The 41,972-nt window shown below is 72.3% G+C and carries 42 protein-coding genes and 1 other RNA gene (1 of these 43 only partly in view); 21 read left to right on the forward strand and 22 right to left on the reverse strand.

The genetic code is table 11. From position 1 onward, the window contains the following. The 5 genes from VMF70_01995 to bshB1 form a co-directional block, all read left to right on the forward strand. Positions 1-1,138, forward strand: the 3' portion of a protein-coding gene (locus VMF70_01995; protein HTT66778.1) for an efflux RND transporter periplasmic adaptor subunit. The gene continues 194 nt to the left of window position 1, outside the view; 1,138 of the gene's 1,332 nt are visible here — the last part of the coding sequence; the start codon falls outside the window, past its left edge; its stop codon occupies positions 1,136-1,138. Beyond that, on the forward strand, positions 1,135-1,830 hold the full coding sequence (locus VMF70_02000; GenBank protein ID HTT66779.1) for an ABC transporter ATP-binding protein: 696 nt from the start codon (positions 1,135-1,137) through the stop codon (positions 1,828-1,830). The genes VMF70_01995 and VMF70_02000 overlap by 4 nt, the downstream gene beginning before the upstream one ends. Before the next feature lie 6 nt (positions 1,831-1,836). After that, the gene (locus tag VMF70_02005) at positions 1,837-3,078 is read left to right on the forward strand and encodes an ABC transporter permease (protein HTT66780.1); all 1,242 of its coding nucleotides are present in this window, start codon (positions 1,837-1,839) and stop codon (positions 3,076-3,078) included. Next, positions 3,075-4,331: an ABC transporter permease gene (locus VMF70_02010; protein ID HTT66781.1), complete on the forward strand. Its 1,257-nt coding sequence runs from the start codon at positions 3,075-3,077 to the stop codon at positions 4,329-4,331. Before VMF70_02005 ends, VMF70_02010 begins: the two co-directional genes overlap by 4 nt. A gap of 186 nt (positions 4,332-4,517) precedes the next feature. Beyond that, positions 4,518-5,234 (forward strand): bacillithiol biosynthesis deacetylase BshB1, encoded by a 717-nt coding sequence (gene bshB1, locus VMF70_02015; GenBank protein HTT66782.1) that lies wholly within the window; start codon positions 4,518-4,520, stop codon positions 5,232-5,234. 74 nt (positions 5,235-5,308) lie between these two features. Here the strand turns inward: bshB1 and VMF70_02020 are convergent, their stop codons facing one another. After that, positions 5,309-5,680 (reverse strand): four helix bundle protein, encoded by a 372-nt coding sequence (locus VMF70_02020; GenBank protein HTT66783.1) that lies wholly within the window; start codon positions 5,678-5,680, stop codon positions 5,309-5,311. A 249-nt stretch (positions 5,681-5,929) separates the two neighbouring features. On the opposite strand from VMF70_02020, the gene VMF70_02025 reads away from it, so the two are divergent. The 4 genes from VMF70_02025 (at position 5,930) to VMF70_02040 (ending at position 9,386) form a co-directional block, all read left to right on the forward strand. After that, positions 5,930-7,147, forward strand: coding sequence for a cysteine desulfurase family protein (locus VMF70_02025; protein HTT66784.1), 1,218 nt, complete (start codon positions 5,930-5,932; stop codon positions 7,145-7,147). Positions 7,148-7,214: 67 nt separating this feature from the next. Beyond that, positions 7,215-8,270: a tRNA 2-thiouridine(34) synthase MnmA gene (gene mnmA, locus VMF70_02030; GenBank protein ID HTT66785.1), complete on the forward strand. Its 1,056-nt coding sequence runs from the start codon at positions 7,215-7,217 to the stop codon at positions 8,268-8,270. 74 nt (positions 8,271-8,344) lie between these two features. Beyond that, complete coding sequence (gene sixA / locus VMF70_02035; protein HTT66786.1) at positions 8,345-8,848, forward strand: phosphohistidine phosphatase SixA; 504 nt, start codon at positions 8,345-8,347, stop codon at positions 8,846-8,848. A gap of 109 nt (positions 8,849-8,957) precedes the next feature. After that, positions 8,958-9,386, forward strand: a complete 429-nt coding sequence (locus VMF70_02040; GenBank protein ID HTT66787.1) for an SRPBCC domain-containing protein — start codon at positions 8,958-8,960, stop codon at positions 9,384-9,386. Between the two features lie 82 nt (positions 9,387-9,468). On the opposite strand, the gene VMF70_02045 is transcribed toward VMF70_02040, so the two are convergent. Beyond that, a complete protein-coding gene (locus tag VMF70_02045; GenBank protein HTT66788.1) occupies positions 9,469-9,837 on the reverse strand; it encodes a hypothetical protein in 369 nt (122 codons plus the stop codon). A 154-nt stretch (positions 9,838-9,991) separates the two neighbouring features. Between VMF70_02045 and VMF70_02050 the strand changes: the two genes are divergently transcribed. From VMF70_02050 to VMF70_02070, 5 genes are all read left to right on the forward strand, one after another. Then, positions 9,992-10,201: a DUF5679 domain-containing protein gene (locus VMF70_02050; GenBank protein ID HTT66789.1), complete on the forward strand. Its 210-nt coding sequence runs from the start codon at positions 9,992-9,994 to the stop codon at positions 10,199-10,201. Between the two features lie 6 nt (positions 10,202-10,207). Continuing rightward, positions 10,208-11,440, forward strand: a complete 1,233-nt coding sequence (gene rocD, locus VMF70_02055; GenBank protein ID HTT66790.1) for an ornithine--oxo-acid transaminase — start codon at positions 10,208-10,210, stop codon at positions 11,438-11,440. Positions 11,441-11,666: 226 nt separating this feature from the next. Next, positions 11,667-12,113, forward strand: coding sequence for a hypothetical protein (locus VMF70_02060; GenBank protein HTT66791.1), 447 nt, complete (start codon positions 11,667-11,669; stop codon positions 12,111-12,113). Continuing rightward, positions 12,110-12,388: a hypothetical protein gene (locus tag VMF70_02065; protein ID HTT66792.1), complete on the forward strand. Its 279-nt coding sequence runs from the start codon at positions 12,110-12,112 to the stop codon at positions 12,386-12,388. The genes VMF70_02060 and VMF70_02065 overlap by 4 nt, the downstream gene beginning before the upstream one ends. 91 nt (positions 12,389-12,479) lie before the next feature. Next, on the forward strand, positions 12,480-14,333 hold the full coding sequence (locus tag VMF70_02070; protein HTT66793.1) for a chloride channel protein: 1,854 nt from the start codon (positions 12,480-12,482) through the stop codon (positions 14,331-14,333). On the opposite strand, the gene VMF70_02075 is transcribed toward VMF70_02070, so the two are convergent. Next, positions 14,311-15,366 (reverse strand): cellulase family glycosylhydrolase, encoded by a 1,056-nt coding sequence (locus VMF70_02075; GenBank protein ID HTT66794.1) that lies wholly within the window; start codon positions 15,364-15,366, stop codon positions 14,311-14,313. The genes VMF70_02070 and VMF70_02075 overlap by 23 nt on opposite strands. A gap of 252 nt (positions 15,367-15,618) precedes the next feature. Between VMF70_02075 and VMF70_02080 the strand changes: the two genes are divergently transcribed. From VMF70_02080 to VMF70_02090, 3 genes are all read left to right on the forward strand, one after another. After that, positions 15,619-16,875, forward strand: coding sequence for an alpha/beta hydrolase-fold protein (locus VMF70_02080; protein ID HTT66795.1), 1,257 nt, complete (start codon positions 15,619-15,621; stop codon positions 16,873-16,875). Between the two features lie 67 nt (positions 16,876-16,942). Beyond that, on the forward strand, positions 16,943-17,212 hold the full coding sequence (locus tag VMF70_02085; protein ID HTT66796.1) for a DUF2164 domain-containing protein: 270 nt from the start codon (positions 16,943-16,945) through the stop codon (positions 17,210-17,212). Between the two features lie 80 nt (positions 17,213-17,292). Then, positions 17,293-18,027 carry an SDR family oxidoreductase gene (locus VMF70_02090; GenBank protein HTT66797.1) on the forward strand — a complete coding sequence of 245 codons (735 nt, stop codon included), beginning with the start codon at positions 17,293-17,295 and terminating at the stop codon, positions 18,025-18,027. A 62-nt stretch (positions 18,028-18,089) separates the two neighbouring features. Here VMF70_02090 and VMF70_02095 read toward each other — a convergent pair whose 3' ends face one another. The 4 genes from VMF70_02095 to VMF70_02110 are packed head-to-tail and all read right to left on the reverse strand — an operon-like array spanning position 18,090 to position 25,225. Next, entirely contained in the window at positions 18,090-19,799 is a 1,710-nt protein-coding gene (locus VMF70_02095) for a hypothetical protein (GenBank protein ID HTT66798.1), read from the reverse strand. 37 nt (positions 19,800-19,836) lie between these two features. Then, the gene (locus VMF70_02100) at positions 19,837-22,935 is read right to left on the reverse strand and encodes an efflux RND transporter permease subunit (protein HTT66799.1); all 3,099 of its coding nucleotides are present in this window, start codon (positions 22,933-22,935) and stop codon (positions 19,837-19,839) included. Further along, positions 22,932-23,945, reverse strand: coding sequence for an efflux RND transporter periplasmic adaptor subunit (locus VMF70_02105; GenBank protein ID HTT66800.1), 1,014 nt, complete (start codon positions 23,943-23,945; stop codon positions 22,932-22,934). Before VMF70_02105 ends, VMF70_02100 begins: the two co-directional genes overlap by 4 nt. A gap of 53 nt (positions 23,946-23,998) precedes the next feature. After that, positions 23,999-25,225 (reverse strand): TolC family protein, encoded by a 1,227-nt coding sequence (locus VMF70_02110; GenBank protein ID HTT66801.1) that lies wholly within the window; start codon positions 25,223-25,225, stop codon positions 23,999-24,001. Between the two features lie 127 nt (positions 25,226-25,352). Here VMF70_02110 and VMF70_02115 point away from each other — a divergent pair, with 127 nt between their 5' ends. Continuing rightward, positions 25,353-26,579: an MFS transporter gene (locus tag VMF70_02115; protein ID HTT66802.1), complete on the forward strand. Its 1,227-nt coding sequence runs from the start codon at positions 25,353-25,355 to the stop codon at positions 26,577-26,579. A 193-nt stretch (positions 26,580-26,772) separates the two neighbouring features. Here the strand turns inward: VMF70_02115 and VMF70_02120 are convergent, their stop codons facing one another. From VMF70_02120 to VMF70_02135, 4 genes are read right to left on the reverse strand one after another with little or no spacing between them, the layout of a single operon-like run. Next, complete coding sequence (locus VMF70_02120) at positions 26,773-28,053, reverse strand: HAMP domain-containing sensor histidine kinase (protein ID HTT66803.1); 1,281 nt, start codon at positions 28,051-28,053, stop codon at positions 26,773-26,775. A gap of 7 nt (positions 28,054-28,060) precedes the next feature. After that, complete coding sequence (locus tag VMF70_02125; protein HTT66804.1) at positions 28,061-28,729, reverse strand: response regulator transcription factor; 669 nt, start codon at positions 28,727-28,729, stop codon at positions 28,061-28,063. 58 nt (positions 28,730-28,787) lie between these two features. Then, positions 28,788-29,918, reverse strand: coding sequence for a molecular chaperone DnaJ (gene dnaJ, locus VMF70_02130; protein ID HTT66805.1), 1,131 nt, complete (start codon positions 29,916-29,918; stop codon positions 28,788-28,790). Between the two features lie 3 nt (positions 29,919-29,921). After that, a complete protein-coding gene (locus VMF70_02135) occupies positions 29,922-30,575 on the reverse strand; it encodes a nucleotide exchange factor GrpE (GenBank protein ID HTT66806.1) in 654 nt (217 codons plus the stop codon). Positions 30,576-30,888: 313 nt separating this feature from the next. Between VMF70_02135 and VMF70_02140 the strand changes: the two genes are divergently transcribed. From VMF70_02140 to VMF70_02150, 3 genes are read left to right on the forward strand one after another with little or no spacing between them, the layout of a single operon-like run. Then, positions 30,889-31,398: a sigma-70 family RNA polymerase sigma factor gene (locus VMF70_02140; GenBank protein ID HTT66807.1), complete on the forward strand. Its 510-nt coding sequence runs from the start codon at positions 30,889-30,891 to the stop codon at positions 31,396-31,398. Beyond that, the gene (locus VMF70_02145; GenBank protein HTT66808.1) at positions 31,395-31,958 is read left to right on the forward strand and encodes a hypothetical protein; all 564 of its coding nucleotides are present in this window, start codon (positions 31,395-31,397) and stop codon (positions 31,956-31,958) included. Before VMF70_02140 ends, VMF70_02145 begins: the two co-directional genes overlap by 4 nt. 17 nt (positions 31,959-31,975) lie before the next feature. After that, complete coding sequence (locus tag VMF70_02150; protein ID HTT66809.1) at positions 31,976-33,067, forward strand: PDZ domain-containing protein; 1,092 nt, start codon at positions 31,976-31,978, stop codon at positions 33,065-33,067. A 245-nt stretch (positions 33,068-33,312) separates the two neighbouring features. Here VMF70_02150 and VMF70_02155 read toward each other — a convergent pair whose 3' ends face one another. The 11 genes from VMF70_02155 to ffs form a co-directional block, all read right to left on the reverse strand. After that, a complete protein-coding gene (locus VMF70_02155) occupies positions 33,313-34,686 on the reverse strand; it encodes a tryptophanase (protein ID HTT66810.1) in 1,374 nt (457 codons plus the stop codon). A 3-nt stretch (positions 34,687-34,689) separates the two neighbouring features. After that, entirely contained in the window at positions 34,690-35,511 is an 822-nt protein-coding gene (locus tag VMF70_02160; GenBank protein ID HTT66811.1) for a lysophospholipase, read from the reverse strand. Positions 35,512-35,563: 52 nt separating this feature from the next. Then, positions 35,564-36,913 carry a nicotinamide-nucleotide amidohydrolase family protein gene (locus tag VMF70_02165; protein HTT66812.1) on the reverse strand — a complete coding sequence of 450 codons (1,350 nt, stop codon included), beginning with the start codon at positions 36,911-36,913 and terminating at the stop codon, positions 35,564-35,566. Between the two features lie 3 nt (positions 36,914-36,916). Further along, positions 36,917-37,552 (reverse strand): CDP-diacylglycerol--glycerol-3-phosphate 3-phosphatidyltransferase, encoded by a 636-nt coding sequence (gene pgsA / locus VMF70_02170; protein ID HTT66813.1) that lies wholly within the window; start codon positions 37,550-37,552, stop codon positions 36,917-36,919. Positions 37,553-37,559: 7 nt separating this feature from the next. After that, complete coding sequence (locus tag VMF70_02175; GenBank protein ID HTT66814.1) at positions 37,560-38,237, reverse strand: GTPase domain-containing protein; 678 nt, start codon at positions 38,235-38,237, stop codon at positions 37,560-37,562. An 18-nt stretch (positions 38,238-38,255) separates the two neighbouring features. Next, a complete protein-coding gene (locus VMF70_02180; GenBank protein ID HTT66815.1) occupies positions 38,256-38,747 on the reverse strand; it encodes a roadblock/LC7 domain-containing protein in 492 nt (163 codons plus the stop codon). A gap of 11 nt (positions 38,748-38,758) precedes the next feature. Further along, positions 38,759-39,028, reverse strand: a complete 270-nt coding sequence (locus VMF70_02185) for a hypothetical protein (protein HTT66816.1) — start codon at positions 39,026-39,028, stop codon at positions 38,759-38,761. After that, positions 39,025-39,630, reverse strand: a complete 606-nt coding sequence (recR, locus tag VMF70_02190) for a recombination mediator RecR (GenBank protein HTT66817.1) — start codon at positions 39,628-39,630, stop codon at positions 39,025-39,027. Before recR ends, VMF70_02185 begins: the two co-directional genes overlap by 4 nt. Positions 39,631-39,632: 2 nt before the next feature. Beyond that, complete coding sequence (locus VMF70_02195) at positions 39,633-39,947, reverse strand: YbaB/EbfC family nucleoid-associated protein (protein HTT66818.1); 315 nt, start codon at positions 39,945-39,947, stop codon at positions 39,633-39,635. Positions 39,948-39,985: 38 nt separating this feature from the next. Next, complete coding sequence (dnaX, locus tag VMF70_02200) at positions 39,986-41,800, reverse strand: DNA polymerase III subunit gamma/tau (protein HTT66819.1); 1,815 nt, start codon at positions 41,798-41,800, stop codon at positions 39,986-39,988. 29 nt (positions 41,801-41,829) lie between these two features. Next, positions 41,830-41,927: signal recognition particle sRNA small type (ffs, locus tag VMF70_02205), an RNA gene on the reverse strand. Between the last annotated feature and the right edge of the window lie 45 nt (positions 41,928-41,972).

The raw sequence follows: 41,972 nt of genomic DNA on the forward strand, positions 1-41,972 counted from the left end.
CGACATCATGGGGCGCATCGTCTACCTGCCGCTGCAGGAAGGCAACTTCGTGCAGCGCGGCCAGATCCTGGTGAAGCTCGACACCGCGACCTACGCCGCTGCGGTCGAGCAGGCCCAGGCCGGGGTCGCCTCCGCGCGGGCCAACGTGGCCCAGGCGCAAGCCAACCTCGACCAGGCGCAGCGCGCCTACAACCGGGCGCGGGACGTCCGGGCGCAGAATGCGCAGCTCATCTCCGAGGAGGCGCTCGAGCAGGCGCAGACCGCGCAGGCGGTGGCGGCCGCGAACCTCGACGCGTCGCAGCGGGCGGTGGAGCAGGCGGTCGCGAGCCTGCGCAACGCCCGGGACCAGCTCAGCAAGACGATCATCGCCTCCCCGCTCTCCGGCCAGGTGACGCGCCTGGCGGTGAAGCTGGGCGAGGTCGCGGTGCCCGGCACCTTCTCGCGCGAGACCGGGCTGCTGATGACCGTGTCGGACATGTCGGTCATCGAGGCGCGCGTCAACGTGGACGAGACGGACGTGGTCCGCATCAAGCTCGGCGACTCGGCGCAGGTCTCCATCGACGCGTTCCCGGACACGACCTTCAGCGGGCACGTGACCAAGATCGCGAACTCGTCGGTCGCGGGGGCGAGTGCGTCGACCAGCGGGCTGGTGACCGCGGCGCAGGCGGTGGACTTCGAGGTGCGAGTGACGCTGGACCACCCGCCGAAGGGGCTGCGGCCCGATCTCTCGGCCACGGCGAACATCATCACCGACACGCGCAAGCAGGCGCTTTCGGTGCCGATCATCGCGCTGACCGTGCGCGAGCCGACGGCGGACACGACGCACCCCGCGCCGGCGGGCGGGACGGCGGTCGCCCAGAACGCGCCGCGCTACCAGGTGTCGCAGGACACCTCGCAGGCGCACCGCGCCAAGGAGGCCGAGGGCGTGTTCGTGGTGGACACGGTCACGCACGTCGCCCACTTCACACCGGTGAAGGTCGGGATCGCGGGCGACGAGTACTTCGAGTTGCTGAGCGGCCTCAAGGGCGGCGAGACGATCGTCGCCGGCAGCTACGCGGCCATCAAGGACCTCAAGGACGGCAGCCGGGTGAAGGGGCAGGTGCCGGCGGCCGGCGCGCGCCGAGCGAAGGCTCCGTGAGCGAGCCCGTCATCCGCACGGTCGGTCTGACGCGCGATTACCCGATGGGTGGCGAGACCGTGCGCGCCCTGCGGGGCGTGGACCTCGAGATCCAGCCCAACGAGTACGTCGCCATCATGGGGCCCTCGGGCTCCGGCAAGTCCACCCTGATGAACCTGATCGGCTGCCTCGACACGCCGACGTCAGGCCAGTACTGGCTGGCGGGCACCGAGGTGTCGCGGATGACCGACGACGAGCTGGCGCGGGTCCGCAACCGCCAGATCGGGTTCGTGTTCCAGACCTTCAACCTGCTGCCGCGCGCCACGGCGCTGCACAACGTGGAGCTGCCGCTGGTCTACGCCGGCCTGCCCGCGCGCGAGCGCCGCCGCCAGGCCGAGCAGGCGCTGGCGTCGGTCGGCCTCGGCGACCGGATGGAGCATCGGCCGGCCGAGCTGTCGGGCGGCCAGCGCCAGCGGGTGGCCATCGCGCGGGCGCTGGTCACGGAGCCGAGCATCATTCTCGCGGACGAGCCGACGGGCAACCTCGACTCGACGACCAGCGAAGAGATCATGAAGATCCTCGAGGAGCTGCACCGCACCCGGGGCCAGACCATCGTGATGGTCACCCACGAGGCGGACATCGCGCGGCACGCCGAGCGGGTGGTCACGCTCCACGACGGCGTGGTCTCGTCCGACCGGCTCAAGGCGGCCTAGCCGGCGATGCCGATCTACGAGGCGGTCATGCTGGCGCTGGGCACGATCCGCGCGCAGAAGCTCAAGAGCTTCTTCTCACTGATCGGCGCGTTCATCGGCGTGATGTTCCTGATCGCGGTCGTCTCGATCGTGAAGGGCATGGACAAGTACGTGCAGGAGGACTTCGCCGCCAAGATCTTCGGCATCAACACCTTCACGGTGAACCGGCGGCCCGGGGTGCAGTTCGGGAACCCGGGCGACGCGACCCGGCGCGCCTGGCGGCGTCGGCCGCAGCTGTACGAGGACGACTTCCACGCCATCCGCGCCGCTCTGCCGTCGGACTACCTGGTGGCCATCGAGAGCTCGAACCAGGCCGAGGGGGTCGTCGGCACCAAGCACTCCGCCTACATCCAGGTCTCCGGGGTGTCCGAGGACCTGTTCAAGATCCGCGACTACCGCATCGCCGACGGGCGGATCTTCACGCCCGAGGAGATCAACCACTCGGCCAACGTGGTGGTGATCGGCACGGACGTCGCCGACAGCTTCTTCACGGGGGAGGACCCGGTCGGCAGGACCATCCGCATCGCGGGCTTCCCCTACACCGTCATCGGGGTGGTGGAAAAGCAGGGGAACGTCTTCGGGTTCTCGCTCGATCGCTTCGCCATCGCGCCGTACACGTCCGAGATCAAGAAGGTGGTCAACCCGCACAAGGTGGTGGACGGCATCATCGTGAAGGCGCAGAGCGACGCGATGATGAAGGCCGCGATGGACAGGGTCGAGGGCCTGATGCGCAGCCGTCACCACCTGCGGCCCCAGGAGGACGACGACTTCCACCTCGACACCCAGGAAGACGTGCTCAGCTTCTGGGCCAAGATCTCCAAGGTGCTGTACACCGCGCTGCCGCTCCTGGTGGGCGTGTCGCTGGTGGTGGGCGGCATCGTGATCATGAACATCATGCTGATGGCGGTCGCGGAGCGCACCCGGGAGATCGGGGTCCGCAAGTCGCTCGGCGCGCGGCGCCGCGACATTCTGGCCCAGTTCCTGGTCGAGGCGGCGACCCTCTCGACCACCGGCGCCGCCCTCGGCATCCTCGCCGGCCTCGGCCTGGCGCGGCTGGTCAAGGCCGTCTCACCGCTGCCGATGGGCGTCTCGCCCCTGTCCATCGTGCTCGGCATCGCCCTCGGCATCGGCGTCGGGGTGATCGCGGGCGTGTATCCCGCGAGCCGGGCCGCCAAACTCGACCCCGTCGCGGCACTGAGGTTCGAATGACGTCTTCGCGGACCACCTCGGTCGTCACGACGCTGCTCGAGGGCATCGGGATCGCGCTCGACTCGCTCCGGGCCAGCAAGACCCGCGCGGCCCTGACCATCGTCGGCATCGCGATCGGCGTGATGGTGGTGATGGGGATGTCCGCCGCCGTGAAGGGCATCAACACCAGCTTCGAGAGCGCGATCGCTCAGCTGGGCCCCAAGACCTTCTTCGTGTTCCGCTACTTCCAGGGCGGCATCCAGATGGGCGGCGACCGCAACGCGCCCTGGCGGCACTACCCGCCGATCAGCCAGGACGAGGCCAAGCTCATCGCCCGGTTGCCGACCGTCAAGGCCGTGATCATGTCGGAGGGCCGCCAGGCGACCGTCCAGGCGGGCAGCGAGAGCGAGGACAACGTCCAGATCCAGGGCGACGGCGCGAGCTGGCCGCGGGTGTCGGGCGGCGACCTCACGGCCGGGCGCTCCTACACGGACATCGAGGACGCGGCGGGCGACAAGGTCGTGGTCGTCAACACCAAGCTCGCGGTGCGCTTCTTCGCCCAGCTCGACCCGACCGGCCACACCCTCAAGATCTACGGCCAGGAGTTCAAGATCATCGGCGTGTACGAGCCACCGCCCAACCTGTTCGGCGGCGGCAACGACTACATCGTGATCATGCCCTGGGTCACCTTCCACCGCTACATGAACGTCAACTGGGGATGGGCGAACCTGGCGGTCATGCCCACGGACGAGGCCACCGTGCAGGACGCGATGGACGACGTCACGTCGGCGCTGCGGCGGGAGCGCGGCCTGCGGCCGGGCTACGAGAACACGTTCTCCGTGGTCACGCAGGACAAGTTCCTCGACATCTGGGGCAAGCTCACCGGTGTCTTCTTCGTGGTGATGATCGCCCTCTCGGGCGTGGGCCTGATGGTGGGCGGGGTGGGCGTGGTGGCGGTGATGATGATCAGCGTCACCGAGCGCACGCGGGAGATCGGCGTGCGCAAGGCGCTCGGCGCCACCCAGGGCGAGATCCTGTGGCAGTTCCTGGTGGAAGCCGCGACGCTGACGCTGATCGGCGGCGCGGTCGGGATGCTGCTGGGCGGCGGCCTGGCGTACGCGGTCGCGCATTTCTCGCCGATCCCGGCCCGGGTACCGCCGCTGTCCATCGTGGCGGCGCTTGGCGCCTCGGTCATCACCGGCATCGTGTTCGGCATCGTGCCGGCCCAGCGAGCGGCGAGGATGGATCCGGTGGAGGCGCTGCGGTACGAATGAAGCGTGAGCAGTGAGCGGTGAGGGGTGAGAGGTTCAGGTGAGAAGTAAGAGGCAGGGACGTGAGAGGTGAGAGGACGGAGGCGTGAGGGAGATCCTCTCACGCCTTCGCTCGTCTCACGCCTTTCCACTTCTCACTTCTCACGTTAACGTCTCACCACTCACCCCTCACCTCTCACCGGACCGCGTATGCACCTCGATGTCCTCGCGATAGCGGCTCACCCGGACGACGCCGAGCTCACCTGCGGCGGCACGCTCGCCAAGGCAGTCCGGCAGGGGCATCGCGCCGGCATCCTCGACCTCGTGGCCGGCGAGAGCGGCACCAGCGGCTCGGCGGCCGTGCGGCTCGGGGAGGCCGCGCGGGCCGCCAGGGCGCTCGGCCTCCACGCCCGCGAGAACGCCGGCCTCGCGGACGCGCACCTCCACAACACCGACCAGGCGCGGCGGGTCGTGGTCGAGTGGATCCGGCGCTTCCGCCCGCGGACCGTCATCCTCCCCTTCCCCGTCGGCCGGCACCCGGACCACCGGATCGCCTCCGAGCTCGCCCGCGACGCCTGCTACCTCGCCGGCCTCGCGCGCTACGACGCAGCCGGGCGCGCCTGGCGGCCGCGCAAGATCCTCTACGCCCTCGCCTACCGCGAGGACCCCGTGAAACCCACGTTCGTGGTGGACATCTCGAGCACGTTCGCGGCGAAGATGCGCGCCATCCACTGCTACAAGTCGCAGTTCGACGGCACCGGCTCGGCCGGGGAGATCTTCCCGACGGGCCAGCCACTCTACGAGCTGATCGAGACTCAGTCGGCGCACTACGGCTCCCTCATCCGGACCCGCTATGGCGAGCCGTTCTTCACCCAGGAAACGGTCCGGGTGGACGACGTGGTGGAGTTGGGAGTGCGGTCGATGTGAACGGTGAAGCGTGAGAGGTGAGAGGGTGAGAGGTGAGAGGCTGAGGTGAGAGGTGGGCAGTGAGGGACTCGCTGTCAGCCCCGCGATCTACCGCCTGCCGTAGCCTGTAGCAGGCCCCGAAGCAGCGCGCGCACGTGCTGCGTGCGCCGGAGAAGGTCCGCCGCCAGCTGCCCCGGCACACCGCCGGTCCGTTCCGCCAGCCACAAATGGCTCTCCAGCTCCGCCGCCGAGCCCCGCGCCACCCTGAGGAACCGGGCACCGTCTTTGCCGAACCCCCGGCCGTACGCCTCGGCGATATTGGCGGGTATCGACTCGGCAGCCCGCGCGATCTGGTCCGCTGCAGCCGGCGTGCCGAAGCCGCTCATCCGCCGTGCGGCGTCGATCGCTCCCTGCGCCAGCTGAGCAGACTCCCGCCAGACGACCAGGTCCCCGAGATCGCCAGCCATGCCGGAAATCTGTGCGCGCAGTCCCAAGACCCGGGATCGATTTCGCGCCCTGATGACCCTTCTCACGCCTGTGCCTCTCACTTCTCACGTTCCCGCCTCTCACTTCTCACGCCTTCGCCTCTCACTTCTCACGCCTTCGCTTCTCACCTCTCCTCGCCTCTCACCTCTCACGCCCTCGCCTCTCACCTCTCGCCTCTCACTTCCCCCCCTCACTTCTCACCTCTCACCTCTCACCTTAGCTTTTCGTACATGCCCCATCGCCTTTACCTCGACCACGCCGCGACGACGCCCGTCCGCGCGGAAGTGCGCGAGGCCATGCTCCCGTACCTGGGCGAGGACGCCTTCGGCAACCCCTCCTCGGCGCACGCCGTCGGGCGCGCCGCCCGGGCGGGCGTGGAGCGCGCGAGGGAGCAGGTCGCCGCCGCGCTGGGCGCCGAGTCCAAGCAGGTGTTCTTCACCTCGGGCGGCACGGAAGCCGACAACCTGGCGATCCTCGGCGCCGTGCAGGCGGCGATCGCGAAGACCGGCGCGGGGCTCGCCCGTCGCGACGACGGCGTCGTGCACCTCGTCACGAGCCCGACCGAGCACCACGCCGTGACCGCCGCGGTCCACGAGGCGGAGCGCCGGGGCGCCTTCGCCACGTTCCTCCCGGTGGACTTGAACGGCACGGTGGACCTCGCCGCCCTCGACCAGGCACTCGCGGGTCGGGGGCCGGCCGGTCGCCCGGCCCTGGTCTCGGTGATGTGGGTGAACAACGAGGTGGGCACGATTCAGCCGGTGCCCGGGATCGCGCAGCGCTGTGCCGCCGCCGGCGTGGCCTACCACATCGACGCGGTGCAGGCGCTCGGCAAGATCCCGGTGAACCTGGCCGCGCTGCCGTGGACGGCCGTGTCGGTGTCGGCCCACAAGATCGGGGGCCCCAAGGGCGTCGGCGCGCTCGTCGTGCGGGACCCCTCGCGCTTCACCCCCATCCTGCGCGGCGGCTCGCAGCAGCAGGGACTGCGCCCCGGCACCGAGAACGTCCCCGGCATCGTCGGCTTCGGGCTGGCCGCCCAGCTGGCCGCCCGGGAACAGGCCGGCAGCGCCGCGGCGTGGACCGCGATGCGCGATGGACTCGAGCGGGCGATCCTCGAGCGCGTGCCCGACGCCGTCGTGCATGCCTCCGGCGCCGCCCGGGCGCCGAACATCCTCAACGTGAGCGCGCCGGGCACCGACTCGGAATCGGTGCTGATGCACCTCGACCTGGCCGGGATCGCGGCCGCCTCCGGCTCGGCGTGCACGACGGGCTCGGTCGAGCCGTCCCACGTGCTGCTGGCGATGGGCGTGCCGCCCGTCCTGGCCGCGGCAGGCGTGCGGTTCAGCTTCGGGCCGCTGTCGTCCGCGGACCAGGTCCCGCACGTCGCCGAGACCTACGCCAAGGTCGTCGCCAAGGTCCGCGAGCTGCGCAGGGTGCTGGCCCGGGCATGACCCACACCCTGCACCCTGACACCCTTCACCCGGCGGCGCTCGTCCCGATGCTCCGGCTCACGACCCCGTGACCAGGGTCCTGGTCGCCATGTCCGGCGGCGTGGATTCGTCCGTCGCCGCCGCGCTGCTCGTCGAGCAGGGCCTCGACGTCATCGGCGCCACGATGAAGCTGTTCTGCTACGGCGATCAGGCGGTGCCCGACCGGCCCTGCTGCTCGCTGGACTCCATCGAGGACGCGCGCGCCGTGGCCCACCGCCTCGGCATCCCGCACTACCTCCTCAACCTCGAGGACCGGTTCGGGCGCGACGTGATCGCGGACTTCGTGAGCGAGTACGCCCGCGGCCGCACACCCATTCCGTGCGTGCGCTGCAACTCGTTCACCAAGTTCTCCGACCTCGTGGCCCACGCCGAGGCGCTCGGCTGCGAGGCGATCGCGACCGGCCACTACGCGCGGGCCGAGGACGGGGTCCTGCGGCGGGGCCGGGACCGGGCCAAGGACCAGTCGTACTTCCTCTGGGGCATCCGCGCGGAGGTCGTCCCCCGGATGCTCACCCCGGTCGGCCAGCTGACCAAGCGCGAAACCCGGGAAGCCGCCCGTCGCCACGGCCTGGCCACGGCCGAGAAGGCGGAGAGCCAGGAGATCTGCTTCGTCCCCGACGGTGACTACGTGGCCGTCCTCGAGAGCCGGCTGCCGCGGAATGCGCCGGCCCTCCAGCCGGGGCCGATCGTCACCGCGGACGGGCGACAGCTCGGCGAGCACGCCGGCTTCGCGCGGTACACGGTCGGGCAGCGGCGCGGTCTGCCGTCGGGATCCGGGCAGCCCCTCTACGTGACCGCCATCCGCCCCGAGACGCGCGAGGTCGTGGTGGGCCCGGCGGAGGCCCTCGCCTGCCGGTCGATCGCCCTGGAGGCCGTCAACTGGCTTTCGGAGCCGCTGGGCGTCGGGGCGCGGTGCGAGGTCCAGGTGCGCCACCGGTCCACGGCCGTGGCGGCCGCCGTGACGTCCAGCGGCCCCGGAACGCTCGAGCTGGCGCTGCAGGAGCCGGTGCGCGCGGCCGCACCGGGCCAGAGTGGAGTGCTCTACGACGGGGACCGGGTGCTGGGAGGCGGCGTCATCCGCTGACCCCGGCGGGGCGGCCGGTCGCCCCCGTCGGGCAGAGCCTCGACAGCGCGCCGGTCGCGCTGCAACATATCCCCATGGAACTGATCCTCATCCGTCACGCGAAGGCGGAGAGCCGCGACCCCAACAGCTGGCCCGACGACGACGCGCGGCCGTTGACGGCCGAAGGGCGTGCCGAACAGCGAGCCACCACCCGCACCATGAAGAAGATGGGGATCAAGTTCGATTTCCTGGTGACGAGTCCCCTCCTGCGTGCCCGCGAGACTGCCGAAATCGTCGCGAAGGGATACCGCTGGCCGGAGGCGCCGCAGGTCGCCGACGAGCTCGGACACGGCTACGCGCCGGCCGCGGTCGTCAAGCTCCTGGCCAAGTTCCCGCCCGCGGCGTCGGTGGCCCTGGTCGGTCACGAGCCCGACTTCTCGAACCTCACCGCGGCGCTGGTGACCAGGGACGGACACCTCAACATCGCCGTCAAAAAGAGCGGCGTCGTGGGCATCGAGTTCGACGGACCGGCCGACGAGGGCAAGGGAACGCTGCTCTACCACCTGAAGCCGGGACATCTGCGGAAACTGGCCGGTTGATAGCCCGTTGCGGGTGTCGGTAGTTGGTGGGTCGCAGGTGGTGGAGGGCTGGTCCACGACCTGGCACCCACGACCTGCCAACGGATCTCGTCACGCCATGGGAGCGAGCATGCCGGCGAAGCGGAAGCGCACGGCGGGAGTGCCCGCCATCCGGCTCACGGTGGACATTGCCGCCCCCCCGGCGCGCGTGTTCAAGGCGCTCACCGATTCCAGGCACATCAAAGCCTGGTCGGGCGCTCCGGGCCGGGTGGCCCGTCGGGCCGGCGGGCCTTTCCGGATGTGGGACGGCTGGAATACCGGCACGGTGCTGTCGCGACGCGCGCCCACCGCGCTGGCCTACACCTGGCGCAAGGACGACTGGGCGCCCGGGACGAAGGACTCGGTGGTGCGCTGGACCCTGAAGGCCACCGCGAAGGGCACGCGGCTCGTGATGGTGCACTCGAAGCTTCCGAGCATGTTCGAATACCGCGACCACAAGAGCGGATGGCCGAGGTACTTCTTGAAGCCGATGGGGAGATACCTGGAGAAGCGGTGGTAGGTCGTGGGTTGTGGGTGTGGGTTGTAGACGAACAAAGGCGCCCGCGGAACCGGGCGCCTTTGTCGTACCTACCACCCGCCACCTAGTCCTTGCTTACTACAACCATCCCGCTCATCGTCCCGTGCTGCGGTCCGCAGTCGAAGGTGCAGTACCACTCGCGGCCGCCCACCCAGTCGGCCACGAACGTCGCTTCGGCCGGCATCCCGGGGTAGGACGTGACATCGAGGTCCTTGCCCTCGACCCGGAACCCGTGCGCGCTGTCCATGGCTTTCAGGGTGACGTGGATGGTGTCGCCGTAGCTGGCCCTGATCTCGGTGGGCGTGAAGTGGCCGAAGTGCCCCTCGATCACCACGTCCACGCGCCTGGGGGCGCCGCGGGACGTCGAGGCCGAGACGGCGGCCGTGGCGGCCAGCGCGGCGAAGCCGGTCAACAGAACGCGTGCTGCGAGCATCGTATGCGACTCGTATCTTGAGGGAAGTATTCGTATTATAAGCGGCGGTGGCGCGGCGCGGTAGTTCCGGCATCCTTCGTGCTACAAAACGGCCGGGCGCCGGGTATATTCCGCCACGGCAGTCCACCTCATTCTCACTGTGGAGAGCACAACCATGCCGAAGAAAGCAGCCAAGCCTGCGGCGAAGAAGGCCGCCAAGAAGGGCAGCCCGATGGCCGCGAACGAGGGCTACTGCGTGAAGTGCAAGGCGAAGCGCGTGATGGCGAACGTCAAGGAAGTGAAGATGGCCAATGGCCGGCCCGCGTTGAAGGGCACCTGCCCCGTGTGCGGCACCGGCATGTTCAAGATCCTTCCCCCGTCCTGAGGCACGATGAGCCGGTCCGCGCAGTACCTCACCGAGGTCGTCAAGTACAGCGCCAACAACTACAAGCCGCTGCCCGTGGTCCTCGAGCGCGGCGAGGGCGCATGGGTGTGGGACGTTGACGGCAAGAAGTACCTCGACTGCCTGAGCGCCTATTCCGCCGTGAACCAGGGTCACTGCCACCCCGCCATCGTGAAGGCGGCGCAGGAGCAGGCGGCGCGCCTGACGCTCACGTCGCGGGCGTTCCACAACGACCAGATGGGACCGTTCCTGCACCAGCTGTGCGAGCTGGCCGGGTTCGCCCGGGCCCTGCCGATGAACTCCGGCGCCGAGGCCGTCGAGACGGCCATCAAGGCCATCCGGAAGTGGGGCTACAAGGTCAAGAAGATCCCCGACGGCAAGGCGGAGATCATCGTCTCGGCCGGCAACTTCCACGGCCGGACCACGACGGTCATCTCCTTCTCGACCGAGGAGCAGTACAAGGACGGCTTCGGGCCGTTCACGCCCGGCTTCAAGATCATCCCCTTCGGCGACGCCGCCGCACTCGAGCGGGCCATCACGCCGAACACCTGCGCGTTCCTGACCGAGCCGCTGCAGGGCGAGGCGGGCGTGATCGTCGCGCCGGACGGCTGGCTGAAGAAAGTCCGCGAGATCACGAAACAGCACAACGTGCTGTGGGTGGACGACGAGATCCAGACGGGCCTCGGCCGCACCGGCCGGATGTTCGCCTGGCAGTGGGAGAACGCGCGGCCCGACGCCCTGATCGTGGGCAAGGCGCTGGCGGGCGGGATGTACCCCGTCTCGGCCTTCCTCGCCGACGACAACGTGATGAGCGTGTTCACGCCTGGCGACCACGGCTCGACCTTCGGCGGCAATCCGTTCGGCGCCGGCATCGGTCGCGCCGCCCTCCGGGTGCTCGTCGAGGAGAAGCTCGCCGAGCGGGCGCAGGAGCTGGGCACCTGGTTCATGAGCGAGCTGAAGAAGATCGACTCGTCGAGCGTGGTGGAGGTGCGCGGCAAGGGTCTGCTGATCGGCGTCGAGATCAGGGTCGAGGCCGGCACGGCTCGCCCGTTCTGCGAGGCCCTGGCGGAGCGCGGGATCCTGTGCAAGGAGACGCACGATCAGGTGGTGCGGTTCGCACCGCCGCTGACGGTCAGCAAGGCCGACCTGCAGTGGGCGCTGCCGAAGATCGCCGAGGTGCTGGCGATGAGCTTCGCGCCGGCGATGGCGGTGGCGCACTAGCCGTCCCAGGCTCTGCCGAGTTCACGGGCGCGGGGAGTTCTCTCTCCGCGCCCGTTTCGCGTCAACCGGTCGAGCTCGGGGCGGTGTGGAGCGAGTCACCGCCTTCCACCGGCCTCAGCGCCGGCCGCTTCGGGATGAGCCCGCAGCGGCCCTGCCCAGGCTGAGCTCAAGTGACCTTCCGGCCCCTTTGCGGGTCTCATTACCGAACCAGTGCCGGAGCATCCCCATGCGCCGCCTTCTCAGTGTGCTTCTCGCCGCCGCCGCGGCCGTCGCCTGCACCGGACCACTGGACCCGGGCCAGGGCCTGAGCGGCGTGTGGGTGCTCGACACCTCTACGGCCGGCGTGCCGCCCCGCGAGATGACCCTCGTGCAGACGGGGACGCGGATCACCGGCACCGGCACGGCCATGGGTGTGGACGTGCCCATCCCGGTGGGTGTCACCGGCACGTACATCGCGGCGAACCCGGCCGGCCCCGCGTCCGTGACGCTCGCGTTCGCCTTCGAGAACGGCGGCGGGATCACCGGGGCGTTCACCGGGACCCTGAGCGCGGCCAACCAACTCGAGGGCAGGGCCGTCTACTCCGGCATCATCTCGAACGGCACGATCACCGGCCAACTGACATTCACCCGGCCCCCGGGGACAGCCTGGCCACCGGTCTCGAGGGTACGGTGACCCGCGGCCCGATCACACCGGTGTGCTTCGTCGGCGTGCCATGCGACGCGCCGTTCGCCGCAGGCTTCACCGTCCGGCAGGGACCGATTCCCGTGGCGGTCGCGCACTTCACGAGCGACGCCGCGGGCCACTACCGGGTCCTGCTCGTCCCGGGGAGCTACACGGTGGTCCCCGACTCCGGGGCGCCAGTCTTCCCCGGCCAGGGGAGGCAGGTGACGGTGGACCCGGTGGGGATGACGCACGCGGACCTCGCGTTCGATACGGGGATACGATGAGACCGTGAGCGGTGGGGGGGAGAGGTGAGACGTGCAAGTGAGCCTCTCACCCCTCACCTCTCACTTCTCACGCTTCTCGGTATATTCAGTTATGCTCCCAACCAATTCTGCCCCCGCCCGCCCCTCCGCCGCGGGCCGGCTGGGCGACTTCACGGCCGACCGGCGGCTGCTCACCCTGACCGCGTATGCCCTGCTGATCGGCGTGCTGAGCGCCTTCGTGGCGTACGCGCTCGCCTGGCTCATCGGTGCGATCACCAACCTGGTGTACTACCACCGGCTCTCGTCGGCCCTCGTCTCACCGGCTGCGAACCACCTGGGGTGGTGGGCGCTCCTGGTGCCCGTGGCGGGCGGGCTGGTGGTCGGAGCGATGGCCCGGTTCGGCTCGGAGAAGATCCGGGGACACGGCATCCCCGAGGCGATGGAGGCCATCCTGATCGGCGAGAGCCGGATGGAGCCGCGGGTCGCCGTGCTGAAGCCGGTGTCGAGCGCGATCTCGATCGGCACCGGCGGCCCGTTCGGCGCCGAGGGGCCCATCATCATGACGGGAGGGGCGTTCGGCTCCCTGTTCGCGCAGGCGCTCCACCTCACGGCGGCGGAGCGCAAGACGCTGCTGGTGGCCGGTGCCTCGGGTGGGATGGCCGCCATCTTCGACACGCCGGTGGCGGCCGTCATGATCGCCGTCGAGCTGCTCCTGTTCGAGTGGAAGCCCCGCAGCTTCATACCGGTGGCGGCGGCCGCGGCCGTGGCTGCGGCCCTCCGGCCGGCGCTGCTGGGGCCGGGTCCCCTCTTCCCCGTCGTGCCGCACCTGGCGCCCGGTTGGGCCGTGCTCGGCTGGAGCCTCGCGGCCGGCCTCGCGGCCGGCCTCGCGTCGGCCGGGCTCACCGGCCTCGTGTACGGCTTCGAGGACCTCTTCGGCCGGCTGAAGCTCCACTTCATGTGGTGGCCGGCCATCGGCGGCCTCGCCATCGGACTCGGGGGCCTGCTGTACCCGCGCGCGCTGGGCGTGGGCTACGACACCATTGGCGACCTGCTCGCCGGGCGCCTGGTGGGCACGTTCCTTCTCGGCCTGCTGGTGACCAAGGCGCTCATCTGGTCCATCGCCCTCGGCTCGGGGACCTCCGGCGGGGTGCTGGCGCCGCTCCTGATCATGGGCGGCGCGCTCGGCGCGCTGGGGGCCCACTGGCTCCACGCCCCCGACGCCGGCCTGTGGGCGATGGTCACGATGGCCGCGATGATGGGGGGCACGATGCGCTCGCCCTTCACGGCGCTCGTCTTCGTCCTCGAGCTGACGCGCGACGCGACGGTGCTCCCCGCCCTGCTGGTCGCGTGCGTCGCCGCCGACGCCGTGACCGTGCTGCTGATGAAGCGCTCGATCCTCACGGAGAAGGTGGCGCGCCACGGACACCACGTGGCGCGGGAGTACAGCGTGAGCCCGCTCCAGCGGCTGCTGGTGGGCGAGGTCATGGACCGGAGCGCCCCGGCGCTCGCGGCCGGCAGCACGGTGGCCGACCTCTCGGCGCGGCTCGCCGCGGGCGATCCGGTGCTGGTGCGCCATCACGCCTGGCTGCTGGTGGACCCGTCGGGCGCTCTGGTGGGCATCCTCACGCGCGGCGACCTGCTGCGGGCCCTGCAGACGCGGGGCGGCGAGGGCCGGCCGGTCGTGGAGTTCGGGACCCGGGACGTCGAGGTCACCTATCCCGACGAGCTGCTCCAGACGGCGGTGGAGAAGATGGCGGGGCGCCGCGTGGGCCGGCTGCCGGTCGTGAGCCGGGCCGAGCCCGGGCGGATCGAGGGGTACCTGGGCCGCACCGGGCTCATCGAGGCCTGGGGGCGGCGCCTCCACGAGGAGGAGGTGCGCGAGACCGGCGTGGTGGCGACCAGCTTCAGGCTGTGGCGCCGCCGGGTGCGGAAGGCCCTGCCCTCTATTGCCCGAACCGCGTCTTGAAGGTCTGGCCGTAGGGCGTCGGCGTTCCGTCGTAGCTCGAGATCAGGTCGAGCGCCGTGCCCCATACGTCCCACTCCCAGGCGAGGTAGCTGCCCTGCCGCGCGTCCATCCAGTCCATGAGCGCGGTGACGAAGCTGCTCCCGTAGTCGTCCTCGCCCAGCTCGCCGAGCACCAGCGGCACCTGGACGGCGACCGGTGCCGCGGTGCTGTCCCAGCATGCGAGCGTCGTGCACCAGCTGAAGTTGTAGATGTGCCAGGACGCGGCCAGGTTGTTCAACGGGTCGGCGGGCCGGTTGGCGAGCCAGTGCGTGAGGCTCGAGGCGTACTGGACGCCGCCCAGGAGGACGACGTTGGTGGCCCCGCTGGAGCGGACGGCGTCCACCAGCTCCTGCATGCCCGCCGCCTGGTAGCTCATCCCGCGGCAGGTGCCGCCGTCGCGCCAGCAGCGCCAGGCCTCCGGCGTGTCGGCATTGTTGTCGGGATAGGGCTCGTTGAACAGGTCGAACAGCACGCGGTTGTTGCCCTTGAAGGCGGCCCCCACCTCGCGCCAGAACTCGGGGCTGTGATCGCGATCCGGCATCGGGGCCTGCCCCAGTGCCCTGGCGGTGTCGGCGGCGCTCCAGTGCAGATCGAGGACGACGTACAGGCCGGCGCGGTTGAGCCGGCCCACCAGGTCGGTGATGGCCTGGCGGTAGGCCGTGCCGCCGTACGCCGCCGGCACGCCGTTGATGCCCAGCCAGCAGTCCTCGTTGAGCGGCACGCGCACGACGTCCGCATGCCACGACGCGATCGCCTGGACCGCGGTCGAATCGACCGGCCCGTCGAAGATGCCCCAGCCCTGCGCGCACGCGTATTCCGCGCCGGACCGGTTCACCCCGCGCAGGCGCACGGGCCGGCCTGCCGAATCCACCAGGGCGTTGCCCTGGACGTGCAGGGTCGCCCCGGCCGGCGGCGGCGAGCCGGCGCCGGTGCTGGAGCGATCGCTGCACGCCGCCAGGGCGGCGGCCATCAGGAAGACGCGTGGAATCCACATGCGAGCCATCCTCTCGGGCAACATACCCGTACCCATCGGCGACCCGCCACGGCTTCACCGTGCCCGCCGCACGGCGGCCAGGTGCGCCGCCGGGAGCGGCGGGGCCCACGCAGTGAAGACCGCAGCGGGCGGGCTTCCGTTACGGACCGCTCTCGCCCCGACGCCGTCGCCGGGCAGGCCCGGGCCGGCCGCCCCTGCCGACCGCCGGCCCGGAGGCTATTGTTGAAGCCGCGCCTTCCAGAGAGGTTGCCGATGACCGCACGCCCGTCCCGCACGCCCCGCGCGGGGCGCCCCCTCGTCGCCACCTGCGCGGCCTGCCTGATCGGCGTCGCGGGCTGGCACCGCGGCGTCGCGCAGGCCGTGCCCGAGCGCGGCGGCCTCACGATCCGCCTGACGGTGCCCGCCGCCACGCCGGCGGAGTCCGGCGTCTACGTGGCCGGCAGCTTCAACGACTGGAACCCTGCCGCGCCGGGCTACCGGCTCGCCCCGCACGACGGCGGGTACGCGATCACGTTGCCCGACTCCGTCCGGGGGCCGCTGGAGTTCAAGTTCACCCTCGGCTCGTGGGAGACGGTCGAGTTGACCGCGTCGGGCGGCGACGTACCCAACCGCACGCTCACCGTGCCCCCGACGGGCGCCGTCACCTACACCGGCTCCGTGGCGGCCTGGCGAACGGGGCCCGCCGCGCCTCGCGCCCACACCGCCTCCGCGTCGGTCGCCGTTCTCGACACCGCGTTCGCGATCCCGCAGCTCGGGCGCTCGCGGCGCGTGTGGCTCTACCTGCCGCCGAACTACGCAGCGTCGGGCAGGCGGTATCCCGTGCTCTACCTGCAGGACGGGCAGAACGTGTTCGACGCCGCCACCAGCTACGCCGGCGAATGGGGGGTGGACGAGACCCTGGACAGCCTGCATGCGGCCGGGGACCCGGGCGTCATCGTGGTCGCGGTGGACAACGGCGGCGACCACCGGATGAACGAGTACCAGCCGTGGCCGAGCGCGAGCGGCCGCTTTGGCGGCGGCGAGGGCTCCGCTTACGTGGAGTTCCTCGCCCGGACGCTGAAGCCGTACGTCGACGCCCACTACCGGACGCGCCCCGACCGCGTCAGCACCGGCATCGGGGGCTCGAGCCTGGGCGGGCTCATCTCCTTCTACGCCGCCCTCAGGTACCCGGACGTATTCGGGCGCGTGATGGCGTTCTCCACGCCGTTCTTCCTCAACCCGCAGCTGTTCGGGCTCGCGCGCGCCCTCCACGCGCGCCGGCCGGCGACCCGGTTCTACTTCGACACCGGGCTGAACGAGGGCGCGTCGGCGGTGGGAATCCCCGAGCGCGCGATGGCGCGATCCCAGGAGGCCATCGTGGACTCGCTCGCCGCCGCGGGGATCGACACCGTCGCGGACGTGCGCTCCCGGCTGCCGGCGGACGGCGCGCACGCCGAGTGGTTCTGGCGCCGGGAGTTCCCGGCGGCGTACACCTGGTTGTTCGCCGGCGCCGGCCGCAGCCCGCGTTGAGCGACGCCGCCGGCCGCGGGACGCGGCCCGCGCCGTCCCGCCTCCCCCCGATCCCACGGAGCCGCCCATGGCGATCTCGCTCGCTCCCGACGTGACGAAGCAGGCGGTCGCGTCCATCCGTCGGTTCTTCGCCGAGAGTTGGGGCCAGGAGGTCGGCGACCTCAAGGCGGGCCTGCTGCTCGACTACTTCGTGAGGGAGATCGCGCCCTGCGTGTACAATCGGGCGATCGCCGACGCGCAGGTGTACCTGCGGGATCGCGTGGCGGATCTCGAGGGAGCCTGCTGGGAAAGGGAGTTCGGCTACTGGCCTCCGCCCTCGCAGCGGGCCGGCCGCTAGCCCCGACATCGCCCGCGCCGGGCGGCGGCGGCGCCGCCGGACCCGGCCTCGAGACCCGTCACACCGCGTGAGGAGGAGCCGTGCCAGGAAAGCTGCGGGACCAGGTCGCTCTCGTTACCGGCGCCAGCTCCGGCATCGGCCGGGCGTGCGCCCGCGCGCTGGCGGGCGAGGGGGCCGCGCTGGTGCTCACGGCCCGGCGGCGCGAGCGTCTCGATGCGCTGAAGCGGGAGCTGGACTCGGCTGGCGGCCGCGCCGTGCTGCTCGCCGGTGACGCGCGGGAGGAGAGCACCGCCCTCGGCGCGGTGAAGGCGGCGACCGACGTCTTCGGGCGGCTCGACATCCTGATCAACAACGCCGGCGTCGGGAACTACAAGAACCTGGTGGACACCAGCGCCGCGGAGTACGACGAGCTGATGGACAGCAACGTCCGCTCGACCTTCCTGTTCACGCGCCACGCGGTGCCGGTGATGCTGCGGCAGAAGGCCGGCACGATCCTGATGATCTCGTCGATGGCGGGCGTCTACGGCTTCGGCGGCGAAGCCGTCTACTGCATGAGCAAGTTCGCGCAGGTCGGCTTCGCCCAGGCACTCGACCGCGAGCTGCGCGGCAGCGGGATCAAGGTCGGCGCGATCTGTCCGGGCGGGGTCAAGACCGAGTTCGCGCTCGGCAAGGGCCGCACCGAGCAGTCCGTGGCGGCGTCCGACATGCTCGACCCGGAGGACGTGGCCGGCGTCGTGCTCCTCGCCTGCACCCAGTCGCCGCGCTCGCGGATCATCGAGGTGCAGCTGCGGACGATGGGGGAAGCCCTGGCGTAGGCTCCCACGCTCGGGTCGCCCGCAGACCGCGGTGCGACCCGAGGCTGGAGCGGCCCGCACGCTCAGCCGACTTCCGTCACCCCGTCCGGCCCGGCCCAGTCGTAGGCGCGTTCAGCGTTGCGGAGGCGCCATCGCCTCGGCCAGGTCGTCTCCAGCCAGTCCTCGGGCTCGCCGAGCGGCTGCGGCCGCGCCGCCAGCGCGAAGGCCGCGCGGAGATCGCGCCGCTGCACGGCGCCGAGCGCGTCGGGCGCGAGCGACGCAAACAGCATCGTCCCGCTCCTCGCGACCAGGTCAAGCCACTGGCGGTTCTGCACCCAGGGAATGGCCGTGGTGACGCCAACGCAATCCGGATCGGCGGCGTAGAACGCACCGTGCTGCGCAGCACGATACCCGAGGGCGTTGACACCCATCCTCGGAACCCGGTTCCATTCGGTGCCGCTCGTGTCGTCGCCGATGCGGCACATGTCGAAGATCCCCGCAGAGAGATGACTCACCGTGTTGCAGCCGAGGACGAGCGCGTCGCCCGCCGCGGCACGGATCGCCCGGTACAATCCGTCGACGACCTCGGCCGTCGTCCGCCCGGCGCCGGTCGCAAAGGTCCAGCTCCCTCCGGTGAGCGCGGCACCCATCTGGAAGCCCCAGCGCCCGAATACGTCGAACGTGGAGTAGTCGTGCTTGATCAGGGCGAAGCCCCAGTCGCGCAGGCGGCCGATGTCGGCGGCGACCTTCTCGAGCACCTCCGGCACGGTGGGGTCGAGCACGCCACGCTCGCGCGGAAGGCGCCAGGCGTCGGGCGCATCCGCGGGCGCCAGGAGCGGCCGGATCCAGATGCCGGGGACGGCGCCCGTCCGGCGGACCTCGGCGGCGAGGCCGGGCAGGTCGGGAAACCGCTCGTTGCCATGGTCCCAGATCCCGGCGGCCGGACTCCGTTCGGCGTGCTCGGGCTGCCAGCCGTCGTCGATCACCGCGAACGGCCGGTTCGCGTCCGCGGGCGAGAGGTCCACGACATGCTGCGCGTCGGCGAGGACGCTCGCCGCACTGTTCTTCCCGTACGCCCAGTACCAGTCGTTGGTGCCGTAGACCGGGTGGGGCGGCAGCCTCGGGGCGGGACACAGCTGCCGGCAGAGCGCGCGGAGGGCTGCGAACGCACCCTCACCTGGGCGGCCGGGGCGGCAGACGACCTCGCACGCCGTGAGGGTACGCTCGCCCAGCTCCACCCCCCTGGAGCCGCTCCGAACGTCCGCCCAGAGGCTGATGCCCCCGGGATCCACCTGCCAGAAGCAGAACGCGCTGGCGCCGGTGCGGACGCCGTACCCGTGCGTGCGCCTGCCGTCCCACGCGGCCACGTACCACGGCATCACCCGGTCGGGGACGAAGCCGCGCCATTCCAGATCGCCGTAGCCTCGCTCCCACGCGTCACCCAGCAGCAGACGCGTGCCGTCCAGCCGGCCGCGCCATCGGAGGTGGAGGCGTCGGACGGCCACCGAGGGGGCCGCCAGCGTCACCCGCAGCGCATCCGGCAGCTCGGCGACCGATACGGCGACACCGGCACCCTCCCATCGGCCGCCGCCGGCGGCGCCCAAGGGCGCGTAGGCGGCGGCGGTCTGGACGGAGACGGCGTCCGGCTGGCGATGAAGGTCGAGGAAGGTGTCGGACGGCGGCGGCGCGGCCGCAGTCCCGGCGCCGCGAGGCTCCGTGACCGGGCCCGCGGGCAGCGACAGGCCGATGGCGGCGAGTGCGCCTCGCTCTAAGAACTGCCGGCGCGACGGCATGCTGCGCTCCAACATAGCGCCGCCGGCCGCTGGCCGCTCACGTCGTCGTCCGGCGTGGCGGCACGTAGTCCCCGCCCCGGATCGCCACCACCAGCGTCGGCACGAGGAACAGCGTGATCGGCGTCGAGACGGCCAGCCCGCCGATGACCGCGAGCGCCAGCGGCTGCTGCATTTCGCTGCCCGCCCCCAGCGCCAGCGCCAGAGGGAACAGCCCGAACAGGGTGCACAGCGTCGTCATCAGGATCGGCCGCAGCCGGACGCGGGCGGCGTCGATGATGGCGCGCTCGAGCGGCAGCCCGTCCAGCAGCCCGCGCCGGCGGGTGAAGTCCAGCAGGATGATGCCGTTCTTGACGATCAGCCCCACCAGCAGGATCAGACCCATGAACGACGACACGTTGAGCGCCGTGCCCGTCCCCAGCAGCATCCCGATGGCGCCGATGAACGAGACCGGCGCCGCGAGCGCGATCACCAGGGGCTCCACGAACGATTCGAACTGCAGCACCATCACGGCCACGACGCTCACCGCCGCGATGCCGAGCACCATCAGCATCGCGCGGAACGCATCCTGCTGGCTGGCGTACTGCCCCCCGAACTCGATGCGGAGCCCGCCCGGCGGCCCCTGGGCGGCGAGCACGGCCCGCACGTCGTGCATGATCTGGCCCAGCGACCGGCCGCTGACGTCGGCCGTCATGGCGATCATCTGCTGCTGGTTCTCGCGGTCCAGCTCGGCACGGGAGGTGAGCGGCCGCAGCGTGGCCACCGCGGCGAGCGGCGCCGAGCGGCCGCGGGCGCCCGCGGCCACCGGGATCGTGCCCAGCTTCAGGGCATCGAAGCGCACGGAGTCGGGCGCCCGCGCCCGGACGTTGATGGCCCGGTCGTCGGTGCGTACCTGGCCCGCGTTCACCCCCAGGAGCGCGCCGCTCACCGCGTCGCCCACCTGCGCCGGGGTGAGCCCGAGGCGGCCCGCCTCCGCGCCGTCCACCCGCATCATCATCTCGGCGCTCGGGAAGCTGACGCCGTCGTAGAGGTCCTCGATCCCGTCCACCTTGGACAGGGCGGGGGCCAGCCGGCGCGCGTAGGCCTCGAGCGAGTCGAGGTTCGAGCCGAACAGCTTCAGCTCGATCGGCTTGGCGCCGCCCGCGAGGTCGTTGATCACGTCGGAGAGGATCTGGACGAACTCGATGTGGAGCGTCGGCACCGCGGCGTTCACCTGGTCCCGCACCGTATCCATCACCTGGAAGATCGACCGGCTCCGCTCGCTCCGGCGCTTGAGACGCACCACCACGTCGCCCGTGTTCTGGAGCGTGGCGAACAGCCCCAGCTCGGCCCCGGTGCGCCGCGAGGTGCCCGTGACCTCCGGCGTGCGCGCGAGGATGCTCTCGACCAGCCGCAGCTCGCGATCGGTCTCCGCGAGCGCCGTGCCGCCGGGCGTCCAGTAGTCGAGCACGAACGCGCCCTCGTCCATGTCCGGCAGGAACCCGCTGCCCACGTACCGCTGCGCCGCGACGCCGGCCACGATCAGCACGCCGGCCCCGGCGAGCATCCGGCGCGGGTGGTGCAGTACCGCGCCCAGCGCCCGCACGTACCGGTCGCCGAGGCCGTCGAGGCCCCGCGCCACCAGCCCGACGGCCGCGAGCCCTCCCTGCCGCGCGCCGCCGGCCTCCTCGCCCACCGGCGTCTCGCGCGCGGCCAGGAACTGGTCCGCCAGCAGCGGGATGATGGTGAGCGCGAGCAACAGCGAGATCAGCACCGCGATGGTGAGCGTCAGCGACAGCGCCGCGAAGAACTGGCCCACCACGCCCTGCAGCAGCCCGAGGGGCAGGAACACCACCACGGTCGTGATCGTGGACGTCGTCACCGGCCAGATCAGCTCCTGGACCGCCTCGCGGATGGCGGCCCGCCGGTCGTCGACCAGTGCGAGGTGCCGGGCGATGTTCTCCGTGATCACCACCGCGTCGTCGATCACCAGGCCGATGGCGATCGCCATCGCCCCCAGCGTCATCAGGTTGAACGTCTGCCCGAGCAGGTTCATCACGAACACGGTGATGATGAGCGTGAGCGGGATCGAGGTGGCGCTCACGGCCGTGATCCGCCCGTGCCGCAGGAACGCGAGCAGGATCACGACCGCCAGCGCGGCGCCGATGAGCATCGCGTCCCGCACCGACTTCACCGCGTCCCGCACCAGCTCGGCCTGGTCGTAGACCACCTTGTAGTGCACGCCCGGGGGCAGCGTCGGCGCGAGCGCCGCCATCGCCCGGGCGACGCTGTCGGCCAGCTCGAGCGTGTTGCCGCCCACCTGGCGCGTGATGTTGAGCAGCGCGGCGGGCCGCCCGTCGCCGGCGATGACCCGGACGTGGTCCTCGGTGCCCAGGCTCACCGTGGCGACGTCCCGCACCCGCAGGCCGCCGCCGATCGCGACGCTGCCCACGTCCTCGGGCGTGTGCGCCTCCTGGTCGGTCACGATCAGGTACTGGCGGTAGTCCTTGGCGATCCGGCCCACCGCCTCGGGGGTGATGGCCTGGCGGATGTCGGCGGCCAGCTGGTCGTACGTGATCCCGAGCGAGGCGAGCCGCGCGGGGTCCGCCACGACCTCGAGCTCCCGCACGTCGGTGCCCTGCACGTCGACGCGGCCCACGCCCGGCACGCGGGAGAGGACCGGCTTGATCTCGTACAGCGCGATGTCGTTGAGGGTCGCGGGATCGCCGCCCTCGAGATTGTAGGACAGCACCGGGAACAGCGACGGGGTGAGCCGCTCGACCCGGATGTCCAGCCCGGCCGGAAGATCCGACGCGACCTGGCTGATGCGCGCCTGCACCAGCTGCAGCGCGTAGATCATGTCCGTCCGGGGCGCGAACCACATCGAGATCTCGCTCGCGCCGCGGATCGACTTCGAGCGCACGCGCAGCACCCCCGGCACCACGCTCACCGCCTCCTCGATGGGCCGCGTGATGCTGAACACCACCTGGCGCGCGCCGAGCGAGGAGCCCTCGGCGACGATCGCGATGCGCGGGAACATCAGCTCGGGGTAGATGGCCGAGGGGAGCACGAGCGCGGACCCGATGCCCGCTGCCGAGAGCAGCGCGACCGCGAGGTAGAGGAAGCGGCGCTGATGAACGAGAACGTCGAACAGCTTCACGGCTTGGCCGGGACGATCTTCGCGCTGTCGGACACGCCGTAGGCGCCGTAGGTCACCACCGTCTCGCCGCCGGCGAGGCCCGCCGTGATCTCCGCGGCGGCCTCGCTGCGCGCGCCCACCGTGACGTCGCGCGCGTGCGCGATCCCGCCGTGGTCGACCACGAACACCTGGAACGCCTCGCCCTGCGGCACCAGCGCCTCCAGCGGCACGGTCACGGCGTGCGGATCGGTGCCCGCGGCGATGCGTCCGAAGACCGTCTCGCCGATCGTGAGCGGGCGGCCGGCGCGGCCGACCCGGACGCGGACCTCGACGGCGCGGGTGGCGGAGTCGAGCGCGGCACCCACGTCGCCGACCGTGCCGGCGCCCAGGGAGTCCCCGCGCGCGCTCTCGCCGGACCAGAAAACGACCCGCTGGCCGGGGCGGACCCGCCCCGCCTCGCCGGGCGAGAGGCTCAACACCACGTCGAGCGCCGACAGGTCGGCGATCTCGACCAGCGGCGCAGTGGCATCGGCCGGCGCGCCCATCACGGCCGACATCCGCGTGACCACGCCGGACACCGGCGCGTGCAGGGTCGCGAGCGCCTGGGCGCGCTCCGCGCTCACCTGCGCCGCCTCGGCCTGCGCGAGGTCCGCCGCGGCCTGGTCCACCTCCTTGCGCGGCACGATCCCCTCCCCCGCCAGCCGCACGGCGCGATCGCTCGCGGCCCTGGCCACGTTCACCGCCGCCTGTGCGCTCCTGGCCGCCGCGTCGAACGGCGCGCGGTCAAATTCGATCAGCGCGTCGCCCGCTCGTACCGCCTGGCCGGCCACCACGAAGATCCGGGCGACCCGGGTGGGCCCCGGCGCCCCCAGGGCCGCGAACCGGCCCGGCCTCGGCGACACCGTGCCGAGCGCCGTGACGTAGCGCGTGAACGGCCCCACGGTGGCGACCGCCGTCCTCGCGCCGACCACCGCCTGGACGTTGCCACGGGCCTCCGACTCCGTGTCGCCGCCGCCGGGGGCGCAACACACAAAGGCCAGTTGCGAGACGCACAGCAGCGTCCAACAGCCTTGGCGAACGTGACTCATGGCGAAGCCTCGGATGCCGTGAACAGGCGCACCGCCGCATCGGCGGCGCTCGCGGCGGCGAGATCGTTGACCAGACGGCCCAGCGCCTCGCGGGCCTGGCGCTGGGCCTCCAGCACGCTGGGCAGCGCGACCGCGCCTTCGGCGTAGGCCGCGAGCGACATCGCCGCCACGCGGTCGGCCCCCGAGACCAGGCTCCGGTCCCGCGCCAGCTTGGCGCTCGCGACGGCCAGGTCCCTCCGCGCCTGCGCCAGCGCGGCGTCGCTTTCGCGGCGCGCCACGTCCAGCTCGGCCTGCGCCAGGTCCCGCGCGGCCGCGGCCGCGGCGATGGCGCCGCCGTTCCAGTTGAACAGCGGGAAGCTCAGCGCCAGGCCGAACGTCGGCAGCAGTCCGGTCTCGGCGCCGGTGGGATCGTGGCTGTCGAACCCCAGCACGAGACTCGGCGAGCCGACGACGCTGCGCCGCGCCAGCGCCACGGCCGCGTCCGCGGAGCGCGCCGCCGCCGCCGCCACCGCGACCGGCAGGACGACCCCGGCAGGGCCTGAGGTGTCCGCGCCGGGCGGCGCGAGCGTGTCGGCGAGCGCGATCGCGGGGCGGTCCGAGGCGAGCCCCATGACCCGCTGGACCTCGAGCAGCGCCGTCACGGCGTCCGCCGAGTCTCCGGCCGCGTCGTTGGCCAGCTGGCCGGCATTCACCGTCGAGAGCTGAACGTCCAGCTCGCTGGCGTCGCCGGCATCGCGGCGCAGCATCGCCATCCGGAGCAGGCTGTCCGCGTCGAGCGCGTTGCGGCGGGAGAGCCGCGCGCGGGCGGCCGCGGCGAGGGCGGCCGTGTAAGACTGCTCGGCGTCGAACCGCGCGGAGGCCCGCTCGAAGGCGAACCGGAAACGCGCCGAGCTCCGCGCCTCGGCCGCCACCCGGATCCGCGCGCTCCGGACCCACGGCAGGTCGAGCGGCACGTCCAGGCTGGCGTGGTACTGCGGAACATCCTTGCTGTAGCCGGCGCTGACGGTCGGGTTTTGGAACTCGCGCGCGACCATCAGCCCGGCGCGCGCGGCGGCGGTGTCGGGCGCGGCGAGCATGACGCGGGGGCCGTGCGCCAGCGCGGCGGCGACCACCTGCTCCCGGGTCACCGGCTGCTGGGCGGACACCGAGCCGGCGCTCAGCGCGGCGATGGCCGCCGGCGCCCAGATCAGCGCACGCAACGGGGTCGCCGCCACACGTTCCATGGCGGTTGAAGCTAGTCGCCGAACCTGTCGAGGAGATGACAGGCCGGGAGCACCTCGTCGGCGCCGAGAGCGGCGGAGCGGAGCGACCGGCCTGGACGGGCGACCGCCACGACGCCAGACTGATCGCGTGGCGACGGTGCGACACGCGCTGACGCGCGACGGGTGGATCCTGTTCTTCACGCGATCGGTGCGCCTGTTCGCGTACGGCGCGCTCTCCGTCGTGCTGGTGCTGTATCTGACGGGTCTCGGCCTGAGCGCGGGCCAGACCGGGATGCTGCTCACCCTCACCCTCGGCGGAGACACGGCCGTCTCCCTGTGGCTCTCCACCCGGGCCGACCGGCTCGGGCGGCGGCGCATGCTGGTCATCGGCGCCGTGCTCATGGCCGCCGCCGGCCTCGCGTTCGCCGCCACCGGCAACTTCGCGCTCCTGGTGGTCGCGGGGACGATCGGCGTCATCAGTCCCAGCGGGAACGAGGTGGGGCCGTTCCTGTCGATCGAGCAGGCGGCCCTCTCCGAGATCGTCCCCGGGGACAGCCGGACGGGGGTCTTCGCCTGGTATACCCTCGCCGGGTCGTTCGCCACGGCCGCCGGCGCGCTGGCCGGGGGCGAGCTGTCGCAGGCGCTGCAGCGGACCAGCGTGACGGCGGTCGCGAGCTACCGCGCCGTCCTGGTGCTCTACGCCGCCCTGGCGGTCCTGCTGGCCGTCTGCTTCGTGCAGGTGTCGCCGGCCGTCGAGCTGCACCGGTCGGGCACCGGCCGCGCACCGCTGCCGTCGTGGGGCATCAGCCGCTCCCGGCGCGTCGTGGGGCACCTGGCCGCCCTGTTCGCGCTCGACGCCTTCGCCGGCGGCTTCGTGGTCCAGAGCTTCGCGGCCTACTGGTTCCATCTGCGCTTCGGCGTGAGGCCCGCGACCCTCGGTGGGATCTTCTTCGGCGCCAACCTGCTGGCCGGCGTATCCGCGCTGCTGGCGTCGCGGCTCGCCGCGCGCTTCGGCCTGGTGCGGACGATGGTGTTCACCCACCTGCCGTCGAACGTCCTGCTGATCCTGGTGCCGTTGATGCCGACCCTGCCGCTGGCGATCCTCGTCCTGTTCGCGCGCTTCAGCATCAGCCAGATGGACGTCCCCACCCGGCAGGCCTACGTCATGGCCGTGGTCGCCCCGGAGGAGCGCTCCGCCGCGGCGGGCATCACGGGCGTGGCGCGGACCACCGGCGCCGCGGTCGCGCCGGTGTTCGCGGGATGGATGTTCGCCCGGCCCGCACTCGAGAGCCTGCCGTTCCTGGTCGCGGGAGCGCTGAAGATCGTGTACGACCTGATGCTGTACCGGGGGTTTGTTGGGAAGCGGGAAGCGTGATAGGTGAGAGGTGAGGGGTGAGACGTTCAAGTGAGAGGTGAGGGGCAAGGACGTGAGAGGTGAGGGTGAGAGGTGACTCGCTCAGCTCTCACCTCTCACGCTCTCGCTTCTCACGTCTCACGCTCGCGTTTCTCACGTCTCTCTTCAACCTCTCACTTCTCACCTCTCACGTCTCACCTTTCACGGCCGCCTCTCACGCCGCGCCCGCCGCCGCCGGGAACCTGACCGTCACCCGGGTGCCCTTGCCCACCTCGCTCTGAACCTCGATCCGCGCTCCGTGGGCGTCGGCGATCCAGCGCGCGATGGCGAGCCCCAGGCCCGCGCCTTCCCCGCCGTTGCCCCGGGCCCGCGCCGGGTCGCCGCGATAGAAGCGCTCGAAGATGTGCGGCAGCTGGTCCTCGCGGATCCCGACGCCGGTGTCGTCGACCACCACCTCCGCCTGCCCCGCCGGCGCGGCGACGCCGAGGCGCACCCGGCCGCCGGCCGGCGTGAACTTCACCGCGTTGTCGAGCACGATCATGAGCAGCTGGCGCACCAGCGCGGCGTCGCCCGTGAGGACCGCCTCTTCGAACGTCCCCACCTCGAGGGTCACGCCCCGCCGGATGGCCAGGGCCCGCGCCCCCGCCGCCGCGTCGAGCGCCAGGTCGTCGAGAAACACCTGTTGGCGCTCCACCGGTCGCTCGCCGGCGTCGGCGCGCGCCAGCGTCAGGAGGTCCTCGACGGTCGCGCCGAGCCGCTCGGCTTCGCCTTCGACGCGCCGCAGGGCGCGCGCGTACGCCTCGCCGTCCCGCTCGCGCTGCAGCGCCACCTCGGCCTGGCTCCGCAGCACCGCGATGGGCGTCCGCAGCTCGTGCGCCGCGTCAGCCATGAAGCGGCGCATGGTCTCCATCGACCGCTCGACCGGCGTCGTCGCCTTGCGCACCAGGAGCCAGCCGCCGAACGCCACCAGCACCAGACCGGCCAGGGCGGCGGCGCCGAACGCCCCGATCAGCGATGCGTACTGGTCCTCGAGCTCCACCACGTCGGCCACGGCCGCCCCCACGTAGGTCTTCGGTCCCGGCACGGTGAACCGGGTCGCATGGAGGCGCAGTCGGCGATCGTGCGAGGTCACCTCCAAATCCGCCGTCCCCTCGCGCGCCGCGCGCCGCGCCGCCTCGCGGATCCATGCCTCGGCAGCCGGAGGCTTCACCGGGGTGCCGTCCGGCTCGAGCAGGTACAGCGAGCGGTCGGGGATGTGCAGCTCGTCCACCGCGTCCACTACGGCGCCCGTGGCCGCGCGTGCCTCGACCTCGCGGATCCTCGCCGCCCGGATGAGCTCGCCGGCCGCGAGCCGGAGCGAGTCGTCGAGGTGCCGCGAGATCTGCGACCGGATGGTGAGGAACAGGCCCCCGCCCAGGAGCAGCAGAATGAGTCCGAACGTGGCCGCGTACCAGGCGGTGAGGCGGAGTCGCAGCAGGTCGAGCGGGCGGATCACGCGCGACTCAGACGCCGAACCGGTAGCCGGCGCCGCGGAGCGTGCGGATCAGCTTCGGCTCGTAGGCGTCGTCGATCTTGCGGCGCAGGCGCCGGATCAGCACCTCGAGCACGTTGGTGAAGGGGTCGTGGTTCTCGTCCCACACGTGCGCCGTGATCGCCGCGCGGTCCACCACCTGGCCCACGTGGCGGGCGAAGTACTCGAGCAGGGCGAATTCCTTGGCGGTGAGCCGGATGGCGCGCCCGCCGCGCCGGACGCCGCGCGAGGCGAAGTCCACCTCGAGGTCGGCCACGCGCACGGTTTCGGGCACCAGCGCCGCCTCGCGGCGCGCGAGGGCGCGGACCCGGGCCACCAGCTCCCGGAACGCGAACGGCTTGGTGAGGTAATCGTCGGCGCCGGCGTCGAGGCCGGAGACGCGGTCGTCCACGGTGTCGCGGGCCGTCAGCATCAGGATCGGCGTCTTCAGGCCGCGGCGGCGCAGCTGCGTGCACAGGTCGAAGCCGCTGCCCCCGGGGAGCATCACGTCGAGCACGATCACGTCCCAGGTCCCGAGCGCGGCGCGCTCCCGGCCCTGCTCGAAGCTGCCCGCGACGGTGGCGGCGATGTGGTGCTCGGCGAGTCCGTCGCGCACGATCCCGGCGAGGCCGGCATCGTCCTCGACGATCAGCACCCGCACGGCGGCCCCAGACGCGGCGGCCCGCCGACGGGCCGGGTGGGCGTGCCGCCGGGCCCGGTCAGTACTTCAGCCCCGCGGAATCGGCGAAGCTCTTCACCATCGCCTCCTGCTCCGGCGAGAGCTTGTCGGGCATCTCGACCTGCACTTCCACGATCTGGTCGCCGCGCTGGCCGCCCTTCTCGATGCCCTGCCCGCGGATGCGGAACTTCCGCCCCGCCTGGGTGCCGGCAGGGATGCGGAGGACGACGTGCTTCCCGTCCAGCGTGCGCACCTTCAGCTTCGTGCCCAGCATCGCCTGCGCGACGTTGATCGGCACCGTGCAATGAACGTCGAGCCCCTCGCGCCGGAAGAACCGGTCGGGCTCGATCTGGAACGCGACCATCAGGTCGCCCGCGGGCGCGCCGCCGGTGCCGCGGGGCCCGTGGCCCTTGAGGCGGATCTTGGTACCGTCGTCGGTGCCCGGCGGCACGGTCACCATCAGGCGCCGCTCCACCCGGACCTCGCCCACGCCCCGGCACGTCGGGCAGGCCTGCGCCGCGACCTTGCCCCGGCCCCGGCACGCGGGGCACGGCCGCTTCACCGCGAACCCGCCGTAGCCGAAGGAGATCGTGCCCGTGCCCTTGCACTCCGGGCAGGTGCTGAGGGTCGAGCCGGGCGCGGCTCCCGAGCCGCCGCAGGTGCCGCACGCCTCGGTCACCGGGACCGTGATCGGCACCTTGCCGCCCAACGCGGCGACGCGGAACGGAATGGACACGACGGTCTCGACGCTCTCGCCCCGCTCCGCACCGCCCTTCTTCTTGCCGGCGCCGCCGCCGAAGATGGACGAGAACAGGTCGCCCAATCCACCCAGGCCGCCCGACAGATCGCCGAAGTCCATCTCCTCGAAGCGCTGGCCGCCCGCGCCGCCGCCGGGCCGTCCCGCGCCGGACGGCGGACGCCGCGCGCCCGGCCCCGCGCCGCTGAACGCGCCGTACCTGCGGAGGTCGTCGTACTGCTTGCGCTTCTTCGCGTCCGACAGCACGGCGTACGCCTCGGTGATGCCCTTGAAGCGCTCGCCCGCGGTCTTGTCGCCGGGGTTGGCGTCCGGATGCCACTTCTTGGCGAGCTTGCGGTAGGCGCGCTTGATCTGATCCTGCGTCGCGGCGGACGTCACGCCGAGGACGGAGTAGTAGTCCTTCTCCGGCGCCATCGCCTACTGCACCGCCTCGTCGGCGACCGGCTCGGTCCAGGTCCGGACCGCGACGCGCGCGGGCCGCAGCAGCGTCCCGTTCAGCCGATACCCCGGCTGCAGCACCGAGCCCACCGTGTGGTCGGTATCGGGCGAGTCGGCCGGCATGGTCATCACCGCTTCGTGCAGGTTCGGATCGAACGGCTGGTCCACCGGATCGACGCGCTCGAGCCCGATGCCCTCGAGCGCCTTCATCAGCTTCCGCTCGACCAGCCCGGCCCCCTCGTGGAGCGCCTGGGACGTGGTCTGCGCCGGATCGAGCGCCGCGATGCGCCCGAGGTCGTCGAGCGCGTCGAGCGCGCGGACGATCAGATCGCCCTGCGCCCGGCTCCACGTCTCGGTCCGCTCGCGCGCCGCCCGCTTCTTGAAGTTCTCGAACTCGGCCGCCGCCCGGAGACAGCGGTCCTTCCAGTCCGCCGCTTCCCGCTCGAGCCGCTGCAGCCCCTCCGCGGCGGGCACCGCGAGGGCCGCCCCGGCCGTGGCGCGCTCCCCCGACGTGTCTTCCGGGGCGGCGTCGCCGGGCGCGCCGTCCGCGGGGGAAGCCAGCGGCTCCGCCGCGTCGGGCGCCGGCGGCGGCGCGCCGTGGCGAGCGTCGTGCGGATGGTGCTTCTTGGCCATGTCTCCTCGGAACCTGAACATGCGTATGTTGGCCTTGAACAATAACGTAGACGCATCAACTTGCCAGTTGCCGGCGCCGGAGGTGCAAGGAACAGGCCAGCCGCCGGGCGCCAACTTGGCAGGAGTCCTGGTCGCCAGTACGGTGGCGGAGGCCTACGTTTCGCCGCGGCGGTCACGCACAACCATTTGGAGACTCCGGAGCCACTAACCCACGGACCATGAGACGCCGTCAGCGCCGATCCGGGCCGTCCCGCTGAACACGGACGCCGCACCCGACCTCCGGGAGGAGGCGGACCGGGAACTCGCCGAGCGGGTGCTCGCCGGCGACGAGGCGGCGTTCCGCAAGCTCTACCGGCGGCACACGCCGCGCCTGCTGCAGCTCGTGTTCAGGATGCTGGCGGGCGACGAGGCCGAGGCGGAGGACGTCGTGCAGGACACCTGGATCACCGCCGTGGAGAAGCTGGGCGGCTTCCGCTGGGAGGCGGAGCTGGGGACGTGGCTCCACGCGATCGGCGTCAACGCGGCCCGGAGCGCGCTGCGCCGGCGAGGCCGGCGGCGCGAGGTCGAGTGGCCGGAGGAGGGCGAGCCGGCCGCGGCGGCGCCGCCCGCGCGGCTCGAGCCCGTGGACCTCGAGCGGGCCATCGCGTCGCTCCCCGCAGGCTATCGCACGGTCTTCGTGCTGCACGACGTCGAGGACCTGACCCACGACCAGATCGCCGAACGGCTCGGCGTCACGCCGGGCACCACCAAGTCACAGCTGTTCCGGGCCCGGCGCGCCGTGCGCGCCCTGCTGGCCCGGGATGCCGAGAGGCGGGCGACGTGAACGACTCCGACGAGCTGACCCCGGTCGAGCGGCGCGCACTGGAGGCGCTGCCCAGGGAGCGCGAAGCGCGGCCGGTGCTGGAGGAACGCGTCGTGGCCGCGTTGCAGCAGCGCGGCCTGCTCCCGATCCCGCTTGCGGTGCGCACCGGTCGGCGCCACGTCGTGCCCTGGCTGGTGGGCGCGGTCGCGGCGGCGCTCGCGCTGTTCGCCGGCGGATTCGCCGCCGGCCAGTACCTGGGCGCCAGGAGCGGCGCGGCCGCCGCGATCTCGGGCGTGCAGGCGTCGCGCGGCTCGGCCACGGAGGTCGCGGCCCACGTGGAGCGGGCGGGCGCCCTGTACGTGGCGGCGCTCGCCGCCCTGAACCAGATGAACGATTCGGCCGACGCGCCGACCCGGGCCCGGGCGCGGCAGGTCGCGCTCTCAGCCCTCGGCGCGGCGGCCACCGAAGTGGCACACCTCGCACCCAACGATCCGCTCGCGGCGGCGGTGCTGCGGGGCATGACGGAGCGGGAACAGGAGCAGCGGCCGGCGCCGTCCACCCGGTCCGTAGTGTGGTTCTGACCCAGGGAGGACGGAGCATGGTTCGTCACATCGTCGTGCTGGGCGCGCTGGTCGCCAGCGCGGGTCCGCTCGCGGCCCAGGTGGATTCCGGGACCGGCCGCGGGCAGGGCCGCGGTGCCGGCCGCAGCTACAGCTACAGCATCACGTCGCGCGAGGGCTGGCTCGGCATCGGCGTGGCGTGCAGCCGCTGCAGCCTCACGGCCTCGGACGACGGCGAGGCACGCCAGTGGACGTTCTCGGAGCCGCCGACCGTCTTCACCGTGGACCGGGACGGCCCGGCCGACCGGGTGGGCCTGAGGACCGGCGACACGCTCGTGGCGATCGACGGCGTGCCGCTGACCTCGGCGCGCGGGGGGGCCGCCTTCGCGAACATCCGTCCCGGGCAGGCAGTGCGCCTGACCTACCGGCGCGACGGCGCCGAGCACCTGGTGCGCCTCGTGGCGCAGTCGCATCCGGTCAGCTCGCAGCTCGACGCGGCCATGCGGGCCATGCGGCGCGCGCAGGAAACGCAACAGCACACCCTCGAGTCTTCGCGCGAGCAGCTGGAGCGCTCGCGCACCCTGCTGGAAGAGGCGCGCGAGCGGATGGAGCAGCAGCTCGAGCAGGCGCAGAGCGAGCGGGATTCGACCACCGTCGAGCAGCTCAACCGGCTGCGGCGCGTGCTCGAGGAGCAGCAGCGCGTGCTGGCCAGGACGCTGGCCGAGCGCTCGACGCTGGAGGGACGCGAGTGGTCCGAGCTGGCGCCCGTCGCGGCGGCACCCGCGACGCCGGCGCCGCCGGCCGTGCCCGCTCAGCCCGCGATGCCGGCGGAGCCCGCGGAGCCGGCCCCCGCGGCCCCGATGGCCGTCATCCCCGCGGCGCCCGCGACTCCGGCCCTGCCGCCGATGTCCTACCGCGAGCACCGCGGTTTCGGGCCGCTGCGCTACACCGGCCGCCTCGGCGACGTGGTGATCGAGGCGCGCGGGCCGGGAGGCGTCACGTCCACCGAGGTGTCGGACAGCGAGGTCGTCATCACGTCGGGCGACATGAGCGTGCGCCTCGCCCTAAGGCCGCGGGCGACGCCGAAGCCGGCGCGGCCGCCAGCTGCCGCGCCTGTCCCACACCCTTGAGGTTCCCTGAGCGCCTCGACGCTCCGCGACTCGTCCCACCGGGCGAGGCTCCTCACCCCGCGACTCGCGGTCGCACTTCTCTACGTCTTCAGCCACTGGTTCGGCGGCCAGAGGACGCTCTGGCCCGTGGTGGGCATCGTCGTGGCTCTCGCGATCGATCTGTCCCCGGTCCGCGAGCACCGTAGGTTCCGGGGCCGGCGGTCGAGGGGCTCCGAGGTGCGGCGCGTCGCCGTCACCTTGTCCGGCTAGGCCGGTCCGCCGAGCGGCGCCAGGCGCGCCGTGAAATGCGGCAGCACCGGGGCCCGGGAGACGATCCTGAGGCCCCGGATCGCGTCGCGTTCCTGCAGGATCCGGGTGCACACCGCGACGACGTGATCGAGGTGCGCGTCGGTGTAGACCCGCCTCGGCACCGCCAGGCGCACCAGCTCCAGCTCCGGCCAGGTCCACGCTCCGGTGGCCTCGTCGAGCTTGCCCAGCATCAGCCCGCCGATCTCGACGCCGCGCACGCCGCCCTCCAGGTACAGCGCGCAGGTCAGCGCCTGGGCGGGAAACTGGTGCTGGGGGATGTGCGGCAGGAATCGGCGCGCGTCGAGGTACACGCCGTGGCCCCCGACCGGCAGCACGATCGGGACGCCCGCGGCGCGGAGCGCCTCGCCGAACCGGCGCACCTGCCCGACCCGGTGCTCGAGGTATCGCTCGTCCAGCACCTCCCCGAGTCCGATGGCGATGGCCTCCAGATCGCGGCCCGCCAGCCCGCCGTAGGTCGTGAAGCCCTCGATCAGGATGAGCATGTTCGACAGGCGGGTCGACAGCTCGTCGTCGTTGGTGGCGATGAAGCCGCCGATGTTGACCAGGCCGTCCTTCTTGGCCGACATCGTGCAGCCGTCCCCCAGCGCGAAGAACGCGCGCGCGATCTCCTCGATCGACTTGCCGGCGCACTCGGGATCGCGCTGCTTGCAGAAGTAGGCGTTCTCGGCGAACCGGCAGGCGTCGAAGAACAGCGGGATCCGGTGCCGGCGGCACCAAACGCTGGTCTGACGGGCATTGCCGAGCGACACCGGCTGCCCGCCCCCCGAGTTGTTCGTGATGGTGAGCATCACCAGGGGGACCCGGGCCTTCCCCACTTCCGCGAGCAGCCGGTCGAGCTTCGCCACGTCCATGTTGCCCTTGAACGGGTGCTCGGCCGTGACGTCGTAGGCCGCGTCGATCACGCAGTCCACGGGCACGCCCAGGTTGTGCTCGACGTTGGCGCGAGTGGTGTCGAAGTGGATGTTGTTCGGCACGCGGTCGCCCGGCTTGACCGCGGTCGTGAACAGCAGGTTCTCCGCCACCCGCCCCTGGTGCGTCGGAATGACGTGCCGGTAGCCGGTGATGCGCCGGACGACCTCCTCGAGATGGAAGTAGTTGCGGCTCCCCGCGTACGACTCGTCGCCCAGCATGATGCCGGCCCACTGCCGGTCGCTCATCGCCGAGGTGCCCGAGTCGGTCAGCAGATCGATGGTGATCAGGGAGGCGGGGACGTTGAAGAGGTTGTAGCCGGCGGCGGCCAGGGCCTGGTCCCGCTCCGTGCGGGTCGTGAAGGCGATGGGCTCGACGACCTTGATCTTGAACGGTTCCATGGCTCAGGCGGCGGGCCCGGAGGGTGGCGCCGCTCCGCTCAATACGCGATCGAGCCACGGCTCGACGTCACGGAACACCCGTGCGCGATGCGGCTCGTTGAAGATCTCGTGGTAGAAGCCCTCGTACGTCCTCACCGTCAGGTCGCCGCCGAGCGAGCGGGCGAAGGCCTCGCTCGCGGCGCGCGAGACGATCCGGTCGTCCCCGGCGAGGAGCAGCAGCAGCGGCACGCCGATGTGACGCCCCTCGGCCAGCACGGCGGCCTGCGCCGCCTGGATCTCGCGATACGCCCGGGGCGTCATCACCCGGTGGTAGAGGGGATCGCTCTTGGCGGCCTGGCCAACCGCGGGGTCGGTCGAGAGGTACGCGAGGTCCAGCCCGGTCGCGACCGGCAGCGCGGGAAGCACCTCGACCAGCGCGCGCGCCATCGCCCGCTTCCAGCGCGGCACGCTCATCGCGACCGCCAGGAACGGGCACGAGACGATCGCGCCGGCCAGGCCCTCCGGCTCCGTCTCCAGGTAGCGGAGCGCGACGGTGCCCCCGAAGGAGTGGCCGAGCAGCAGCTGCGGCCCGCCCTGCTCGAGCGCCGCGAGCCGGCGCAGGGCGGCCACGTCGGAGAGGAACTGCGCGAAGCGCGACACGTGCCCGCGCTTGCCGGGCGAGCGCCCGTGCCCGCGCTGGTCCAGCGCGTACACGCTGAGCCCCCGCTCGGCGAACCAGGCGGCCACCTCCGAGTAGCGCCCGCTGTGGTCCCCGAAACCGTGCAGCAGGATGAGCGCGCCGCGCGCGCGGCCCCCGCCCGCGGCCGTGGCCCGCCGGAGCGCCAGCCTGGCTCCGTCGGCGGCAGTCCAGAACTCGACGTCGCCGGAGAACGCCGTACTAGTCCCCTCCTCGCATCGCCCGCCGCAGCGCCTCCAGCGCCGCCTGCGCGGCGCGCCGCCGCACCACCTCCCGCTCGCCGGGGAACGCGTAGGAGAACGCCCGCACCCGCCCGCCCACCAGCACGCCGATCCAGGTGCTGCCCACGGGCTTGAGGGCCGTGCCGCCGTCGGGGCCGGCGATGCCCGTCACCGACGCGGCGGCGTCGGCGCCGAAGGCCCTCGCGATCCCGATCGCCATCTCCCGCGCGACCGCCTCGCTCACCGCACCGTGCGCCGCGAGGCTGTCGGCCGATACCCCCAGCAGACCGAGCTTCACCTCGTTGTCGTAGGCCACGACGCCACCCAGGAACGCGCGCGAGCTGCCGGGAATCGCGGTCAGGCGTGCGCCCAGCAGGCCGCCGGTGCAGGACTCAGCCACCGCCAGCCGCGCCTGCCGGCGCTCCAGCTCCGCCAGCACCAGCGCTGCCAGATCGTCGTCGCCTTCGCCGTAGCAGTAGGTCCCCAGCAGCGCCCGCAGCGGCCCGGCGGCCGCGGCCAGGGCGGCGCGCGCCGCCTCCGCCCCGAGCCCCCAGGCGGTGAGCCGGAGATCGGTGCCCTCGGGGCTCGGCAGCCAGGCCAGGGTCAGGTGCTCGCCCAGGATCCGCGTCGGATCGCCGACGCGGTCGGCGAGCGCCGACTCGGAGATGCCGGTGGTGCGCAGGGTGAGCGACAGGATGACTTCGCCGCCTCCGGAGGCCGGAGCTCCGGTTCCTCCCGCTGCCGGTGCCTCCGCGCGTCCGTGCGCCGCCGCCTCCGTGCCGGCCCGCGGCGCCGCCGCGGTGCGCGCCCGCCGCTCCAGCAGCAGCGGGATGACTTCCTGCGCGAGGAGGCCCTGCATCTCCGTGGGCACTCCCGGCAGCAGGATCGCCAGGCGGCCACGGCCGTCCTCGAGCACCAGGCCGGGCGCGGTGCCCCAGCGGTTCGGCAGCACCCTGGCGCCGTGCGGTACGTCGGCCTGGCGGCGGTTGGCCTCCGGCATCGGCCCACGGCCGAGCCGGGCGAAGCGCTCCTCCAGGGCCGCCACGAGGGCGGGATCGCGGACCAGCGCGAGGCCGAACAGCGCCGCCACCGCATCCCGGGTGACGTCGTCGCGCGTCGGACCCAGGCCGCCGGTGACGATGACCGTGCCGGTGCGCTCCAGGGCCGCCGCGGTGGCCTCGCGGATGGCCTCGGCGTCGTCGCCGACCGTGACGCGGCGCGCCAGCCGGATCCCCGCGGCGGCGAGCGCGCGGCCGGCGAACGCCGCGTTGGTATCGACCGTGAAACCGAGCAGCAGCTCGGTGCCGACGGTCAGGAGCTCGCAGTCCACGGACTACCGCGCCGAGGCGCGGAACAGCGCGCGGTACTTGACCAGGTAGACGACGAACGAATACACCGTGAGGACGACCGCGAGACCGAGCGTCACGGCGACGAAGGCGCCGTGGAACTCGTCCCACGCGTTGCGCATGCGGCCGGTGAGACCGGTCCGGACCAGGTAGTCCTTCCAGGCGAACCAGGCGATGGTGGCGCCGATGAAGACGTACTGGAGGATGGCCTTGAGCTTCCCCTCCCGGCCGGCGGGGATCACCACGCCGCGCTTGTTGGCCTCGTAGCGCATCAGCGTCATCAGCAGCTCACGGCCCACCAGGATCACGGCCACCCACAGGGGCAGGCTGCCCCACCAGGGGATGCCGTACAGCACGGTCGGGTGGCGGGTGATCCAGTAGATCGGCACCAGGGTGGCGATCAGGAGCGCCTTGTCGGCGGCGGGGTCGAGCAGCATGCCGAGGTCGGTGACCTGCTGGCTGCGGCGCGCCAGGTAGCCGTCGACCACGTCGCTCACGGCGGCGGCGACGAAGATGATGAACGCGATGACCTTGGGCCAGTACCCTTCGATGAACGGCAGGAGCGCGATGACGGGCGCCAGTCCGATGCGCGCCAGCGTCAGCAGGTTCGGCAGGTTCCACATGCCGGGATCAACCCAGCGACTTCAGGACCAGCTTGCTGACGGCCTTGAGCGTTTCGAAGACCCCGTCACCCGTGATCGCCACCGCCTCGTAGGCCGGGGCCCGCTCGATCCACTCCCCGGTCGGGAGCTGCCAGACCAGGTACTCGCCCGCCCAGTTGGCGTCGGGCGTGACCTGGTGCCGGTCCGGGTTCGCGAGCGGCCAGCCGGGATTGAGGCCGGCCTGGAGGTCCTTGATGGGCGAGGCGTTGGGCAGGTCGCGCTTGTTGTACTGGATCACGAACGGGAGCTTGGTCAGGTCGTAGCCGTACTCGGCCATGTTGTCGTACAGGTTCTGCATCGACTCGATGTTCGCCTCCATCCGCTCGACCTGGCTGTCGGCGACGAACACGATGCCGTCCACGCCCTTGAGGATCAGCTTGCGGCTCGCGTTGTAGTAGACCTGGCCCGGCACCGTGTAGAGGTGGAAGCGGGTCTTGAAGCCGCGGATCGTGCCGAGATCCACCGGCAGGAAGTCGAAGAACAGCGTCCGCTCGGTCTCGGTCGCCAGCGAAATCAGCTTGCCGCGCGTGTTGGGCTGCACCTTGCCGTACACGTGCTCGAGGTTGGTGGTCTTGCCGCCGAGCCCCGGGCCGTAGTAGACGAGCTTGCAGTTGATCTCGCGCGAGGCGTAGTTGATCATCGACATGGCGCGAGCCCTCTGTGGTCAGTCCCCGAACAGCTTGTCGATCTCATCTTCCGCCTCTTTGGTGCCGAAACCCTCGACCCGCGCGCTCTGCGTGCCGGACCGGTTGAACATGTCCTCGAACACCTTGGTGAGGATCTCGACCGTTCCCTTGACCTTGAGGCGCACCAGCCCGAGGGTGGTGCGGCTGTCGAACAGCGCCACCAGGATCACCCGGCGCGCGACGTCGGCGAGGTACATCGACTCCTTCTCGCCCTGGTGGAACAGCGAGGAGAACTCGTGCTCGCCGATCATCTTGGCGAGCTGGTCGTTGGCGCTGAAGTCGGCGGCCGTCAGCGAGGCGAAGGCCTGCGGGTCGAACTGGGGCGGCTCCCCCACGTTCGCCACCACCTGGCCGTTCCGGTCGACCAGGATGAGGCTCTTCACGTTGGTCTCCCGCAACAGGCCATTCATGTGCTCGGTGATGGCCTTGTAGTCCTCTTCGCGGAACGACCAGCTCGACGCACCAGGCATCCGTGCTCCGCTCAGGAGAGTTGCGCTTCCATCCGGCGTACGATGCTCTCGGCCCGGCGCCGGAGGGCGGGATGGACCTCCCAGGCGAGGTAGTCGCGCAGCACCTGCACCGCCTCCACGCCCGGGTGCCCGCTCAAATACCCCAACGCCGCCAGACGGCGCAAGGGGCGGGCGCTGAACAGCGCGCTCCGCCACCTCCCCATGGAGCGCTGCGCCAGCACCGCGCCGGCCAGGAATCCCGCCGTCGCCGCAGCCGCGAAGTACAGTCCCCGGTGTCTCACGCGCCCGGGAACTGCCGCCGCGCGGAAAACGCCTGCGCGATCGTCTCCCCGTCGGCGTATTCCAGCTCGCCGCCCACGGGCAGGCCCCGCGCCAGCCGGGTCACCGCCACGTCCGGCGAGCGCGCGCGCAGCGTGCGCTCCACGTAGTGGGCCGTCGCCTCCCCCTCCACCGACGGATTGGTGGCCACGATGATCTCCCGCACGGCCGTGCCGTTGGCCACGCGCGCCAGCAGCGACGCCACGTTCAGCTGGTCGGGTCCCACGCCGTCCAGCGGCGAGAGCCGGCCGCCCAGCACGTGGTAGCGGCCCCGGTACTCGCCGGACCGCTCGATCGCCGCCACGTCGGAGGCCTCCTCCACGACGCAGATCAGCGCGCCATCGCGCCGCGCGTCGCTGCAGATGGCGCACGGGTCCGACTCCGTGAGGTCCCCGCAGACCGAGCAGGCGCGGATCCGTTCGCCGAGCGCGGCCACCGCACGGGCCAGGCGCGCGGACTCCTCACGGGGCTGCTTGAGCAGGAAGTACGTCAGGCGCTGCGCCGTCTTGCGGCCGATTCCCGGGAGCTTCGCGAGTTCGGCGACCAGCTCCTCGATGGCGGACACGGCTACAGCGAAAACGGCAGCGGGAACGGCAGGACGCTCTGGACTTTCTTGACCTCGTCCTGGGCCATCTCCGCCGCCCGCTTCTGCACCTCCGCCACCGCGGCCACGACCAGATCCTCGAGCATCTCGACGTCGCCCCCGAGCAGGCTGGGGTCGATGTGGACCTCCCGCACCTGGCCCCGGCCGTCGGCCGTCACGGTGACCATGCCGCCACCGGCCGAGCCCGTCACGGTGCGCTGCGCCAGCTCGCTCTGAATCGCGGCCAACCGCCCCTGCATTTGCTGCCCGAACTGGAGGAGCGCACGAATATCGGTCATTGGTGGAAACCTAGGCCCCGCGCCTGCCGGGGGCAAGCCTACTCGAGAAGCTCCAAGTCCAAGCTGTCTATAGCGCTATCTAGCGTCGGGTCCTTCCCGCGCAGGGCCTGGAGCCGCTCGGCCTTCGCCCCCGTGGCGGTGACCCGCTGCGCGGTGGGACGGACCGGCGACTCGCGCACCGTCCCGCTCGGCGCACCGGGGCCCGCGCTCCCGCCGGGGGACCCGGCCTGGGCCCGGGGTGGTCCGCCGGACGCCTCCGCGGCGACGACCCGGACCGGGGTGCCGAGCACCCGCCCCACGATCGCCTCGATCGACGGGCGCCCCCGGCTCAGCCCCTCCCCGGTCATGGGGTTGCCTCCCCTGGCGCGGATGCGGACCGCCGTGCCGTCGCAGGCCACCGGCTCCGCATCCTCGAGGGCGCTGGCGAGCATCGGCTTCTCCGCGCGCGCGGCCGCCACGACGTCCGCCCAGGCGCCGCGCACGGCCTCGAGGGTGAGCGGGCCGCCCGGCGCGCTCGCTCGCGGCGGCGCCGGCGCGGGGGCCGGTGTCGGTGCCGACGCCGCCGGCGCCGCGCTCTCGCGTACGGCAGGGGCCGCCGGGTCGCGCATCGTCGCCGGGCGCGACGAGGCGGGTGCCGGGCTCTGGCCGCCGCCCTCCGACGCTCTGGTCACCGCTCGCACCTTGCCGTCCGGCAACTTCCCTGCACTCTCGCCTCTGAGCAGTTCCGCTATCTCCACGGTGCGGTCCATGAGACACCACCGCACCAGCATCGTCTCGACGGCGAGCCGGGCATGCGCCCCGCGCCGGATCGGCTCCTCCGCCTCCTCGAGCACGTGGAGCATCCGCAGGAGGTCGCCGGGCTCCAGGGCCGGAGCGATGCGGCTCACCTGCGCCGCGAGCGCCGACGACACGCCCTCGGGCCGGCCCCCGAGCCGCACCGCGAGCAGCGCGCGCAGCACGTCGCCCGCGCCGTCCGTGAACGCCGTGAGGTCGAGACCGGCCTCCACCAGCTTGGCGACGAACGGGAACACGTCCGCCGCCCGGTGCTCCGCGACCATGTCCAGCGCCTCGGCGTAGAGCTCGTCGCCCACCAGGCCCAGGACCTGGCGTACCCGCGCCGCGGTGAGCGTGCCCTCGCCGAACGCGGTGGCCTGGTCCAGGACCGACAGCGCGTCCCGCAGGCCGCCGTCGGCGACGCGGGCGATGATCTCGACCGCGTCGTCGTCCGCGGTGAGGCCTTCCCGCACCAGGACGCTCCGGACGTGGTCCGCGATCGCCTGCGGCCCCACCCGCCGGAAGTCGAACCGCTGCAGCCGGCTCATCACCGGCGCGGCGGTGTTGGTGATCTTGTGCGGCTCGGTGGTGGCGAAGACGAAGACGACGCCCGCCGGCGGCTCCTCGAGGATCTTGAGGAGGGCGTTCCAGGCGTCGCGGGTCAGCATGTGGGCCTCGTCCACGATGTACACCTTGTGGCGGCCCTCCTGCGACGCCGCGTACATCGCCCGCTCGCGGAGGTCGCGCGCGTCGTCCACGCCGCGGTTGCTGGCCGCGTCGATCTCGACCACGTCGAGGCTCGCCGAGCCCGCCCAGATGCGCGCGCACGACGGGCACTCGCCGCACGGCTCGCCGGGGGCCGCGGTGGGCCGGCCCGCGTGGCGGGCCTCGCAGTTCAGGGCCATGGCGAGGATGCGGGCGGCGGTGGTCTTGCCCACGCCGCGCGGGCCGGCGAACAGGTAGCCGTGGGCGACCTTCCCCTGCTCCACGGCGCCGCGGAGCGCGCGCGCGACGTGCTCCTGGGCGACCAGGTCGGCGAACAGACGCGGACGGTAGCGGCGTGCGAGGGCTAGGTACATGCGACTCGGTGATCGGGAAGGAGGAGAGGATGCCCCAGGCTCCCCGCCGCGACGCGAGACATCACTTAGCGCTGCTGCCTTCGGGGCCCTGACGCGGTTCGTGCGCCCTCGCCCGTCGGACCTGGGGCACTCTCAAGGTAGCACGCCCCTGCGACAGAGACCAGTTGCGAGA

It is taken from the genome of Gemmatimonadales bacterium (assembly GCA_035502185.1).
In the GTDB taxonomy this organism is placed as follows: domain Bacteria; phylum Gemmatimonadota; class Gemmatimonadetes; order Gemmatimonadales; family JACORV01; genus Fen-1245.

Bases quoted from the DNA above. Each gene is read 5' to 3' on its own strand.
- VMF70_02070 (HTT66793.1), top strand. From the start codon at position 12,480: ATGCTCCCAACCAATTCTGCCCCCGCCCGCCCCTCCGCCGCGGGCCGG.
- VMF70_02195 (HTT66818.1), bottom strand. From the start codon at position 39,947: ATGACCGATATTCGTGCGCTCCTCCAGTTCGGGCAGCAAATGCAGGGG.
- VMF70_02075 (HTT66794.1), bottom strand. From the start codon at position 15,366: ATGTGGATTCCACGCGTCTTCCTGATGGCCGCCGCCCTGGCGGCGTGC.
- VMF70_02005 (HTT66780.1), top strand. From the start codon at position 1,837: ATGCCGATCTACGAGGCGGTCATGCTGGCGCTGGGCACGATCCGCGCG.
- VMF70_02150 (HTT66809.1), top strand. From the start codon at position 31,976: ATGGTTCGTCACATCGTCGTGCTGGGCGCGCTGGTCGCCAGCGCGGGT.
- VMF70_02060 (HTT66791.1), top strand. From the start codon at position 11,667: ATGCGCCGCCTTCTCAGTGTGCTTCTCGCCGCCGCCGCGGCCGTCGCC.
- VMF70_02180 (HTT66815.1), bottom strand. From the start codon at position 38,747: ATGCCTGGTGCGTCGAGCTGGTCGTTCCGCGAAGAGGACTACAAGGCC.
- bshB1 (HTT66782.1), top strand. From the start codon at position 4,518: ATGCACCTCGATGTCCTCGCGATAGCGGCTCACCCGGACGACGCCGAG.
- VMF70_02110 (HTT66801.1), bottom strand. From the start codon at position 25,225: ATGGAACGTGTGGCGGCGACCCCGTTGCGTGCGCTGATCTGGGCGCCG.
- VMF70_02010 (HTT66781.1), top strand. From the start codon at position 3,075: ATGACGTCTTCGCGGACCACCTCGGTCGTCACGACGCTGCTCGAGGGC.
- dnaX (HTT66819.1), bottom strand. From the start codon at position 41,800: ATGTACCTAGCCCTCGCACGCCGCTACCGTCCGCGTCTGTTCGCCGAC.
- VMF70_02135 (HTT66806.1), bottom strand. From the start codon at position 30,575: ATGGCCAAGAAGCACCATCCGCACGACGCTCGCCACGGCGCGCCGCCG.
- pgsA (HTT66813.1), bottom strand. From the start codon at position 37,552: ATGTGGAACCTGCCGAACCTGCTGACGCTGGCGCGCATCGGACTGGCG.
- VMF70_02155 (HTT66810.1), bottom strand. From the start codon at position 34,686: ATGGAACCGTTCAAGATCAAGGTCGTCGAGCCCATCGCCTTCACGACC.
- VMF70_02175 (HTT66814.1), bottom strand. From the start codon at position 38,237: ATGTCGATGATCAACTACGCCTCGCGCGAGATCAACTGCAAGCTCGTC.
- VMF70_02025 (HTT66784.1), top strand. From the start codon at position 5,930: ATGCCCCATCGCCTTTACCTCGACCACGCCGCGACGACGCCCGTCCGC.
- VMF70_02045 (HTT66788.1), bottom strand. From the start codon at position 9,837: ATGCTCGCAGCACGCGTTCTGTTGACCGGCTTCGCCGCGCTGGCCGCC.
- sixA (HTT66786.1), top strand. From the start codon at position 8,345: ATGGAACTGATCCTCATCCGTCACGCGAAGGCGGAGAGCCGCGACCCC.
- VMF70_02085 (HTT66796.1), top strand. From the start codon at position 16,943: ATGGCGATCTCGCTCGCTCCCGACGTGACGAAGCAGGCGGTCGCGTCC.
- VMF70_02020 (HTT66783.1), bottom strand. From the start codon at position 5,680: ATGGCTGGCGATCTCGGGGACCTGGTCGTCTGGCGGGAGTCTGCTCAG.
- VMF70_02080 (HTT66795.1), top strand. From the start codon at position 15,619: ATGACCGCACGCCCGTCCCGCACGCCCCGCGCGGGGCGCCCCCTCGTC.
- VMF70_02050 (HTT66789.1), top strand. From the start codon at position 9,992: ATGCCGAAGAAAGCAGCCAAGCCTGCGGCGAAGAAGGCCGCCAAGAAG.
- VMF70_02040 (HTT66787.1), top strand. From the start codon at position 8,958: ATGCCGGCGAAGCGGAAGCGCACGGCGGGAGTGCCCGCCATCCGGCTC.
- VMF70_02095 (HTT66798.1), bottom strand. From the start codon at position 19,799: ATGCCGTCGCGCCGGCAGTTCTTAGAGCGAGGCGCACTCGCCGCCATC.
- dnaJ (HTT66805.1), bottom strand. From the start codon at position 29,918: ATGGCGCCGGAGAAGGACTACTACTCCGTCCTCGGCGTGACGTCCGCC.
- rocD (HTT66790.1), top strand. From the start codon at position 10,208: ATGAGCCGGTCCGCGCAGTACCTCACCGAGGTCGTCAAGTACAGCGCC.